The following is a 43,712-nucleotide window of genomic DNA, read 5'->3' as shown; positions in this document are numbered from 1 at the left end:
CGGCTGGCGGATCCGGTCCGTTCCAAGGCCGGTCATCGCGGGCGTACACCCACAACCGGCCAGTTTTGGTGCGGCCGCGGCCGGGATCGAGTACCGGGATCGGCGTGTCGTCGGCGAACAGTTTCTGCGACGCAAAGATGTGTTCAGCGAGCTTGGATTGAAGGGGCTCCAGCCACCAGCAGGCGCCGCCGATCCAGTTCGCCAAGGTCGAGCGGTCCAACGTGACGCCCTGCCGGGCGAAGATCTGGCTCTGCCTGTAAAGCGGGAGGTGATCGCAGTATTTGGAGACCAGAACATGGGCGAGCAGAGCCGGGGAGGCCAGCCCCTTGGCGATCGGCCGCTCTGGTGCTGGCGCTTGATGGATAGTCCCGCAGGCCCGACAGCCATAGCGCGTCCGGCAGATTCGGATGACCCGCAGCCGCGCCGGCACGTGGTCGAGCATCTCGCTCGTCGTTTCGCCGATCAAGTGTAGTATGCCGCCGCAACAGGGGCAGGTTTGATGCTCAACATCGAGCCTGACATCCTCGCGGGGCAAGTGCACCGGCAGGCTCGGGCGCTCGCTTTGGGTCCTCGGGGGACGGCTCTCGGCTGGCGGAGGCGGAAGGCTAGTTTCGACGCGCGCAAGATCGGCGTTGAGGTCTTCGAAGCCGAGTTGCAACTGCTCGTCATCGAGCCGCTCAGCCCGGCGGCCGTACTGGTTGCGCTGCAGCCTCTTGATGATGAGATTGAGCCGTTCGATCTCGGCCTTCGCCTCGCTGAGGCTGATGCGCTCGGCTACAAGCGAACGCACCAGCTTTTGCAGCGTCTCCACGTCGTCGGGCAGTGCGGCGAGATCGACGTTCATACGAGAAGAATCTAACTGACTCGCACCGTTCTCGCCGCATTTCTTACATCATCGAGTCAATCGGTCGCAGATCATCCGGCAATTGCCGGACGCCAGCGTTGCTCGGGCGCGCGCCAATCGACACCTTCGATCAGCAGCGATAGCTGTGCTGAGGTCAACGACAGCGTTTCGCCAGGCGCAATGCTCGGCGGCCACAGAAAGACACCATGCTCGAGCCGTTTTGTGAACAGGCAGAAGCCGGTGCCATCCCAGTAGATGATCTTGATAAGGTTGGCCCTGGTGCGACCTCGGAAGACAAACAGATGTCCGGTAAATGGATCCTGGTGCAGGACGCCTTGCGCCAGCATCGCGAGACCGTCGATGCCTTTGCGCATATCGATGTAGCCCAGAGCCAGGTGCACCTTTACGTTTGGAGGAAGCAAGGCCGTCATGGCATGGCCCTCTCGGCCGCAGGTGTCGCTCCGTCGGCGATCTGCACAGTGACGAAGCCCAGCTCTTTCGCTGCGGCAACGTCCTGCTTCCATCGGCGCAGAACGCGCGGAGCGATGCCGTAGCAGCGCGAGATCTCGCTGCCGCTCGCGCCGGACCGTATCATCTCTTCAAGAATCCAACGCTTGTCGGCTTCGCTGAACCGTCGCCGATGCCCTTCACGTGGTCTTGGAACAATGGGCTCCGCTGCCGTCGAGGAGGGATAAGACCCCGGACTTACGAGGGGACTTAACGGCGGACTAAGGGGAGGACTTAAGGGGCGTCGTCGATACAACAGCTTCCGCTTGGGCGGCTGTGGCTCCACTTTAAACAACGATCGCCAGTTGCCAAACGCCTTGAGCGGAATGCCTTGCGCTTCACAATATTGACGTTGATTCAAGTCGCTACGCGTCCATGCCTCGTGATGCGCCCGCCAAAAATCCTCGCCTTGACGTCTCCACCCTCGATGTCGCTCGTCATGCTGTTCTCTCCATCTTCAAATTGAAGACAGGAACAGATCGGAGTCGCTAACGATCGAACAAGGGTGCGAGAAATGGACGCTTACAAAAAAGCTGTGTTTTTGTCTTTTTCGATCGTGTTTCTAAGGGGCCGCCTCCCTGTTTACTCCCTGATATTTTCTTTCAGAAAAATTACAGAAAGCGTTACGAGGGAGGCGTAAGTCACGATCGTCGCTATACGTCTCCCTGTTATTTGCAGCAAATCACCCTGTTTAGCCCAAATAACACGGAGACCCGTTCGCACCCGACTGGGTCCGCCACCACTCAGTCTGTTATTTTCCGCATTTCCAGAGACTGACGAAAAAGCCCCGCTGTTGGCGGGCTTTTCCGCACTTTGATCTGCGGAGGTGCTGTCTCTGTGACCCGTCTGGGCTGGTTTTGGGGCGCTGTCTCTGCGGCGCAAATTCCCGTTCCTGGGAATTGGCTGACAGGATAAGGCAGGGTTATCGGCTGGCAGGACCGGGAGTGCCTGTGGGCGCCAATCCGAGCCGCCTCATCTGCTGTGACCATTCAGCCGGCGCATCGCGAAGGGCAGCAACGCCAATTCCGCGCGGGAATCGTCCTTCAACGGCTGCTGTCACGAGCGTCGGTGCAAGGAAGGCGAGCGAGATCGTCATCTTGATATGTCGCGTGCTGCAATGTTGCCTAGCGGCAAGGCTTTCGATGGTCTCGCGGCCGTCGACGATCTCCTGAAGCCAGAGGCGGCCGCGGCCGATCGCTCGGATCAGAGCCGACCGGCGTTCGGCCTTCATGGGCCTGGCGCGATGCTCTGGCGTGTTCGCCGGCAACAAGATTTCTCGGGCTGGCCTTGAGGGCTTCTTCCAGGGTACGACGATGATGCGCGTAGCGACCGCGCGAGATTCATCCGGATCTGGATCGTCCTGCGTCCCTTGGATATCGTTTTCGCCAGACCTTAGATGAATGGCCAACTGGTTCTTGCGAACCTCAATCTGGATGACGAACCGCTCAAGCACTTCTCGAGACAAGGTTTCGTTCGAGGATGGTTCATCGACATCCGTGTTGGCCATGACCGCCTTGGAGATCGAGGCTTCAATGTCTGACGCAGGCACGCGGGTCACAGAGCCAACCGGCTCATCCGTTTGACCCCGGATGCAGGGCGCAGAGACGTAATAGCGATGCCGAACACGGTTTCGACTGGCGTAGGTCAAGATCATCCGATGACCTGCGTCATCAAACAGCAGCCCTGCAAGGAGGGCGCGGGTTCGGATACGGGTCGTCGTGTGGTGGGACCGCTGTTCGGTCAACTTTTTCTGAACGGCCTCAAACAGTGCGCGGTCGAGCAGGGCGGGCTGCGGTCCAGGCAGAATCTCGCCCTTAAACCTGACCTCGCCCAGATAAAACCGGTTCCGCAGCATATAGAACAACGGTCCCTGCGTGAACGGCACACCTCCTCGCGTTCCGCCTGATGCCAGCTGCCGGACCTTGGACTTAAAGCCTCGCTCCTTCAGGTCCTTGACGAGGCGGTTGACGCTGCCGAGTTCCAGATAGCGCTGAAAGATCAGACGAACGGTATTGGCCTCTTCCTCCTGAAGGTGAAGCTGACCATCCTTGAGGATATAACCCAGAGGAACCATGCCGCCGACCCATAGCCCCTTGCGTTTAGAGGCTGCAATCTTGTCGCGGATGCGCTCCGAGGTGACTTCCCGCTCGAACTGCGCGAAGGACAAAAGCACGTTCAGCGTCAACCGTCCCATCGATGTGGTGGTGTTGAACTGCTGGGTCACCGAGACAAATGACACACCATGGGCATCGAACAGTTCGACCAGCTTGGCGAAGTCAGCTAGAGAGCGGGTCAGCCGGTCCACCTTGTAAACGACGATAATGTGGATCCGGCGGGCCGCGACATCCGCCAGCAACCGCTGCAGGGCAGGGCGATCGGTCGATCCGCCAGAGAATCCTCCATCATCATATCGCGCCGTCACCAGCGACCAGCCTGCATGCGCCTGACTTCGGATATAGGCCTGGGACGCGTCATACTGGGCATCCAGCGAGTTGAACTCCTGATCAAGGCCGGTGTCCGTAGACACCCTGGTATAGATCGCGCACCGGACGACCCGGTTGTCGGCCGGCTTCATGTTCGTACCCCCTTGCCGATTCCGGCACGCAAACCAAAAAAGCGCGGTCCATTCCAGTTTGTGCCGGTGATCGCAAACGCAATCCCCGACAGGCTGTCGAAGGTCTTGCCCTCAAAAGCGAAGCCGCCTTCGACGGCCATCACCCGATGAAGTTGCCCGTTCCACTCCCGGGTTAGAACAGTGCCGGGCACCATGGCTTGCTTGCGCTGATCCTGTGCCGATACCAATGGCAAAACCTCACTCAAAGACCGCACGGTAGCCGCACGCTTCAGAAGTTGCACCGTCGCAGCATCGAGATCCCCAAGTGCATCGGCCTGGATGCGATAGGCAAGGATGCCGAACAGCAGATGCTTGGGCAGGTGTTCCGGGGCCGGGCGCCCAACAACACTCTGCCAGCGAGCGTGCAAGCTGAGTAGATCGAGACTGCGCAGATGCGCAATCTCGTCTTCCATTGACAAGCCCATCAGCCTTCGACCGATAGGCTTTCGGGAGCCTGACCTTCGCTCCATGGCATCAGGCCGCAGTATTGTTTGACGTCGATTCGGTGGAAGCGGTAGATGCGGTGTCGCCAGATATTTTGTAGATCCGACCGGCTTCAGCAGCTTTCGATATCAACGTCAGCTTGAGCTTCTTCCGGATGACGCCAGCAAAAAAGCCGCGCACCGAATGCTGCTGCCAATCTGTGGCCTTCATGATGTCGCCGATCGTCGCGCCTTCAGGCTTCATCAGCATCTCGATGACCAGGGCTTGCTTGCTGCCACTGCGATGCCGCACCGGCCGATCCAACGATCGGGCTGGTGCTGAGTTGATCTTCTTGACCGATACAGCTTTGGCGGTTCTGGTCAAGGAAGGGTGCGCGGACTTTGTGCGCTTGGTCGCCATCGCTGATCGAGGTGCGGCTTTGCGGGATTGTGTTTTGGCCATGTGACGTCTCCGGTCGCGGCAGCATCATCGCTGTCACCACCGAAGCCCCGTCACGGCAACACACCGGCGGGGCAGGCGTTAAGTGCAGGAGGCCTCAACGCACCGACAGTACCGCTCCAATCGTCTCCCAATGCCAGTCGTTTCTGAGCAATCTTGTGGCTTTTCGAACCGGGGTTTGTGAGGCCGTCCGTAGCGAGAGTTCGTATCCCACTCTCTCCGCCAGAACCCCTACCTCCAATATTCTCTGCTGCCGAGATCAGCGCCGGGAAAGGCGCAGAATTGCAGGGTTTCGTACCAAAGCTGCTGACCACGCGATCCGGCCGGAACGCGCATTTCGCTCTCTCTATGCCGAAATTCTCCAAACCTCCTGACTGTACGGATTTGGTACGGAGGCGCAAGTGCCTCTAATTGCAGAGTTATTCTGACTGTTCGAGCCGTACTTTTGTGGTGCAATTTGCAGGGGGAAAGACTCCCGGATCGAACTTTCAAGAAGTCGTGCTGCATATGTGATTGGCAACAGAACCTCAGTGACCGAGGCTCGTGATCCGAGCAGTCATCCCTGAAAGCGTCAATAATACTCGCGAATGTAGCCGTATGCTTTCTCGAACAACTCTGCGTCCTGGTGCAGCTTGTAGCGGAAAAGCGTCTGACGAAGCGCCTTCTTCACCTCACGCTCACCGGCATGCGTGGCCTGCCAACCGTCAAACCGGACAGCACGCACGATCTCGTCGATGTCGTCCACAACCCGCTTGACCATGACCGGCGTATCACCGTTCCGGGCTTCCTCGAACAGCTCGGTCAACGCTGCTTTGCCCCGGTCGATGTCCTCTTCGTCCGGCGTTTCGCGCTCGGTCTTCACCACGTCTTTTGCCAGCGCTAGAAGCTCTTTCAGGAAGTCGATCGACAGCAACAGGCCCTGCTGGTGCCGGTTCTTCAGGTCCTCGAGGCGCTCGCCCAGTGCCTTGAATTTCGGGTTTTCGGCGTGCTTTCGCAGGCGACCCGCCAGCTTGACGGAAATTTCCTTGGCCTTTTTTTCTGGGTCGGGGTTGCCGAGGACGGCTTCGAGTAGTTCGGCATCCAGGACCAAGGTGTCGAGATCGTCGCGCACCGCATCCACATGGACATTCTCGTGGATCAGTTCGATGGTCTTGGCACCCAGCCGATACCAAAGAAGCCGACCGGTGCCGCTGGAGGGCTTCAGCGACTCGTAGACCTGCGCCAGCCAGCGGTAGTCGGTTTCGTATTGCGTCAGCACCGGATCAGGCGACAGCGCCTCCCATATCCGCGCCAGCACGCTGAATTCGCTTGCGAAGGCGTCGCGCAGCTCGTTGTTCGGGATGCACTCCTGCGCGGCGATCAGGCCTTCGTAGCCGGTCAGGTTGCGGTCCAAGCCCGCGAAATAGGCGAGGCACTTCTGCAGGCGGGTCGGCAGGGCATTGATTAACTCGGCGATGTTCGACACCGCCTTCTGCACGCCTTCCTCGTCGAACTTCAGCGCCTGCGCCACGTCGTCGAAGATGCCGAGGTAATCGACTATGAGGCCATGCGTCTTCTGCTCGCCATACGGGCGGTTCGTCCGGCAGATCGCCTGCAGCAGAGTGTGATCGCGCAGCGGCTTGTCCAGGTACATCGTTTGGAGGATCGGTGCATCGAAGCCGGTTAGCAGCTTCGACGTCACGATAATGATCTTCAGCGGGTCCTTCGGATCGCGGAAGCGGTCGAGCAGCTTTTCTTCGGCATCGCGGTCGCGTTTGTAGGGCGCATATTCCGGCTCGCCGCTGTTGACCGAGATCACCACGTCCGAAACCTCGGGCGGCAAATGACGGTCGAGTTCCTGCTTGTAGAGCAGACAGCTTTCGCGGTCGAAGGTCACCACCTGGGCGCCGAAGCCGTTCGGGGCGACCTTCTCCTGAAAGTGCTTGGCAATGTCGCTACAGATCGCGCGGATGCGCTCGGGTGCCTTCACCAGGATCGACATCTTGGCAGCGGCCTTGCCCAGCCGATCCCGGTCCTCGACGGTCAAGCCCTGCGTCAGCTCGGCGTAGGCTTCCTCGATGGCCTTCTGGTCAATGTGCAGGTCCACCAGCCGCGGCTCGAAATGCAGCTCCTTCGTTGCCCCGTCGCGGATCGAGTCGTTCAGGCCATAGCGGCTCATATAGCCGCCTTCGTCCGTATCAGCGCCAAACGCGTAGAACGTGTTCTTGTCGGCGCGGTTGATCGGGGTACCGGTCAGGCCGAACAGAAACGCGTTCGGCAGCGCCTCGCGCATCTTGCGGCCCAGATCGCCTTCCTGCGTGCGGTGTGCCTCGTCCACCAGCACGATGATGTTGTCGCGGTCGTTCAGCACGCCGTCGGCCTCGGCGAATTTGTGGATCGTGGTAATCACCACCTTCCGCGCGTCCCTACCCAGCAGATCGGCCAGCTCCTTGCGGCTTTCCGTGCGCACCATGTTGGGCATGTCGGCGGCATAGAAGGTGCCCGAGATCTGGCTGTCGAGGTCAATGCGGTCCACCACGATCAGCACCGTGGGGTTTCTCAGCGCCGGGTGCAGACGCAGCTTACGCGCGGCGAACAGCATCAGCAGCGATTTGCCAGACCCCTGGAAATGCCAGATCAGCCCCTTGCGCGGCTGGCCCGCCACGACCCGCGCGGCGATCTTGTTGACGCCGTCCACCTGCTGATAGCGGGCGATGATCTTGATGCGGTGCTTGCCCTTCTGCGTGGCGAAGGCCGTGAAGCTGTCGAGCATGTCAAGCACCATCGCCGGGCGCAGCATCGACGCGGCAGCCTTTTCCACCTCGCCCAGCGATTGCTTGCCGTCGCCGTCGCGCCAGGGGCCCCACAGATCGACCGGCATCCGGATCGAGCCGTAGCGGAACTCCTTGCCCTCGGTCGCCACCGAAAAGACGTTGGGCACGAACAGTTCCGGCACGTTGCGTTCGTAATCGTCATGGACCTGGATGGCGGCGTCGAGCCAGCTTTGGCTGGACCGTACCGGCGTCTTGGCCTCGATCAGGACCAGCGGAATGCCGTTGACCAGCAGCACCAGATCGGCGCGCTTTTCGGTCTTGCCCGCCCGGATGGTGAACTGCTGTGTGACGACAAAACTGTTCCTTTCGATCTCGTCAAAGTCGATCAGGCGGATGGTGACGTGTTCGCCATTCGCGCCGAAGGGCATCGAGCGTTCGCCCAGCAGCCACGCGGCAAATTCCTCGTTCGCCTTTACCAGCCCGTCCGACCGCGCGCCCATGACGATGGCGCGCAGGCGGTAGAGCACGTCATCGGTCCGGCCGGGGTTGGCGGCAATGTCGGGGTTCAGGCGGATCAGGGCGTCGCGCATAAGGGGTTCGATCAGCACCTCCTGCGGCTGGCGGGGAAGGTCGGCGGGGGCGACGTAATGCCAGCCGAGGCCCGCGATCTTGCCGCCCGAGCGGGCGAGGCCAATGGAGAATTGTGCCGGGCAGGCCGAGGTCGCGCCCGCGAGAAGGGCGCGCAGATGGGCTTCGACGGTGTTGGCTTCGTTGAAGGTCATGCGGGCACCTCAAAATTGGCGCGCAATATTTCATGCATGATCTTCTTCGTTGCGGCCTGCCGCGCTTCGATGGTTCGGATCGCGCTTTCTGCCGCCGCAAGTTCTTTCGCGATTGCATCCCTATCTTCCTTGCTTGGCCAAGGAATCGTGAGCGGTCGAAGGACCTCTAGATTTATGTTCTTTTGCGCCGTCTGCGTCGCAACCTCAAACTCGAGGTATGGGCGAGTGAAGCGCAAGGTATACTCAAGATAGTCCACATCGAGCGGGTCTTTAGGGACGATACCTACTACACTGTCAGTGCAATACGTTTCCGTGGTCGATATCGCGGTTGCAGCAATCACAGCAGCGATTGTCAGAAAAATGGTCCCTGGAGGGAATGACTTGCCGTATTGCACCCCCTCATCGGAAAGAAACTGAGACGCAGAAAAATCCCTGCCCCTTGCAGCAGCGACGTCCCCGGTCTGCGCGAAAGGATACGGACCACCGAAGAATTGCGGCAAGTTGCGTGGCCTGTGCGAGAACCTTCCACGATCTACCGACGCAACTTCCGATAGCCTCACAAAGCACATGTTGGGTTCATCGTCTTCCTCCCAACGTTGATAGTCGGCTGGCTTGAAGCCTCTGCCAATTCTCTCCTTGAACAGCGCCTTGAAAACAGACTCGGAGCGGGTGAGGAGATCGTGCTGAACCTCCGCAAGCTTGTCCGCGGCCGATAACGCCTCAACCAACCGTGACTGCTCCCGGATCGGAGGCAGCAGGAACTCCTCCGCCGCAAGCGCCGTCCAGTTGATCGTAGGCGACAGCGACCCGACCGAGATGCTCAACGCCCGTTCCATGAACAGGTCGCTCTGCATGAAGAAGGGCAGAAAGTCGGGCAGCACCGCGCCGGGCTTGGCGCGCAGCACCATGGCATGTGCCGAACAGATGCCCTCGAAATCCGCCACCGCCACCTTGCGCTGATAGACCCGGCGCTTGCCGAAGATGATGTCGCCCGGCTGGAACCGGAGCTTGGTCGATTCCACATCCGTGGGTTCGCCCCAGCGCCGGATGCGCAGGCTGTCGGGATCAAGGTGTTCAAGCCCGACATAGCGCTCCACCCCGGCCTCGGCGGGGTTGTCGACCCGCTCGTTGATCTGCGTGGCGATCTGGTCGAACCGCACGCGCGTCCACCCCGCCTTGGAAATCGGCCGCTCAAGCATCGGCATCCTCCGCAGGCGTCAGGCCATCGAGCATGTCCACCAGCGCGTCCATGCCCGTCCAGAACTCGCGCCCTTCCTCATCAAACGCCGCCCAGGTTGCTGCCAGCGTGGCACCGCCCGCCACCGCCGCCTTGGGCCGCTTCACATAGCGGGCAATCGACAGGTTGCCGTCCGCCGCCAGCACATCGGCCACATCCGCCACCGCGGCAAAGCCGGGATCGTCCGCAAAGGCGTGATAGGCCGACAGGATGCGCGCCTGATGTTCGGGGCGCAGGAAACTTTGCGCCCGTTCGCGCGCAATCTCGGCCACCGCGTCGATGAACAGGATGCGCCCCTTGCGCGCCTCGGGCTTCTGCGACCGGCAGATCACCACGCAGGCCTCCATCGGCGAGTTGTAGAACAGCCCCGGCCCCAGCCCCAGCACGCATTCGACCCGGTCGGATTCGACCAGCCTGCGCCGCATCTCGGCCTCTTCGTTGCGGAACAGCACGCCATGCGGAAACAGGATCGCGCAGCGTCCTGTCTTCGCGTGCATCGACGACAGGATGTGCTGGAAGAAGGCATAATCCGCCCGACCCTGCGGCGGGCTGCCAAGGAAGTTTCGACCCCAGGCATCCTGCTCCCACGCGCCACGGTTCCATTTCTTGATGGAATAGGGCGGATTGGCCAGGACCACGTCGAAGGTCCGAAGCCGGTCGCCCTGCACGAAGGCGGGCGTGGCCAGCGTATTGCCACTGGCGATGTGAAAATCGTCTACGCCATGGATGACCAGATTCATCCGCGCGATGGCCGCGGTGATGGTGATCAGCTCCTGCCCGTACAGACCGGTGGTTCGGATGTCGCCCCCGCGCCGCTTCACCTCAGCGAGGCACGAGATCAGCATGCCGCCGGTGCCGCAGGTCGGGTCATAGATGCTCTCGCCCGGCTGAGGCTCCAGCATCTGCGCCATCAGATGGACGAGTGTTCGGTTGGTATAGAACTCCTGCGCGGTGTGGCCGCTGTCGTCAGCGAATTTTTTGATCAGGTATTCGTAGCCGTTGCCGAGCTCATCCTCGGGCACAGCGGCAAGGGTCAGGTCGTGCTTGGAGAAATGCTCGATCAGGTTCTTCAACGTGCTGTCGGGCATCTGTGCCTTGTCGGTCCAATTGGCATTGCCGAAGACGCCCTGAAGGCGCTCGGGGTTGGCGGCCTCGATGGCGAGGAAGGCTGACAGCAGCGCCCGCCCCACATCGCGTGGTGCTGCGCGCACGTCGTTCCAATTCGCGCCTTCGGGGATCACGAAGCGGTCGTTGGCGGTGTTGATGGCATAGCCCTCATCGCCGGTTTCATCGAGCGCCTGCTGGTAATCCTCGTCCCAGACGTCGGACAAGCGTTTGAAGAACATCAGCGGGAAGATGTACTGCTTGTAGTCACTGGCATCGATGAGGCCGCGCAGCAGGGTTGCGGCGCCCCAGAGATAGCTTTCGAGTTCGCGTTGGGTCAGCCCGCTCATTGCAGCCATCCCCCTTCGACCAGCACCTTGCGCAGGTGATCCTCGGCCGCGCGCGCATCGGCGAGCGCAGTCTTGAGAGCTTCAACAGCTTTGGGTAGCGGCGGGATATCCTGGCCAATGGGTGGCAGGACGTAGCGCGAGATGTTTAGCGTCCAGCCTTCCTTTTTGATCTCGTCCAGCGTTGCGACCTTGGCACGGTCTGCGACATCCGCGAATGCGCGGTACCACGCGACGATCTGGTCGGAGTGCCCCTGGTCAAGGAAGTTCTGCGCCCGGCCTTTCCGGAACAGGCTGGAAGCATCGATGATAAGGACCTTGTTCTGGTGGTTTTCGGGCTTCCTGCGGCGCAGCACCATCACGCAGCCCGCCAGCTGGGTGCCGTAAAACAAATTCGGCGCCAGGCCGATAACCGCCTCGACCATATCCTGTTCGAGCAGAGCCCGCCGGATCGTGCCCTCGGCTGATTTTCGGAAGAGCGCGCCCTGCGGAAGGACAACCGCCATACGGCTGTTTCCGATGGGCACCATCGACGCGATCATGTGTTGGACGAAGGCGTAGTCGCCATAGCTCTCGGGCGGAATGCCGTACTGGGCGCGGCCCCAAGGATCGGCCTCCCAGAGGTCACGACCCCATTCCTTGAGCGAAAATGGCGGGTTCGCGATGACGCAGTCGAAGGTCGCAAGGCCACTTGTGCTGGAGTCCGTGAAGGCGGGATTGCGCAATGTATCCTCGCGGGCAACCTGGAAATCTTCGATCCCGTGCAGGACGAGGTTCATCCGTGCGATTGCAGCGGTCGTCAGATTTTTTTCTTGGCCGTAGATCTTCCCATAGAAGGTGCGCGGATCACCACCGTTGCGAACAACGTGTTCGATCGCGCCGAGCAGCATGCCACCGGTGCCGCACGCGGGATCGTAGATACTTTCGCCTTCTTGAGGGTCGAGAATGTCGACCATCATGCGCACGATGCTGCGAGGCGTATAGAATTCACCGGCCTTGTTTCGACGGGTCACGTCGGCAAACTTGCCGACAAGATATTCGTAGGCGTCACCGAGCACGTCGGTGCTGACAGCTTTATTTCCAAGCTGAATTTCCGAGAACCCCTCGATCAGGTCTTTCAGCAATTCGTCCGAGAACTTCTCCCTGTTGCCCCAGTCTGCCGTTCCGAAGACGCGAAACAGCGTATCCGGGTTCGCTCGTTCTATTTCCTGCATTGCCCTCTGCAGAGCAGCTCCAACGTTTGCCGCCACTTCCCTGACATCGTTCCAGTGGCATCCTTCCGGCAGCGCAAAGCGATGTATCTCGGGGAAAAGAGATGGATCGGCATCGCCATAGAGCTCTCGCGCTTCAGTCGTTTCCTCATCCCAGACGTCCGAGATGCGCTTGAAAAACAGAAGTGGGAGAATGTAGCCCTTCCAATCCGTGCGATCGACAGCGGAGCCGCGCAACGTGTTTGCCGCATCCCAGAGCGCGGACCGAAGTTCTTGAAACTGCTGACTCATGTCTTTCAGTAGGCTGACCAGTCATATGCATTCAAGCCAAAAGGAAAATTTTTACAAGAACGAAGCAATTTGATATTCCACAGGAAAAGCCTTCATCAGCGCTGCCAACGTGTTTTCGGCATCTGTCGCTCCTCGGTCGTCGACTCGATGGTGGGCAAAGCTGTAAGTTCCTGATCTCCTGGATCTCTGCGGCGCGCGGACTCCTGATCCGCCTGTTTGCAACCAAGTCTCCTGGGCATTAACTGAAAGCGTAGACCATCTCGAAGAAGCGAAGGATCATCTATGCTCTATGTCGACATCCCCGCGCTCTCCGACCTGCGCAAGCTCAATGATGTGCGCGCCGATGCCTGCGTATCCATCTATGTGCGGACTACACCTTTGACCCAGGATGTCGAGGCCTCGCGCATTGAGACCGGCAATCTCGCTAAGCAGGCCTATGCCCAGCTTGAAGCCGGTGGCCTGGACAAGCGGCGACTGGCGCTCCTGGCGGAACAGCTCGACGATTTGTTGGATGATGACGAGTTCTGGCGCTTTCAGGCGCATTCCCTCGCGATCTTTGCAACGCCGGACACCATCCAGACCTTCCGGCTGGCCAACCGACTGCAGTCGACGATTGAGGTGGCGGATCGCTTCCTACTCAAGCCGTTGATGCGCGCCATTACCTTTCCGAACGAAGCCTTCGTGCTGGCTATCTCCGAGAACGATGTGCGACTGATCGAGGTCTTTCCTGACTTGCCGCCGCAGCGACTACAGGTACCGGGCTTGCCAAAGGATGCGGCCAGCGCGGTCAAGGTCTCCTCACTTAACAATCGCACCTCGTTGCGCCGTGTAATGGGGTCGGAAGGCCAGAAGGTGCGGCTCGCACAATATTCGCGCATGGTGGATGCGGCCATTCGCCCGATACTGGCGGGGCGCGACGTGCCGCTGATTCTGGCTGCGAATGAGCCGGTGGCGACCATTTTCCGTTCGATCAACAACAATCCAAATCTCGTCCCCGAAACCCTGACGGTGACCGATGACCGTTCGACCGAGAGCGAGATCGCCGCAGCGGCGCGGCCCATACTCGATGCCGCCTACGCGCGGGAGATCGAAGGCGTCAGGGCTCTGTTTGAACAACGCGCCAATGACCGTCGGGCCACCACAGATATCTCGGACGCAGCGCGTCTTGCCACGTTTGGCGGAATAGAAACCCTGCTGGTGAACTTCGACGAGATCGTCCATGGCACCGTCGACGAGGATACCGGAGCCGTAGTCTTTGGCGAGGAAGGGCCCGACACCTATGGAATTGTGGATGAGATCATGCGTCGTGCACTAACCAGCGGTGCTCGCGTCATTGCCGCACGAAAGAATGATATTCCGGGCGGGGGATCGTTGGCGGCTACCTTGCGCTATCCGCTTTAGAAATCGCAAGATAAAGTCTTGCATTGCCGCTCCCAGTCCACCGGAAGCGGCTTCATCAGTGCCGCCAGCGTGATTTCCGATCCCTGCCGGCCATCTATGATTGCCTCCACGATGTGCGGCGCCAGTAGGGTGAGCCGCAGGACACGGCTGACATAGGATGCATTGATCTTCTCTGCGGCGGCAATGTCCTCGACGGTGGCATGAACGCCGGTTTCCAGCAGCTTGCGCCAGCGGAAGCCTCTGGCGATAGCTTTGACCATGGTGTTGTCGACACGGGCAAGTGGTGGGGCCCATGACGATGTGCCGTCGGGCAGGACGATCTGCTTGCGGTCACCGCGCCTGGCGAAGGTCAGCGGCACATGCACGGTGATGGTTTCATGGTCGTGGGCAGCGGATGCTGTCATGTCTACGCCGCCTTCCTGTTGCCGGTGCTTTTCCGATCAGGGCCGATGCCACCGAGATCCGCAACGAGACTCGTTAGCCCCTGCGTCCGCAGCCGAATATCCACCCCGTTGGTGCCGACATCGACACGCTCGACGAGCAACTGCACGATACGTGCCTGCTCGGCAGGGAACAGTTCGTCCCAGAGCGGATCGAGCCGTTCCAATGTCTCCCGTATGTCGGCTTCACTGAGACCGTCCAACGATCGCCTCGCCACGTGCCACGTGCGAACGATGATTTCGGGAGAGCGTAGTAGGACACGCACCTGCTCGACGACAGCAATCTCGATCTCCGCCGCCGGGATGCGCTGCACGGGGCAGTCGGGGTGGGATCCTCGGAATACCCCGGTGGAGACGTAATAGCGGTAGAGCTTGCCGGCCTTGCGGGTGTGGGTCGGCGTCATCGCACATCCGGTTGGTCCGAAGATCAGTCCCTTGAGCAGGGCAGGTGTTTGCGCCCGGTTGCGGGCACCGCGCTTGCGCGGGCTTTCTTTCATGATCGCATGGACCTTGTCCCAGAGGCCACGATCGATAATGGCGACGTGCTCGCCGGGATAGGACGTACCCTTGTGAACGGCTTCACCAATATAGACGCGGTTATTCAGAAGCCGATACAGCGCGCCCTTGTCCAGCAACTGGCCGTACTTGTTGCGCTCTCCTCTTGCCACCAGCTCTTTGGCTACCGCCGTCGCTGAGCCGAGTTGCACGAAGCGCTTGAAGATGGCGCGGACTCGTTCGGCATCTTCCTTCACAACGACGAGCTTGCGCTCCTTGACCTCGTAGCCGAGAGGAGCCCAGCCACCCATCCACATGCCTTTCTTGCGGGAGGCGGCCACCTTGTCACGAATGCGCTCGCCGATCACCTCGCGCTCGAACTGGGCGAAGGACAACAGGACATTCAGCGTCAGACGTCCCATGCTTGTCGTGGTGTTAAAGGACTGCGTGACGGAGACGAACGTCACGCCATGGCGATCGAACACCTCCACCAGCCTCGAGAAGTCCATCAGCGCCCGGGACAGCCGATCGATCTTATAGACCACAACCACATCGATGCGGCCGGCTTCAATATCTGCAAGCAGGCGCTTCAAGGCAGGGCGCTCCAGCGTGCCACCGGAAAACCCGCCGTCATCGTAGCGGTCCGGCACCAACAGCCAACCTTCCGCACGCTGGCTGGCGACATAGGCCTCGCAGGCTTCCCGCTGGGCATCGAGCGAGTTGAACTCCATCTCGAGGCCTTCCTCGCTGGATTTGCGGGTGTAGACCGCGCAACGGAGCTTGCGAACTACAGGCCTCGCCTGACCCGTCGCCGGTCGCCCCGCTTCTCGGGAAGCTCGGTCCTTTCGCAGTTGGGTCGTCATGACGCGCCCCGCTGGTTCTTGAGACCAAAAAACACCAGCCCGTTCCAGCGCGTCCCTGTGATCGCTCGTGCAATGGCCGACAATGACTGATAGGGGCGGCCCTGATACTCGAAGTCGTCTCGGCGAACGGTGACGCAATGCTCGATGCCCTGGTATTCCCGGATAAGTCGGGTGCCCGCGATGGGACGGTCGCTGACCGCTCGCTTGCGGATCGAAACGCCGACCGGCTTGTCGAACTGCTTTCCCAATTCCTTCAGCCGGGCCAGCGTCTGCGGCTTCAGCCCGCCATACGCCAATTCCTGGATGCGGTAGGCCAAACGGCTTTCGAGGAAGCGCCTGTTATAGGGCGGCGGCTCGGTGTCGAACAGCTCCCGCCACTTGGCTTTCAGCGCAGGCGTAGGCGCGTCCTTCAAGGCGGCCAGCTGCGCCACGACTGAGAGGGTTTTAACGGGCTGAACGGCCAAAGGCTGGCATTGGCCTAACGATTTGTTGGCTTGTGGGTGGCGGCGAGGGCGGCCTTGCTGGGTACTCGTCATGGGGTCTCCGCAATTGCGATCGGAGAACCAGCACCGCTCTGGTCAGGCGGGAAGTGAAGCGAACTCTCTCCGCGCTCCGCAGATAATTTGCTGGACTGCCGGGCCAGAAGACGCTGAAGGCCGAGCGCCAATATTTCGGCGATTTCGGTGAGGGAATCGTAGTTATCCGCAGGAATCGACATGCGCCGAATCTGCACTCGAAATAGCAAATAGAACAGAAAAAACAATCGTTTGTCATGCTGCTGCGGCTACAAAGCAAGCCATGCCAGCGCACGCGAACTGTGTCGCGCTTGTGCGTAAGTTCCCTCTATGTTCCTATGATCGAATACCTATCGATTCACGCGTGAACGGAGGTGCGATGCCAAGCCTGACCAGATTTCTCCGCTCTGCTCAGCCCCAAAATCTCATGCAACACGCCACCCGCATCGGGCTCGATTGCGGCGAGGCGGACGACCAGAGCGCATTGGCCGACTGGGTTTTATCAGCCTGCAGCCCAGCCCAGCGAGAGCAACTGGTTGCCGACATGGAAAAAATCATGGCGATGACCGATGAGATCGGTCAGGCCGCCATGTTGCAGTTGCCGGATTGGCGCGATCAGCTGCTTGCCATTGAGGGCGCCCAGGCTCGTGCTCATTGGCTGTTTTTACAGTCCTCGGATGCATTTCGTCATGCAGAGGAAATCAGGTACGTCGACGAACACCAGAATTCACGACGAATGTGGGCCGGCTTTGTTGTGCCGACCGGGCTCGAGGTGGACATCAGAGAAACTCAGCTTCAATCAATAGAAGCCGCTGTTCGAGGAGCGTTTGGGGCTCGCCGCTTTCACATTGAGCCGATCGAGCGGCTTCAGTCACAAGATCCCGACGGGCACCCCAACATTCAGCTCACGATTTATTCTGAGGATTTTCCTGTCGACGAACTTGAGTTCATGGATGATGGTCTGAGGAGTCGTTCTCGCCGGCCGGTGCGCGAGACGGCCATTGTTTATGACGCGGTGTCGGGCACGATCGAGGTAATTTCAAAGAGACAGGATTTGCGCCGGACCTTCGCGGCGCTGTTTGCACAGCATTGTCTTGGAGTTGAATTGTCTGGAGAACAACTCCCGTTCCTCGTTTTCGATCTCATGCCTCTGATTGATCCCCATCCGTTTCCGACAAATCCGGAAGACGGCATCGCCAAGGTCAAACTTACGATGCTGACGCTGTCGCCGTCTGATCAACGGCTGATCCAGCAATTTCAGGTCAAGTTTGACGATCCGGCGACGCTGCATGAACTGATCCGCGATCAATACGGCGACACTAATCCGCTAGATGGCGATCTCTACCCTTGGCGTGCCAGCATCGAGGTGCAATTCGAACCGTCAAATGGAAGCAGACGCCGAAAGAAAATCAGGGTCGACTTGACTAAACCCAATCGTTGCAGCCTTCGCGGCAAGACAGAACGGGAACGTTTGATACTTGACCGCTACCTTCGCGACTGGGGCGTTCGCTTGTCTGATGCCGCGTAAGCAGCATCCAGCAAACCCATTACGGATATCGCGCCGTGACGGAACCTTGCTGCTGCGATTACTCGAGCAACAGCAGCCCGTAATCACCCACGACCTACTGATGGGGCTTGCCGGTGGCGATCTCATTTCCGGCGGGGCTCTGAAGGCTGAAAGTGTTTCGACGTCGGTTATGGTAATGGACGACGACGGACCTCGTGCGGTCGATCTCGAATGGATTTCCGATCACCGGGCCTATGGCTACTTCTCCCCTGACGGATACATTCTTCCGGATCCAAAGGACCTGCAGTCCTACAAGCTGGATGTGGCGTGGTGGCTGAAGTGGCTTGCAAGCGAACTCGCCCTTGTTGACACCGGTATGCCGTATGAACTGGTGAAGGGCGAGGCTTGGGATCTCGGCAATTTCTGGGTGACCCGGCAGAGCAAAGTGCCCATTCTGTTCGCGAGGCGGCTTAAACATCAGAGCATCGCTAAGAAGCTAATGGAAGCTTTGACCAACCGCGCCGGCAGGTCAGGCGGCTTGATTCTAACCAGTAGCAAGCGGTCGCCGGAGCTCGCCGAATGGCCGCATCGGTTTCGGGTGATGTCATTGGCAGATTTGCTATCGCACGATCCAAAATGGTTTCGACTGGACAGGGATATTATTGACGGCATGTTCTCGCCCATGTCGGGTGGGCGTTCTGCAGAGCGTGTCAGCTTGTCATCGGATTTCCGTACACTCGTCATAGATGGGCAGATGTGGATTTTCCGCGGCGAGATTCAGAAGAACATCATTCATCTTCTCGTGGAAGCTTTCAGAAAAGGCGAGCGTCTGCGCACGAGCGACGTTTTGAGAAAGGCTGGTTCGCAATCACCAGATTTTGCCAAGGCCTTCAAGAACAATCCGTCCTGGCCCCGGCTCAACCGATACATCAAAACCGATCATGGGTTCTGCTGGATTGAGCTCCGAGACTAATTCCTCCCGATTTGCCTCCAGTTTGCCTGGGTGATTGCCTCCATTGAGGTGCGCGATCGTCTCCTCAGTTGTTCGCAACCAACCGAGGAGAAGCAGCGTGTCTATCAATCATCTCAGCCAACACGATCTAGCCCGCCGCTGGGCGATCAGTCCTCGCACTCTGGAACGCTGGCGCTGGACAGGTGAAGGTCCCCGTTATGTTAAATTGGTGGGGCGCATCGTTTACCGTTTGGAGGATGTAGAAGCATTTGAGAACAAACGGCTGCACGAGAGCACGAAGCAGAGGGTGTCAGCGACATTCGACGTTGGCGGCGTGGCCAAACCACCCCTCGATGCCACGCGGTATGCTGGCGTGCAATCCAATGCCGACCACGGGCGCGGGGCAAAGTGATGGATATCTCCACCATCGCCCGCGCTCTTGATGGCGAAAGGACTGGGCGCTTCACGGCGAACGTTCCAGGACCAAATCATTCCCGCTCCGATCGATCGCTCTCCATCACGATCAGACAAGGCCGCATCTGTGTCTACAGCCATGCTGGAGATGATTGGAAGGAATGTCGCGACCATGTACTGCGGCGCCTGGGGATCGGCACCTTTGGTTCTAGAGACCGGCGCAAGGTCGTATTGACGGCGGCGTCCTCGAAGTCCGAGGTCGACGAAAAGAAATGGAGCAAGGAAAAGGCTCTTGAAATCTGGGACGACGGCGACGATCCGCGCGGCACACTGGTCGAGCAATATTTGCACCAGCACCGCGGCCTCGATCTTGCCGCAGAATTAGCTGGTCCCGTCATTCGATTTCATCGATCGCTTTGGTTTAACAAAGAAACTCGCCTTCCAGGCATGGTTTGCCTGTTTCGAAGCATCACTAGTGACGAGCCCTGCGGCATTCACAGGACATTTCTGGACCGTACGAGCGCTCAGAAGATCGATCGCCGGATGTTCGGCATCGCAAAGGGCGCCGCCATAAAGCTCGATCCGAAGTCAGACACCGAGGGTCTGATCTGTGGCGAGGGAATAGAGAGTTGCCTCACAGCGCGTGAAGCCGGCCTTGGTCGGGTGTGGGCGCTGGGCAGCAGCGGCGCGGTCGGCAAATTCCCGGTGTTAGCGGTGCCCGCGATCTCGCTGTTGCAGGAAAATGACGAAACGAGCCGGCGCGACACCGGCAGATGTGCGCGCCGGTACCTGAGGGCCGGAAAGCCCGTCACGATCGTCAAGGCGTGCATCGGCAGCGATCTCAATGACGCTTGGCGGGCAGGAAGGCAGACCGCATGATGCGACCCGACTTCTCCAGCAACGTCGAGTTTGAAACCCTCCACCCCTTCAGCAACGATGTGGTGACAGAGGACAGCGCCGCCCTGCGCTTTGTTGAGCAGCACGGCGCAGACCTGCGATACTGTCATTCATCCGGATCGTGGTTTGTATGGAACGGCCTCAGATGGCAACGGGATCTAACCGGCGCCGTGTTTGAAAAGGCCCGGCTTCTCGCAAGAGCGCTAGGTGAAGACCAGGACGCGCGCGGACGCAAAACCATTGGCAAAACCTCGTTCGCAGGCGGGATTGAGAGATTTGCACGAAATGACCGGGTCACCGCCGTCTCGGCCGATTACTGGGATCGAGACCTTTGGCTGCTTGGCACGCCGGGCGGCACGGTTGACTTGAGGACCGGCGTGCTTCGTAACCCGATCCGCAGCGACGGCATCACCAAGTCGACGTTTTGTGCGCCGCTGGAGGATGGCTGTCCGCGTTGGCTCCGCTTCTTGGCCGAGACCACGGATAAAGACCAAGGGCTGGTCCGCTTCCTCCAACAATGGTGCGGCTACTGCCTAACCGGGGTCACCAATCAGCACGCGCTGGTGTTCGTTTACGGTCCCGGCGGCAACGGCAAATCGGTCTTTCTGAACGTGGTAACGGCGATCATGGCGGAGTACGCCACAACCTCCGCCATGGACACCTTCACGGCCTCGCAGAACGACCGCCATTCGACCGAACTGGCGATGCTCAATGGGGCGCGTCTCGTGACGGCCAGCGAAACTGAGGAGGGTCGCGCCTGGGCAGAAGCGCGGATCAAAGCATTGACGGGTGGCGACAAAATCACGGCCCGCTTTATGAGGCAGGATAATTTCACGTTCACTCCGCAATTCAAGCTGATCGTCGTCGGTAACCACAAACCTGTGTTGCACAACGTCGACGACGCGGCCCGACGCCGCTTCAACATCGTTCCGTTCATGCTCAAACCTGAACAGCCGGACCACGAACTGGAGCGGAAGCTGATGGCTGAGGCCGGCGGCATCCTCCGCTGGATGATCGATGGATGTCTCGATTGGCAGCGGGCAGGCTTGATCCGGCCTGAAAGCGTGAAGGCGGCGACCGAGGCTTATTTCAGTGACCAGGACCTTTTTGGCCAGTGGCTGGAGGATTGCTGTGAAGTGAGGATAGATCGCGGCCCGCATTTCATCTGGGACCGCTCGGCCGATTTGTTCGAGAGCTGGTCGGAGTACTCGCACAAGGCGGGCGAGGAGCCTGGCAGCAAGAAATCATTCGGGCAGCTCATGCAGCGCCGCGGCTTTGAGCCTTACCGACAACCCGGTCCCGGCACGCGCGGTTTCCGATTCGTCCGGCTAAGGTTGGCCATGAAGGAAAATGACACATGACGCATCATGACTGATTTTTCCGTTTGCCTTTTACGCGCGTGCGCGCGCGTGGAGTCGATAAATAGAAAAACGCGTCATAACGCGTCATGCGTCATTGGTCGCGTCACAGGACTCCAATGCGGGACTGCTGGCGGCCGGGAATGGTGCCTAAGCCTCGCGGTCATGAAGTCGGGCTGTATCGCAGCCTTATTCTCTTCTTCATGGCGTCTCTCTCACCGAAAATCTTACTCCGCGCAAACAAGCGTAGTGTTGAGTAGACAACGGTTATTGCGCTCTTGGTGTGAAGCCTTAGAATCCTTCGTAGATGAGCCGTAGATTTTCTACTGATTGATTTCATGGCAGGGAATGCAACAGTCGATCGCAATGTCATTTGTGGAGGCCGTAACAAATATCTTCGTCGGATATGCGGTCGCCATTTGGACGCAGACGTTGATATTTCCGATCTTCGGCATAGCCATCACCGCTTCCGATAATCTGCTGATCGGCGGGATTTTCACGTGCGTTTCGCTGCTTCGGAGTTTCGTGCTGCGGCGTATGTTCGAAGCCATCGGCCGTGACCTCTAACGGACGGCGACATGATGTCGGAACGACACCAGCGAGAGGATTTTTCCGATATGCCCGGCAGCATCGCAACGTCAGCCGGTAAAACCAAGGTCGGATACAAGTGTCCGCCGACGCATAGCCAGTTCAAACCCGGCGTCTCCGGCAATCCCTCCGGCCGACCCAAAGGCGGACAGAACCTCAAGACGCTGTTCAACAAAATCCTCAATGAGGAGGTGGCCCTTCGCGATGGCTCGAAGGTCAAGAAGATCTCAAAGGCGGAAGCGATATTGCGGAGCGTGGTCGTCGGTGCGTTGCGCGGCGACACCCGAAGCCTGGCCATGCTGCTGAGATTGGCCGAGCATGCCGGCGGCTTCGAAGACCAGCAGGATATCCAGAAAATCGAGCGGATCATCGTGACCTGGAAGTCGCCAGACGATCCCGATGATAATGAGGATGAAAAGCTTGCCTAGTTCCGTGCCATCAGCAGCGTCTACAGGGAAATGGCCAGCCGACCGTATTGAGCGGTGGCCGATCGAGCGGCTCATTCCGTATGCGCGCAATGCCCGCACCCACAGCAACGCTCAGATCGATCAGATTGCCGCGTCGATCCGGGAGTGGGGTTGGACCAATCCCGTCCTCGTCGGCGAGGACGGCACCATCATCGCCGGTCATGGCCGCGTTCTCGGTGCCCGCAAGCTGCGGTTGAGCGACGTGCCGGTCATGGTCGCGGCCGGCTGGAGTGACGCCCAGAAGCGCGCCTACGCAATTGCCGACAACAAACTCAGTCTCAACGCCGGCTGGGATGAGGAGATTCTGGGCCTCGAACTGGGTGAGCTCGAAGTCCTGGGTTTTGACCTCGATCTGATCGGCTTCTCCGAGGCCGAGCGGATCGCGTTGCTGGCCCAAGGCACGGAAGGTCTGACCGATCCCGACGAGGTGCCCGAGCCACCGAAGGAGCCCGTTACCCGATCAGGCGACGTCTGGCTGCTTGGTCGGCACCGGCTCCTGTGCGGCGACAGCACCATAGCAACCGACGTTGAGAAGGTGCTTGCCGGCGTCAAGCCTCACCTGATGGTTACGGACCCCCCTTACGGGGTGAATTACGATCCGGCCTGGCGCATCCGGGCAGGAGTCAATCTGAACGAGCGCAAGCTGGGCAAGGTGGCCAATGATGACAGGGCCGACTGGCGCGAGGCCTGGGCGCTCTTTCCGGGCACTGTTGCCTACGTCTGGCACGCCGGGCGCTATACGAGCGAGGTTCAGCAGTCGCTTGAAGCGGCCGGCTTCGAGGTGAGAGCCCAGATCATCTGGGCCAAAGACCGCTTCGCCCTCAGCCGCGGCCACTATCACTGGCAGCACGAGCCCTGCTGGTATGCCGTGCGTGGCACGTCCAGCTCGCACTGGAGCGGCGACCGCAAGCAGTCCACGTTGTGGACCATCAATGCTAGGGAGGACGGCGGCCATGGCCACGGCACCCAAAAGCCGGTCGAATGCATGCGGCGGCCGATCGAGAACAACTCATCGCCTGGTCAGGCGATTTACGAGCCGTTCAGCGGTTCCGGGACCACCATCATTGCAGCCGAGATGACCGGCCGGTCCTGCTCCGCGATCGAGCTCGATCCGGCCTATGTCGACGTCGCTGTGTTGCGCTGGCAGGCGTTCACCGGGCAGGCGGCAACTCTTGAAGGCGATGGTCGGCCGTTCATCAATGTCGCGGGAGAACGGCGGCCGGAGAAGGCCAGCTGATGGCACGCCGCGCCCACAAGCCAGACCCCGTGCAGCGCCGCCAGGTCGAGGCCATGGCGGCCTATGGCATTCCTGAGCCTGATATTTCCCGCACGGTCGGCATCGACCCGAAGACGCTGCGTAAATACTACCGCGACGAACTGGACCTCGGCACGACCAAGGCCAATGCCCAGGTGGCGGGCTTCCTGTTCAACTCGGCCAAGAACGGCAACGTCACGGCGCAGATCTTCTGGCTGAAGACCCGGGCGCGCTGGCGCGAGACCCCGGTTGAGCTTCAACACTCCGGCTCGATCGGCCGGCGAGACCTGAGCCAACTTTCAGATGAAGAGCTCCTCAATATAATTTCGGCGCTCGACGCTGAGATCGGCATGGTATCTGCAAAAACCATCGAGATGAAGCCGAACGCATCAAGCGCGGCATCTCCGGATGCAGTCTCGAAACCAATCAAGAACTAACCGCGTCGGTAAACGCACTTCAGCGAACCCGGGGCCTCGCGATGTCGCTGCCATAATCATCAGGCGTGCCGGAACGATCAAACGTCGCTCTGATGGCGAGCATTTGCTTCCCTATAGTGTCACGCTAAGTGATCCTCCCCAGCGCGGCCACTGCTGCTTGCCGACTCTCCTCTGACCGGCAAGCCGATGGCAATCATCCCGTAGAAGTGCGACACCGTGGAGGTGTGAGTGAAGCGGTATGGCGCCAACAGCGGAGCCAGTTAGCTAGGTTACCAAAAACGCCAGCCCAGCACCGTCGCTACAATGTGATGGCCTGACTTGGCATTGACCCGGCATCGCCTGTCCGGCGACAAGGATACGGCAGCACGTAAGTGCCGCTGTGGTCCTCGCATAATAGCTTGAGGGATTTGCTCTCCGTTGGAGGCGCGCTTGAGAAATCAGCGAGTCGCTTTTCGCGGGTTACCATCAGAATACTACCAGCCCCGAAATCAACGCGGGTCTATCAGTTTCGCTGGTCATTTGACAGACTAGCATTGACTCCGCTGAGGCCGGACAACCTTATCACGCGTGAATTCGCGTTGACAGCCTCTCACCGAGGTCGAGTTGGGGATGCGCATGCCGCTGTACGGCATGTAGAGGTCCACCGTTGCGTCTCGACGCGACCACGCCGGTCAGCGCGACGAACGGCCTTCTGTGGCCGCGCATCGGCCTCACCGCTTGCCATTAGCGGCTAATCACGGAGGGCAGAAGTCGCGTACGCAGCACCAGATTCGCGACACGTCGAGCATGCCGACATTTCCCTAAGAAACAGTTTGCTTCGCGATAAGCTCCTGCTGTGCTGCTGCAACAAGAAAACAGCAACATCATTGCTGTGAACTCCGCTACGACCACACGGCAAACGGTGGTATGCCGTGTGGTCAATGGGGCAGGTCATTGCATATCTTCGAGTTTCCACGCAGCGACAGCAACGCTCGGGGCTCGGCATAGAAGCCCAACGAGGGGCAATTGAGCGCTTTGCGGCTACTGAGGCCCTCGCGATCATCGGCGAATACACGGAGGCCGAAACGGGCAAGGGAGCCGACGCCCTCGACCGCAGGCCGCAGCTGGCTGCTGCATTGGCGGCGGCTCGAAAAGCAAAATGCTGCATCCTTGTTTCCAAGCTCGACCGGCTTTCCCGCGACGTGGCCTTCGTCTCAGGTCTCATGGCCCAGCGGGTGCCCTTCATGGTGGCCGAACTGGGGCGCGATGCCGATCCATTCATGCTGCATCTCTATGCGGCTCTGGCCGAGAAGGAACGCCGGCTGATAGCCGAGCGGACAAGGGCGGCCTTACACGTAAAGCGGGCTGCCGGTGCGAAGCTCGGCAATCGCACGAACTTGCGCAGCGCCGGCGAAACTGGCCGCGCAGTTCAAAGGCAGGCTGTCGATCGGTTTGTGCGGAGCGTGTTGCCAACTCTGGATGCCGTTCGTAATTCTGGTGCAGTGAGCCTGGCTGAAATTACCACCGCCTTGAATGAGCGCGGCGTGCGGTCGGCCTCTGGTGGCAGGTGGCACCGATCATCGGTGCGAAACCTTCTTATCCAAGCCCAATCCCGAGTGTGACTGCTTTTATAAGCGGGAATTTGCTTCTAGCCCGGCGCATCTCATATCAACATACCCGATTGTGGTTATGATGCCGCGTTGCTGTCGAAGCCTACTCCAGCCAGTTCAGTTCAACGACCCCAGCTTTAGGCGGCATAATGCATCGATGCGAACGTCGGGCGCTCCGGCGATATCGCGTACCAGACGCAGTTTCCTATTTACTGCTCTGTCAACGGCCTTCGCGTCGAGAGCGTGTTGTATGAGGCGAACGGCGGCGGCAACCAGATATCGCTCGTCTCCATCGGTTCGGTGCGCATGGGCGACAGGACATGCTACGCCCGCATCTGCTCTGCCACGGCAAGAAGGTGCTGGTGAAGCAGAACTACAAGCCCAAGCTGGCGAGTCCGTGCTCATGCGGTTCGCGCGCGGAGGCCATCGCCGGCGCGTTCCCAGCGCCTCCTCCCTCACCAGCCTGACCGGCATCCAGAGCTGGACCGAGCTGCGGACTGCGCTCGCATTCCTGGCCTCTCAGCGCTGATAGGCTTCATCACGGGAGGCATCATGGCGGGCGACAAGTTCCTGCGAGCAGCCCCCGACGCATAGGCCCTCGCCCGCGAGACGCGCCAAAGGCCCCGCCGAGGGGCCTTTGTCGTCGAGCGTGACTTTCGTGCGTCCTGGGACCTTACGCGGCGCCTGGTGACCTGCCGGGTCAGCCGGTGCTTCGCGTCAAAGGATTCTCCTCGCCTTCCTTCGTCGTTACGGTATCGATGTTGGCGTAATAAGAATCGAGCTCCGCGCGTTCCGCGGTCCAGTCGAACAGCTCGGAGCCCGAGCTGCCGAACACGCTCTTCGGATAGCCCTTCAGCCGGTTGCCGCTGATGTCGCTGCGGTAGCCGTCCAGCTCGGAGTCGAATCGGAGCAGCCGCCAAGGCACCGGGTAATGCTCGGCGCCCATGCCGAGAATGCCGCCGATGCTGAGCACGGCGTAAGCGGGCTCGCCGCTAGACTTATCGACCATGACGGATTCGATCGCGCCTACTTTCTTGTCCTCGGCACCGTAGACGGCTTTCCCGTTGTACTTGTCGCTGGAAACCAAGTTGCTGGAGGGGCGCGTGTTATCGGGAGCGGGCGGCGGGCTGTCGCCTGCCGGGTCCTGGTGCACGTCTTTGCCCACACTGGGTCGGGTTTCCGGATCGGTCATAAAGAACACTCCTTTAGGTTTCGAAACCAATCCGCCAATCAGACCATCGTTCCCAATTTGCGGCAGGGTCGGCGGCCGGAGGATGCATCCCTCGGAGAGGGGTGCGGAAGGGCGGCAGTGGGACCGACTGTGCGCACTAGTGCACTGAACTCGAGTCCGGCTGCTGCATTGTCAGCCATCGTCGCGCGGGCCCTTAGCATTCGTCGGTGATGAGAACGCCCGATTGCGCTCCCGGCTTCACACGGTGCACTAGGTGTGAATGGTGGTATCCTTCAAGTACTCATGACGCACAGAAGGCTCACTCACTCGCAATGGGGTGAGCCTTTTGTGTTAGCGGGACCGAACTGTTTATCGGTTTGTGCGGGGAGTGTTGCCGGCCTTGGACGCCGTTCGCAAATCTGGTGCCGTGAGCCTGGCCGAAATTGCCACCGGCCTGAATGAGCGTGGCGTCCGGTCAGTCCGGCGAAATCTCCTTATCCGAACGCAAGCCTGCGAACGTCATTTTATAACGGGAATTTGCTTCGAGGGAGGAAGCTGGCGATTTTCATGGCGCACTTGCACATCCTTCTTTTCAGTCTGGCGTGCCATCTGCTTAGGGAGAAGCCCGCATCGCTGCGGGCTTTTGTCTTACCAACGGTATCCTCCTCCGCCGAAGCCGAACGTTACGCTCGGGCCACCATAACCATATCCTCTGCCGCCGTAGTATGGCCCCCCGTAACCACCGCCATAATACTGCGGAGTGTAGCCGTAGCCTCTATATTGCGGGCGGTAATGACGATGGCCATAGTGACCATAGTGCCGGCCACGAGAGTGGCCGTAGTGCCGACCTCGGGAGTGGCCATAGTGCCGATTTTTCCTATAGTTGCCTGTTTTGCGGGAATGCGGCGTATCGTCTCTGCTTATGCCCCTGGCGGTGTTGGCTCCCTGCTCGCCGACAGTGGGTACGCCGCTTCGTGGGTGAGCACCACCGTCGACGTTGCCAGCGAACGAAGCGGAAGACGAGCCAAAAGCCAGCCCGATGACAAGGGCAGCCATTGCAAATGGGTTTTTCATCAGTAGTCGCTCCAATGTTGGTTTCGTATCTGAAATATAGCTCTCGAAACCACCTGTATTCCAGACAGGATGCCTATTTCAGCTCCGCGAAGCAGCTGCAACCCGGTCGCGTTGAGTCGCTCCGCGAAAAAACCAATCGAAACGCTCAAGGATCCGTTCCGCTCTTTCTTCGCTGCGACGGAACTCACGCTCAAAAGCTCTTGATCCGGTTTTTGTTGCTATACGAGCCGACTCGAACAGCAGGCGGAGCGCTCATCCGAGATCCTGGCAGCCTTAACCGCATCAGTGTTATCGGATAGGTGAGTGTTGGGTGTCCCAGAATGTCCTGCTTGTGCCTTTCACCCTTAATATTGCGACCAAGGTGACGAGGATGGGGGCGCCAATCATTGCACCAGTTGAGGAAACGAACGTTAGCGCCTCCAACCGAAGAAGATGCTCGATGTTCCGGAGCCCGCTAGCAGCAGGGAAACCTTTTCTTTGCGCGCCCATTGAAGAGGAGGGCGAAAGACCCAGAAAAGGAGATTTCCATGCAGGTGCAAGAAATTATCAACACCCACCCGCAAGTGCGCGGACAGACCAACGACGCGCTTATTCGTTGCATCGAGGAGTGCTACTCCTGCGCACAGACCTGCACGTCCTGCGCAGATGCCTGTCTTGCGGAAGACAACGTAAAATCGCTCACTCAGTGCATCCGACTGAACCTTGATTGCGCGGACGTCTGCAGCATCACGGGCAGGATTGCGACCCGTCGGACGGGTTTTGACGAGGAGATGATCCGCAGAATGCTTCATGCCTGCGCCGCAGCATGCCGGCTCTGCGCCGAGGAATGCGAAAAACATGCCGGGATGCACGAACATTGTCGGATTTGCGCCGATTCATGCCGCCGGTGCATGAGCGCTTGTGACGAGTCCGGCCGTGGCATGGCGCACTAAGTCGGGCTCGGCGCCGCGGAAGCGGCTCGCCAGGCTCTGCAAGCCAAGGCGGCCGCTTACAACTTGTCTATTTCCGATCGGGGCTCAACGACCATTGGAGGCGATTTCCGATCTCCAATGCCGGCACGCCGGAACGATTCAGCGCTTCCGCGTTTTCTTTTGGGGGTTCGGGACTGAAGGGCATAAATTTGGCGGCAAACGAGAGAAACTTCGGCGGCGACCATGCTGCCAAAAGCGATCGTGTCGCTGCGTCGGCGGATGCAGCGGATGCGACATCCACAGATGCCATTAGCAAACCTACAGCTATTGTGGATCCCGAGGACTGGCCTACGTCGGGAAAAACCGAAGCCAGCCCCGAGACTGACCAAGTTCAGGGCCATGTGTTACTTCGCTGGCTGCGCCACGATACGCCCTATATTTCGATGCTATTGTTAGTGCTAGCGGGCGTGGTTTTTCGGCTGCCTGTAATTTACTGGGTTACCCTAACACCGGTGTTTGCCGCCATGTCGATTGTATCTGGATGGAACAATTTTGTGACTTCGCGCGAGCGTCTGGATCTCGTATTCAGGCTTACATTGGATTGGTGCGCGGTCTTGCTCTCCATCTTTTTAATGTTTAACGCCGGGGTTCAAGGCGTCTTCAATGTCAATGCAACAGATCTCTCGATGATGACGCTTCTGGCATTGGGAACTTTCGTCGCAGGGGTGCAGGCCAGAGCTTGGCAAATCTCAGCTGTCGGGGGAGCCTTGTTCGTAGCTACCCCGAGCCTTGCCTGGCTGCAGCAGTCGCGCGTGTTTATTACGGGAGCCGTGATTGTGATCATCGCCCTCAGCGGTCTCATTTGGTGGATTAGCCAACGACAAGTACGCAAATGATGGTGGCGGCCCCAGCATTTTAAGACCAGCGGGAGTATTACTTGCATAAGTGGAAGATCATAAACGTTTCAACACCAATGGATTTGTTGGCAACCTGCTGCCATGAAAATCCGACGTTTGTGGCCCACTCTTTAAACAAGGCTACATTTGTATCTGACGAAAGAAGTATCAGCATCTCCCCACGGGATTTAAGATGACTGTAGGATTGCCCGAAGAGTCCTTCCAGGTGTCGATAGCCATCACCCGCATGCCATGCTCGGTCGATCATGTCTTTTGGCTCACCTGCAAATGAAGGAGGGCTGCTGATGATCACATCGAAGCACTCATCGATTTCAACGGCGCTCAAAAGATCGGAGAGGCGCGCTTCTACGATGTGAGACATTTGGTTTTGCGTCGCGTTGGTCGCTGCGGCTGCTACAGCGGCCGGGTTGATATCAAGTGCGACAACTTTACTTGCGCCCGCGCATGCCGCCGATAACGCAAGTATGCCAGAACCTGTACCAATCTCGCCTACCGTGAGGGCCGCGGAAGCTTTGACAGCGTACGTAGTTCGCAAACATTCGACTGGTGACGAAGATGCCCGGATGAAATACCGCTGGAGGTATGGTTAAGCGAAGATCTCCGATCGTCACATTCCGGGTTCGCTTGGAAGACAGAATGAAGTTATATGATGCCCGATGCACAAATTTTCGAAACATGCGTCGACCGAAGCCATGGGTATCACCTCTGATAGCTGAGTTCGACATGCTTTCTCCAAACGTTTTAAAGATCATCTTTACTGCGGTCGCTTCACTGACGCGGCTCGGAGTGCACGAGTGGGGTTAGCGTCAATATCTTACCTGTTCACGAAACAGACTCGGCACCCAGTTCGGCGCTCTTTCGATGGCAGGGCTGAGCATCCCAATCGTCAATTTTGTATCGGGGCCGATAGTCAAATCGGTTCAGCTAGAAATCGCTCACCGCGCTCGGCCATCTGTCGGGGCGACTCTCTTGGAGCGCTGCTGCGCCGGGCCGCTCGCATCGATCAGGTTGAAGGCCGTATTGATGAGCCCGATATGTGAGAAGCCTTGCGGAAAGTTGCCCACGAGCCGCTTTCGAACGGGATCGTATTCTTCTGCGAGCAGCCCGAGGTCGTTACGCAGGGCCAGAAGGCTCTCGAAGAGTTTTGACGCGTCATCGATCCGTCCAAGCATCACATAGGCGTCGGCCAGCCAAAAGCTGCAGGCGAGGAACGCGCCTTCTTCGCCGCCGACTCCATCATCGACCTGATCTGTCGAATATCGCAGCACGAACCCATTGCAGACCAGTTCCTGCTCGATGGCCCTGATCGTGCCGATTACGCGCGGGTCGTCGGCAGGGAGGAAACCAACCTGTGGGATGAGCAGGAGGCTCGCATCCAAAGCCTTGCCGCCATAGTGCTGCGTAAAGCTATTGCGATGGGGATCAAAGCCGTTTTCGCAAATATCAGCGTGAATCATGTCGCGAAGCTCCCGCCAGCGATCAACCGGGCCATCCAAACCGAAATGCTCGGCGGACTTGATAGCGCGGTCGAAGGCGACCCAGCACATCAGCCGGGAATGGGTGAAGGCTCGCGGTTCTCCCCGTACTTCCCATATGCCGTTGTCCGGCTTTCGCCAGATCGTCTCAAGATGGTCGAGAAGGACGCTTTGCAAGCGCCAGGCTTCGGCCAGCGGCGCCAGTTCAGCTTCCCGCGCAGCATGCAACGTTTCGATCAGTTCGCCATAGACGTCGAGCTGTATCTGGCCGACTGCTTCGTTGCCGATCCTGACCGGGGAACTCTCCTCATAGCCCGGCAGCCAGGGAACCTCATTCTCTGGCAGCCAGCGTTCGCCAGCGATGCCATACATGATATGGAGCTGCTCAGGACGCCCGGCAGCAGCGCGCAATAACCATTGCCGCCAGGCCTCAGCCTCCTCACGATAACCCGCGTTCAATAGCGCGTACAAAGTGAGCGCCGAATCCCGCAGCCAGCAATAGCGATAATCCCAGTTGCGGCTGCCGCCGATCGCTTCTGGAAGCGACGTCGTGGGCGCAGCCACGATGCCCCCAGTCGGTCCGAAAGTCAGCAATTTAAGTGTGATGAGGGAGCGGATGACCGCATCGCGCCATACGTGATGCTTGATGTCAAAGAGACATCGTTTCGACCATTCTTGCCACCACGAAATCGTACGGTCCATGGTCTCAGAACTATCCGGAACGAAGTGCGGCATCTTGTGGGAGCGATGATAGGAGAGCGTGAAAGGCACCTCCTCGTTTTCCCGAATCGTGAAACGAGCCGTCGTTGTCATGTTCCGGCCCACCAGGGCAACGGCGGTGTGCAATTCGACCGCGTCGGGGCCGGCGACGGCGCTTAGGCCGTAATCGCGGCGTCGTACCCAGGGAACGACCTGCCCGTAGTTAAAACGAAGGATCAGCTCCATGCTCATCGCGACCTCGCCCGATATGCCACGCACGATGCGCACGACGTCGACTTTCTCTTCATCATGAGTAAGAGGCATGAAGTCAGTAAGCGTGCAGCACCCTGTCGCAGTCTCGAAGCGACTCTCAAGCACCGCGGTTCCGGGGACGTAGCGCCGGCTGATGCGGCAGGCGGGATCCTCAGGCGTCAAAAGCCAACGGCCATGCTCGGGGTTGCCCAGAAGGGCAGCAAAGCACGCAGCGGAGTCGAAGCGCGGCAAGCAAAGCCAATCAATTGACCCGTCGCGGCTCACGAGCGCTGCGGAAATCATGTTCCCGATGATGCCATAGTCCTCGATAGGCTTCGACATGCCCGATCTTCCCTTTCTCAGCCTTGGCCGCGGAACGCGGGATAGAGCGTCATGCCACCATCAATAATGAGTGCCCTACCCGTGACGTAGTCGGACGCGTCGGACGCAAGCCAGACGATGGCCCGGCCGACGTCTCAGGCTCACCGATGCGCCCATAAGGAATGAGTTTCGGTAGTTGGGCCATTTTCTCATCGCTCGTCCAAGCCTCGTGATTGATCGGCGTTCGGATTGCGCCGGGCGCTACCGAGTTCACCCGTATCTTCATCGGTGCCAGCTCTTGGGCGAGCGATCGCATAAGGAGAGAGACGCCCCCTTTCGAGGCTGCATAGTTTGTCTGAAAGGCCCAGGGAATAATCGCGTGTACCGAACTCACGAAGATGATCGTGCCGATGGCGCCGGAAGTCCGCTCGCTGCTCTTATGGTTCAGGAATGCGCGCGCCGCCTCACGCGAGCATAAGAACTGGCCGGTCAGGTTGACATCGATGACCGCCTGCCAATTAGCAAGTGTCATGTCCTGAACTGGTGCAGGCCGCTCAATACCGGCATTGTTGATCAGGATGTCGAGCTTGCCGAACCGATTGAGCGTCTCGGCGAACATGGCTTCAACCTGATCTTCGCTGCTGATGTCCGCAGCGATCGCGATGGCGCGCCCGCCGGCATCACCGATCTCTTGGACGAGGGATTCAGCGTCAATGCGAGAGTCCTCCGACGGGAAATGGTTTACGATGACCGTTGCGCCCGCCGCCGCGAGTGCTATCGCGGTGGCCCGCCCGATGCCGGACGACGCGCCGGTGACGATAGCCACTCGTTGCCCAAGGGTATTCGAATTCATCGCAGTCTGTGATCCGTAGCGGTTTCCGATGGAGCTTCGGCGAGATTTCGGCCTCCTGCGTCGACGGTTTGCGGTAGACGGAACGACCGCAGTGCCTGTGCAAGAGCAAGAAGCCTCTCTGAATTCGCCCGTCGCGTAACCTCCGGGTGGCATCAACGCGACGCTCCCATGCACCCAGCCGCCCGAGGTGCTGGCCATGCTAAACCTCGAGTTCCACGATCAGACTTGGATACTGTGATCCGGGCGCGGGACTGTATCGACCAAGTCGGTAACCACGTTCCGACTAACAGACGGCAAAACTCGAACGGAGCAGTAGAAGCAGAAAGTGACTGTCCGCCCGATTTACACCTTTCAACGCGATCCGTTTTGGGAGCTCGTAGACGGGCTGTTATCCGAAGAAGAACCCGTGGAGTGGATTGCCTCAGAAACCGCTTGGCCATGTGGTCCAAACGTCATAAGCACCTCGTCGCCGTCTTGTGACTTCGCCTGAACCACAAAGGTTTTTGCGAGAAACTTGATATCGGAGAAGCCTGCCTGTTCTAACTGATGCTTGATCTTATGAGCGGCTGTTTTCCGTGAATTAACTTCGGCACTGGTACTCTTTTCTTGAGGACTTGGCGAGGATTGGGCCAGCACCGGCGATATGGACATTGTCGCGAATGCAACTGCCGCAAGGGTGGTTTTCATCGTGTTTTCCTTCAGTAAGATTTGTTTTAATGGAGCACTGGCACAACGTGGGGACGAAAGACCAATCAAAGAGCCCACGTATGGTTCCGAAAGAAAGCCGATTTTAGCGAAACAAAAAGGCGTGACGTGCGGCGGCCGCATTCGCGGGATCATGCGCTCGTGGCGCGAACGGACAATACTACCGGTCGAACTTTCGAGCTTAATTCTTCAAGAGATTTACGTTGGTTTCCCGGGCAATCTTTTCGGACTGCTCGCGAATGTCCTTTGTTTCACTGGACAAGTCGCCTTCGCCCTCGGTGGCGTTCCTGGCATCATCTCCCCGCAGCGCTTCTCCGTGCATGATGGAATCAGAATGAGATCGTACCCCCCCTTCTATGCTGCTTTTAGGGAACGTGACGGGTACGCTTCTTGGAAAGACAACTTCTCGAGCAGGATCAGGAAGGACGATCCCGCCTTCATTCAGTATGTTCTTCGTTTGTCGTAGGAGCGCCGAAGTAATTTTCTCGGGGGCATGGGTGGCGCTATCGAACCAATAGGTGATGCGGATATTGACAGTCGCGGCACCGAGCTCCTCCACCAGCACAAGCGGCTCGGGAGCATCTAACACAGCGGGATGCTCATGTAGAACTTGAGAAACTAGCTTCTGAGCTTGAGCTGCCGACGACTCATAGCCGATGCCAATGGTGAAGGTCGCACGACGAGTCGGATTGCTACTGAAGTTTTCGATGGTGTTTTTGTACACGATTGCATTTGGAATCTGCACGTGACTTCCATTAAGCGTGAGCAGGATGGTTGTTCGTGTATTCAGGTTTTGAACAATTCCCGCGTGTCCGGCGACTTCAACGAGGTCGCCGCTTCGGAAGGGGTTTCGGATGCTGAGCAGGAGGCTGGCAAGGAAGTTTTCAGCGATGTCGCGGAAGGCGAATCCAATTATTATACCGATAAGGCCCGTTCCTCCCAGAACAGTAAGAGCCAACCGTGTGAGTCCCGCCACCTGAAGAATAAAGTAGACGCCGACAAGAAATACTGGGACGGAGAAAGCTCGCGCCATTACCGTGAGCAAAAGTGGCGAGGTAACACGGCGAGAGAGGAAGTGACGCGCAAGCAGCGCTACCAACTTGGCGAGAAGCCACGCGATGGCTATTATGCAGATTGAGAGAACAATGAGCGGCCATGATTGAACGACTTGCTGGTAAAGTCCTCTGAATTCTGCGTTTGCTTTTTTAAACGTCGCGCCTACATCGGTTTGGACTTTGAGCCGATTGACTACCGCTACGACATCCTGCGTCTTTTCAGCAAGGTCCCCCGCCCAGTTCTTATGTTCTTGCGTATTTGTAGTTCCATCCAAGGACACAACACCGTCTCGCACGGATACCTGTGGCGCTTCGAACCACCCCGTTGACTTGAGGATGCCTTCGAGACGCCGGGAAATGTCACGATCATTCGCCGCCGGTGCGACGTTAACGGGTGTTTTCGGCGTAACCGTCGGCTCTATTGCTGGTGATTCTGCCGATGGCGAGAAAGGCGTCTGCGATTGCGCAAGTGTGTCGGTGCTGAGCAGAACGAAAACCAGAATGGCGGACGTTGCAAGAGGTTTAGCCATGAACCACATCCGCTAAGGCTCGCTTTATTGAGGCTAAGCGTTGAAACTAAGGGAAGGTCGGTGCCGTACTGCGCTTGTGCAGTAGGTCAGCAGCGGCGCACAGGCCCCTCGTCCACTCGTGGACAAATTGAAAAAGTTCTGAAGACTATCGGGCGCGTTGTAGTAGTCGCGGCACCCGAAGACGTATGCCTCAGTTAGTTGAGGCTCTACGCCTTCGAGTGCCGAAAAGTTCCGCTTGCATCAGAATCGCAGCGACAATGCTGGCCGAGGCTGCGCTGCGCGGGACATATCAAATCCTGTCGATCGAGAGCCCGTCAGCTTTTGTTCTTGCTGTATTTGAATTTGGGCGCGTCTTTCAGGTTATCTTTGGACGTGTTGACAAAAGCCTTCCAGGTGTCGTCCCTTCGATTCAACACGACAGTCGACGGATCAAGAACAACATATCTCTCTCCCATGCCGAGGAAGCCACCCACACTGACAACGACCCCTGTAATCGTTTTGCCGTTCTCAATAGCCAGATCCACGATCTCTCCGACAGACTCGTTCTGGTTGTTATAAACGTTCGTGCCGACTATTTTTGAACTCATCAAGTCGGCCGATTTTACGGTGACGAACTTAAGCGCAACAGTAGCCTTGTCGGCGACTCGCAAGCCGCTCTGAGACGCACCCGTCGCCGCTCCCGCGTCGGACGCCGGCGTCGTAGCGGGGGCCGGCGTCTGAGCATTCGCAAGCGGTGAAACTGCTGAAAACGCTGCGGCAGTTAGTAAGATGATATGAGTTTTCATACGAGGCCCTTTTCTGTTTGGGCGGAAGAGGGCTAGAGTCTTCCGCCACTCCTGAACGAAGGAAGAAGAGGTAATGGTTTTAAGGAAGTCTGGCAGCATCATTAAAAAAGCGCTTCACCGGCGAGAATTCCCATAACCAGAAGGGCTACGAATATCGCCACCGCCGCAAAGAATAACCACCTTGCAATTGTAGCGGCACCAGCAGATACGCCAGAAAAGCCAAAGAAGCCGGCAACCAACGAAATGACGAAGAACACTAGTGCCCATTTCAACATCGCGCTTCCCTCTCTGTGCTAAACAAGTCGCCCATCGCTATTCCGTTCCATAGCGTGGTGGATGACCGGGATCCGAGGCATCCCCGTTTCAAAGGGACGTGAGCGGGCGGGAGCGTGATGAACAAAATTCATCGCGGCGAGATCGCGAGCGTGGCTATCTCCAGACGGAACGATCCGGGTACCCGCAATGAGGTGATTGAGCGCGCCGTCCGGCTACTGGAGCCGCATTGAGGATTGTGGGTGCCTACGATCGCGGCCGGCGACAGTTCGCGCCATCCCGCAGAAGCTCAATTTTTGCTGGAGATCCAGATCTTGCTTCATAAGACATTTCTGCGCCCTGTTAGCAACTCGCGCGGCCGCGCAGGTATTGGTCCCGTGTTGGCGCAAAAACCTGGTTCACCCAGGGCCCGAGATCAATGCGCTCACTAGCGATTCACCGAAAGGACCAAAGGCACGATGAACTTGGAAGGCATGTTTTTTCAGAGCTGGTCAGGAATTGTGCGGACGGTGCTTGTCGGATCGCTCGCTTACGCAACCCTTGTCGTGTTCTTGCGAATATCCGGAAAACGGACCCTTGCCAAACTCAACGCATTCGACCTTGTGGTGACTGTTGCGCTTGGCTCGATATTATCGGCCATTATTCTCCAAGAAACCATATCCCTGGCCGAAGGTGCTACCGCCCTAGCGCTGCTCATTTTTCTACAGTTTGTTGTCACGTTCTGGTCCGTACGATCGGCGCGGTTCGCAAATGCGATCCGCTCCGAGCCGGCTCTGCTCGCGCGCAAGGGATAGTTCTGCAGCGATGCTATGAAGCGCGAGCGTATCACCGAGGATGAAGCGCTGAGCGCTGTCCGGGCAGCTGGTGGCAAGGATATTACTCAAGTCGAGTCGCTCATTTTGGAAAAGCGATGGCACGCTGAGCGTAGTGCTTCGCGCCTAAGCAGCCTGAACAGCTGGGTCCATCGCTCGGCTTCCGGCGGACCAAATCGGGCAATCTGTTGGATGGAGCCGCCTGTTCAGGAGGATTGGCAGACTTACCCACCCGATCGGCAGGTCTTGTGTATTCATCGATAAGTGCGCTTTCCGACCAAGCGAGCAATTGCGCTATCTATCGTCGGTCAACGTCCTCGCCAAGGAACGTAACAGCTTCACAATCGTCTTCCCATTCAAATGACAAATATGGCCGACTAGCTGATACGACGAGGGGACGAACTCTCCGGCGACAAGACTGTGTGACCCGTTCGCATCGGCCGCACGGGATTCATCAGGTTCAACGCATCTGCGCTAAATCCCGGGATACGAATTTGCCAAACCTAAGCGAGCACTCGTTACCTGTCTTGTTCCTGATTCTTGCGATCGCCGGTTCGATCGTCTGGTACGCAGGAACCAGGATCACCTGCTATGTGGATGCCATCGCGCGCCGCTCGCACATCGGCGAGGCTTTCGCCGGGATGCTCCTTCTTGGAGGTGTGACCTCACTGCCGGAAGTGGCGACGGCCGGGGCCGCCGCGGCTAATGGCAACGCCTTGCTGACGGTCAACGATCTCCTCGGCAGCGCCTCCATGAATCTCGTGCTACTGGCGATCGGCGACCTGCTTTATGGCAAGAATGCGTTGACCTGCGTAGCGGGCCGACCTCAGACGCTGATGCAGGGCACGCTGGGAATGATCCTGCTGGCAGCGGTAGGGTTTGCCATTACGGTGACAGACATCGTCATCCCCGTAGTCGGGACTGGCGTGACAACAGTGATTCTCGCTGCAGCATGCGTTCAAGCGCTGCGAATATCCCGGCGTTTCGAACGAAACACGACATGGCAAGTGATCGACCCTCCCGATGTCGAGGCGGCTGAGTCCGCGGATGTCGAGCTGAGCAATGGCAGGCTTGCAGTTCTTACGACGGCAGCAGCCATGGCGATCCTGAGCGGAGGAGCAACGCTGGCGATGACCGGTGACGCGATTGCCGACAAGACCGGCCTCGGCAGTTCAATCATCGGCTTCACTCTGATCGCTTTCTCGACCTCGCTGCCCGAACTCAGCTCCGTGCTGAAGGCACTAAAAATGCGCCGTTATCAGTTGGCAATCGGTGACATCTTCGGCACCAATCTGTTCAACATACTGATCCTCTTCCTCGGAGATCTGCTCTATCGCGAGGGCGCGTTGCTCAACCAGGCGGGGAGCTTTGAAATCGCCGCGTGCTGTCTAGCCGCCGTGCTCACCGGTATATTCCTGGTCGGTCTCCTCGAGCGCCGGAACCGAACGATCGGTCGGATGGGCACTGATAGCGCGATGGTGGTTGTCATCTATCTCGGCGGCCTTGCGGGTCTATCGCTACTTTAGCATGGCCGACTGACTGAAATCGGTCGCTTTGGAAACATCAGTGGCTAGGGCAGTTACTCTTCGATGCGGGGAGAAGGTTCTCCGTTCCAGAGGCTGTCCACACAGCCCTCACAAGTTGCCGCCATTTGGGGATGTCGATGGCCGACAAGCCTATAGTTTTAATCACAGGCGCCGCGGGGAACATCGGCGGCTCGCTGGCGCAAGCTCTGCAGCAGCACTACACGGTGATAGGCCTCGATGTGGCAAGCGGCGACACCGATTATCCCATCATCGAGGTAGACCTCACTGACGAGAAGAACGTAGCTGAGGCCCTTGCACGCTTCGGTTCCGAGCACGGGCATCACATCAGTAGCGTCGTCCACTTGGCGGCCTTCTTTGACTTCAGCGGCGAGGACAAGCCGCAATACAAGACAGTCAATGTCGATGGCAGCCGCAATCTTATCCGCGCCCTGCAAGCGTTCGAAGTCGAACAGTTCGTTTATTCGGGAACGATGCTGGTTCATGAGCCCGGCCGGCCAGGCGAGCGTATCGATGAAGACCGTCCCATTGCGCCCGGTTGGGCATATCCGAAGTCCAAGGCCGAGGCCGAGCAGGCGATCAGGGAGGAACGCGGCGATATCCCCGTTGTGTTCCTGCATCTCGCCGGCCTCTATGACGAACGCACATCGGTTCCAACCTTAGCGAATCAAATAGCTCGCATCTATGAGCGGGATTTCCAGAGCCATCTCTACTCCGGCGATACCGCCGCGGGGCAATCGATGGTCCACCGCGAAGACATGATCGACGCTTTTGTCCGCGCGATCGACCGGCGCGGCGAGTTACCACAAGAAGCCGTCCTCCTGATCGGTGAGCCCGAAGCGATCGGCTACGACGATCTGCAGGATCGGCTCGGCTGCCTTATCCATGGCGAGGATGAGTGGGCCACACTGCGCGTGCCTTCGGCAGTGGCCGGGATCGGTGCCTGGGTGCAGGACAAGGCCGAGCCGGTCGTTCCCGATGCGATCGATCAGGGCGAGCGGCCGTTCATTCAGCCGTTCATGACGCGCATGGCGAGCGATCATTACGCGCTGAATATCCGGCGTGCACGCGAGCTTCTCGAGTGGAAACCAAGACACCGCCTCGCAGAAGAGTTGCCCGCCATCGTGGCCGCGCTAAAGCAGGATCCGGCCGCGTGGTACAAGGCCAATCGCATTGCCCCACCGGCCTTTGTCACGGAAGCCGAAGCAGTCGGCGAAAATCCTGAGGAACTGCGCGCCCGCCATGAACAATGGCGGCGGTCCGCGCATGGCGACACGCGATGGGCGCATTTCGTCAACATTGCGCTGGGGTGCTGGATCCTGGTTCAACCCGTGATCGTCGAGGTCGAGGAAACGGCCCTCTTCTGGTCCGAGGTTTTTCTGGGCGCAGCGTTGATCTTCTTCGCAACTCTATCGCTGTCCTGGCGCTTGGCTTGGGCGCGCTGGGCGTCGGCGGCGGTAGCGGCCGGCATCATGGCGGTCCCCTTTCTATTCTGGACTGGTAATCCGGCTGCATTCTTATCCGATACGCTCGTCGGCGCCTTCGCCTTTGGCCTCGCCGTCGGCACACGACCGGAGCCGGGAACATCGGTCGTTGCGGCGATGACCGGCCCGGAGATTCCGCCGGGATGGAGCTACAATCCTTCGGCCTGGACGCAGCGATTGCCGATTATTTTTCTGGCGCTGATCGGAGTGCTCATTGCCCGTTACCTAAGCGCATATCAGCTGGGCCAGATCGACAGCGTATGGGAACCGTTTTTCCCCGGGCTGCCGGACGATCCTGCGAAAAATGGCACTGAGGCGGTGATCACTTCGTCTGTCTCCGAAGCTTTCCCGATCCCGGACGCCGCGCTCGGCGGCTATACCTATGCGCTGGAAATCGTAACGGGAATCGTCGGCTCACGGGCGCGCTGGCGCACTATGCCGTGGCTCGTGTTCCTATTCGGCCTCATGATCGCGCCGCTAGGGATCGTCTCAATTCTGTTCGTCATCATCCAGCCGATCGTCATCGGCACCTGGGCGACGCTGACGCTTATCGGCGCCGCGGCCATGCTCATCCAGATCCCATACTCGCTCGACGAGTTGCTCGCTACGATCCAGTTCCTGCGGCGGCGAGCGAAGGCCGGGCGGCCGTGGCTCCGAGTGTTTTTGTTTGGGGATACCGACCAGGGCCAGCGCGGAGAACGCACTGATGAGTTCGAGCGCGCTCCCGGCGCGGTGCTCCGCGACATGTTGGCGGGCGGAGTCAACCTACCGTGGAATCTGGCTCTGGCTGCAGTGCTGGCAGCGTCCCTCTTGTTCACGCGGCTAACCTTTGGCGCGGAAGGAGCGATGGCCGATGCCGATCATCTCATCGGATTCCTCGCGCTGACAATTATCTCGCTTGCCGCGGCGGAAGTGGCGCGGCCGCTACGCTATGGCCTCATTCCGCTGGGTGCAGTGCTATTGATCACGCCTTTCCTGCTCGAGGCCGGAGCAACTCATCGCATTGGAAGCATTGTTATTGGTCTCATGCTGATTGCACTGAGCTTCCGGCGTGGCGCGATCCGCGAACGATATGGAACGTGGGATCGCTACATTGTTTCCGCCGAAGGAGGCACGAGGCGACTGGCCGGAGACACGGCCCGCGCGGCCACCGGCGACGAGGTGATGATACTTCGGAAGGAGACCCGCGACCTAAAGGAAGTCGTCGCCAAGCAGGCGCTGGAACTCCGGCTGCTGAAGAAAAGAATGATCGCGGGTCGGGGAACGACGGATGAGATACCCCGTCTCCGAGAAGCTGGAGATCATGCGCTTCGTCAATCCTCCTCGATGACGCCTCGCGCTAGATCATCGCCTGAAGACGATCATTAGTTTGAGGAGGTCACCGGTATGCTCTGCCTGGCGCTCGCGGCATCGGGCTGGGATATCGCCAGGTCACGAGCAGCGGCCGCGACCGCTTTCTCGACAGGCCGTGTTACGGGGCCGGCGTCCTGGCTCATTGGCTCCCGGATCAACACCCGCGGGTCATTTTGCCATCCACAACCAATGGCAGATCGAGCGCTAGGTTGTCTTTTGATGTGATGCATTTGCTTCACGCGAACCGGATTCCACTTCACTCCAAAATGCTATAGCCCCAAACGCTGAAGAACCGCATCCGTCTCAAAAACTACTTCCTCCCGGATGATCTCGAAGCCAAGATCGCCGCCTTCGTCGAGCACACAATCATCGGCGCTATCAGAGGGCCTCGACAATCTGACGACGGCTGACGTCCACTTCCATCCTTTTGCAACGAGAAGGGATCAAGCAAACCATCGAACAGCGACGCTTGCAGCATCACAGGGCCGCTGCCTAAGCCGCCAGCTTAAAATGACTAACAGATGGGCCTGAACCTTCGCTAGGTCAGCCCGCCAAGTGTGTCAAAATCTCTGACCACGGGCATGAGGTCCGGGTCGTGTATGTCTTGGACGCCGGCTGCGCATTTTTCTCGTTAAAAGAGGCTGCAGGTGAAATAAGCCCGCCGCTGGCGCTAAATCCTCATGTCTCCCCTGGGATCGTTGTCTTCTCACCAAGCGTTTCACGAATCCACAGCTTCTGTACCAGCACCATGATCGCGACCGTGAGCGGAACTGCCAAGATCACGCCTGCGATTCCCCCAAGCAGGCCGAAAACTGCAATCCCCAGCAACATGACTGCAGGAGGAATATCGACTGCGCGCCGCTGGACCATAGGTGTAATGAGGTTACCCTCAAACTGCTGAATGGCAAGCACGGCAACCATCGTCCAGAGCACGGTGCCGAAATCCTGCGTGACGGCGAACAGCAATGCCGGTATGGCGCCGACAAGGGGACCGATCATCGGAACGAAATTGGTCGCCCCGGCGACGAGTGCGAGGCCAAGCGGCGATGGCAGTCCGATCCACCAGAATGCGACCCCGGAGAGCACACCAACCAGAACCATCGAGACCAACTGACCGAGAAACCAGAGGCGCAAGGCGGAGGCGGTGACGTCCAGAGCATCTCCGACCCGCTCGTGCTGCTCGGGAGGAAAGAGCTTGATCATGCCCGCGCGGTACAGCCGCGGGTCGGTGGCCAGGTAGACCGCGATCACAATGATCAGGACGAGGTCCGTCGCCACACCTATCGCGGTGTAGCCGAGATTAGCAACCCTCGACAATAGCTGACCGCCACCTTCACCCGAGACCGCTTCCTTGATCTGTTCGAACGCATTGTGAATCCCAAGCCGCTCACCGCCCGCTTCGATTGCATCGGGAAGACGTGCGAAGACGTCTGAAATCTGGCCGGCAAGCTGCGTTCCGAAGAGGCTCAGGATGGCCACTATGACGGCAGCCACGGTCAAGCTGCTTGCGGTCAAAGCCCACCCGCGCGACGTCGACGTGAGCTTCGCGAGCAATGCGGCAAGCCCAGACAGAAGGACCGCAATTAAGACCGCGGCGAAGAATATGAAGAACAGCGCGGCGATCTTCCAACCAAGGTAGGCGACCACCACCGTTGCCAGGACCACCAGCACGCGGCGGAAGAAGACCCAATCGGACATCGCTTCGGATTGCACGGACCCATCTTTTTGTTGGACGATCCGGCTGGGGA

Annotated in this window: 38 protein-coding genes and 3 pseudogenes; 18 read left to right on the top strand and 23 right to left on the bottom strand. The window is 58.9% G+C overall.

Annotated elements, in window-relative coordinates:
- From NB311A_RS18980 to NB311A_RS18940, 10 genes are all read right to left on the bottom strand, one after another.
- Window positions 1-844: IS66 family transposase (locus NB311A_RS18980; RefSeq protein WP_009800278.1), on the bottom strand; the 844-nt coding region annotated here is incomplete at its 3' end.
- Window positions 845-915: 71 nt separating this feature from the next.
- Window positions 916-1,275, bottom strand: a complete 360-nt coding sequence (gene tnpB, locus NB311A_RS18975) for an IS66 family insertion sequence element accessory protein TnpB (RefSeq protein WP_009800277.1) — start codon at window positions 1,273-1,275, stop codon at window positions 916-918.
- Window positions 1,272-1,637: a transposase gene (locus NB311A_RS22960; protein WP_256365435.1), complete on the bottom strand. Its 366-nt coding sequence runs from the start codon at window positions 1,635-1,637 to the stop codon at window positions 1,272-1,274. Before NB311A_RS22960 ends, tnpB begins: the two co-directional genes overlap by 4 nt.
- 636 nt (window positions 1,638-2,273) lie before the next feature.
- Window positions 2,274-3,926: a recombinase family protein gene (locus NB311A_RS18970; protein ID WP_009800275.1), complete on the bottom strand. Its 1,653-nt coding sequence runs from the start codon at window positions 3,924-3,926 to the stop codon at window positions 2,274-2,276.
- Entirely contained in the window at window positions 3,923-4,378 is a 456-nt protein-coding gene (locus NB311A_RS18965; protein ID WP_009800274.1) for a DUF2924 domain-containing protein, read from the bottom strand. The genes NB311A_RS18970 and NB311A_RS18965 overlap by 4 nt, the downstream gene beginning before the upstream one ends.
- Window positions 4,379-4,439: 61 nt before the next feature.
- Entirely contained in the window at window positions 4,440-4,808 is a 369-nt protein-coding gene (locus tag NB311A_RS18960) for a DUF3489 domain-containing protein (RefSeq protein ID WP_009800273.1), read from the bottom strand.
- A 610-nt stretch (window positions 4,809-5,418) separates the two neighbouring features.
- Window positions 5,419-8,382 (bottom strand): type I restriction endonuclease subunit R, encoded by a 2,964-nt coding sequence (locus NB311A_RS18955; protein WP_009800272.1) that lies wholly within the window; start codon window positions 8,380-8,382, stop codon window positions 5,419-5,421.
- Complete coding sequence (locus tag NB311A_RS20940; protein ID WP_131522944.1) at window positions 8,379-9,581, bottom strand: restriction endonuclease subunit S; 1,203 nt, start codon at window positions 9,579-9,581, stop codon at window positions 8,379-8,381. Before NB311A_RS20940 ends, NB311A_RS18955 begins: the two co-directional genes overlap by 4 nt.
- Window positions 9,574-11,073: a class I SAM-dependent DNA methyltransferase gene (locus tag NB311A_RS18945; protein WP_009800270.1), complete on the bottom strand. Its 1,500-nt coding sequence runs from the start codon at window positions 11,071-11,073 to the stop codon at window positions 9,574-9,576. The genes NB311A_RS20940 and NB311A_RS18945 overlap by 8 nt, the downstream gene beginning before the upstream one ends.
- On the bottom strand, window positions 11,070-12,572 hold the full coding sequence (locus NB311A_RS18940; protein ID WP_009800269.1) for a class I SAM-dependent DNA methyltransferase: 1,503 nt from the start codon (window positions 12,570-12,572) through the stop codon (window positions 11,070-11,072). Before NB311A_RS18940 ends, NB311A_RS18945 begins: the two co-directional genes overlap by 4 nt.
- 282 nt (window positions 12,573-12,854) lie before the next feature.
- Between NB311A_RS18940 and NB311A_RS18935 the strand changes: the two genes are divergently transcribed.
- Complete coding sequence (locus NB311A_RS18935) at window positions 12,855-13,973, top strand: hypothetical protein (RefSeq protein ID WP_009800268.1); 1,119 nt, start codon at window positions 12,855-12,857, stop codon at window positions 13,971-13,973.
- Here NB311A_RS18935 and NB311A_RS18930 read toward each other — a convergent pair.
- The 4 genes from NB311A_RS18930 to NB311A_RS18915 are packed head-to-tail and all read right to left on the bottom strand — an operon-like array spanning window position 13,970 to window position 16,534.
- Window positions 13,970-14,377 (bottom strand): hypothetical protein, encoded by a 408-nt coding sequence (locus tag NB311A_RS18930; protein WP_009800267.1) that lies wholly within the window; start codon window positions 14,375-14,377, stop codon window positions 13,970-13,972. The genes NB311A_RS18935 and NB311A_RS18930 overlap by 4 nt on opposite strands.
- 2 nt (window positions 14,378-14,379) lie before the next feature.
- Complete coding sequence (locus tag NB311A_RS18925) at window positions 14,380-15,771, bottom strand: recombinase family protein (protein WP_009800266.1); 1,392 nt, start codon at window positions 15,769-15,771, stop codon at window positions 14,380-14,382.
- Complete coding sequence (locus NB311A_RS18920; RefSeq protein ID WP_083780524.1) at window positions 15,768-16,307, bottom strand: DUF2924 domain-containing protein; 540 nt, start codon at window positions 16,305-16,307, stop codon at window positions 15,768-15,770. Before NB311A_RS18920 ends, NB311A_RS18925 begins: the two co-directional genes overlap by 4 nt.
- The gene (locus NB311A_RS18915) at window positions 16,304-16,534 is read right to left on the bottom strand and encodes a hypothetical protein (protein ID WP_009800264.1); all 231 of its coding nucleotides are present in this window, start codon (window positions 16,532-16,534) and stop codon (window positions 16,304-16,306) included. The genes NB311A_RS18920 and NB311A_RS18915 overlap by 4 nt, the downstream gene beginning before the upstream one ends.
- 131 nt (window positions 16,535-16,665) lie before the next feature.
- Between NB311A_RS18915 and NB311A_RS18910 the strand changes: the two genes are divergently transcribed.
- The 11 genes from NB311A_RS18910 to NB311A_RS22135 all read left to right on the top strand — a co-directional run bounded on the left by NB311A_RS18910 (window position 16,666) and on the right by NB311A_RS22135 (window position 26,217).
- On the top strand, window positions 16,666-17,814 hold the full coding sequence (locus NB311A_RS18910) for a hypothetical protein (RefSeq protein WP_131522943.1): 1,149 nt from the start codon (window positions 16,666-16,668) through the stop codon (window positions 17,812-17,814).
- Window positions 17,804-18,766, top strand: a complete 963-nt coding sequence (locus tag NB311A_RS18905; protein WP_009800262.1) for a hypothetical protein — start codon at window positions 17,804-17,806, stop codon at window positions 18,764-18,766. The genes NB311A_RS18910 and NB311A_RS18905 overlap by 11 nt, the downstream gene beginning before the upstream one ends.
- A gap of 97 nt (window positions 18,767-18,863) precedes the next feature.
- Window positions 18,864-19,157 (top strand): AlpA family transcriptional regulator, encoded by a 294-nt coding sequence (locus tag NB311A_RS22835; RefSeq protein ID WP_009800261.1) that lies wholly within the window; start codon window positions 18,864-18,866, stop codon window positions 19,155-19,157.
- Window positions 19,157-20,038, top strand: coding sequence for a toprim domain-containing protein (locus NB311A_RS18900; RefSeq protein WP_009800260.1), 882 nt, complete (start codon window positions 19,157-19,159; stop codon window positions 20,036-20,038). The genes NB311A_RS22835 and NB311A_RS18900 overlap by 1 nt, the downstream gene beginning before the upstream one ends.
- Window positions 20,035-21,417, top strand: a complete 1,383-nt coding sequence (locus NB311A_RS18895) for a phage/plasmid primase, P4 family (protein WP_009800259.1) — start codon at window positions 20,035-20,037, stop codon at window positions 21,415-21,417. Before NB311A_RS18900 ends, NB311A_RS18895 begins: the two co-directional genes overlap by 4 nt.
- 363 nt (window positions 21,418-21,780) lie before the next feature.
- A complete protein-coding gene (locus NB311A_RS18890) occupies window positions 21,781-21,981 on the top strand; it encodes a hypothetical protein (RefSeq protein ID WP_207382399.1) in 201 nt (66 codons plus the stop codon).
- Window positions 21,982-21,992: 11 nt separating this feature from the next.
- Window positions 21,993-22,430, top strand: coding sequence for a DUF5681 domain-containing protein (locus NB311A_RS19830; RefSeq protein WP_009800257.1), 438 nt, complete (start codon window positions 21,993-21,995; stop codon window positions 22,428-22,430).
- Complete coding sequence (locus NB311A_RS18880) at window positions 22,423-23,706, top strand: site-specific DNA-methyltransferase (protein WP_245257040.1); 1,284 nt, start codon at window positions 22,423-22,425, stop codon at window positions 23,704-23,706. The genes NB311A_RS19830 and NB311A_RS18880 overlap by 8 nt, the downstream gene beginning before the upstream one ends.
- The gene (locus NB311A_RS19825) at window positions 23,706-24,161 is read left to right on the top strand and encodes a hypothetical protein (RefSeq protein ID WP_009800255.1); all 456 of its coding nucleotides are present in this window, start codon (window positions 23,706-23,708) and stop codon (window positions 24,159-24,161) included. The genes NB311A_RS18880 and NB311A_RS19825 overlap by 1 nt, the downstream gene beginning before the upstream one ends.
- A gap of 920 nt (window positions 24,162-25,081) precedes the next feature.
- The gene (locus tag NB311A_RS18870; RefSeq protein ID WP_040676089.1) at window positions 25,082-25,762 is read left to right on the top strand and encodes a recombinase family protein; all 681 of its coding nucleotides are present in this window, start codon (window positions 25,082-25,084) and stop codon (window positions 25,760-25,762) included.
- Window positions 25,763-26,070: 308 nt separating this feature from the next.
- A complete protein-coding gene (locus NB311A_RS22135) occupies window positions 26,071-26,217 on the top strand; it encodes a hypothetical protein (protein ID WP_009800252.1) in 147 nt (48 codons plus the stop codon).
- Between the two features lie 233 nt (window positions 26,218-26,450).
- On the opposite strand, the gene NB311A_RS18865 is transcribed toward NB311A_RS22135, so the two are convergent.
- Window positions 26,451-26,942 (bottom strand): PRC-barrel domain-containing protein, encoded by a 492-nt coding sequence (locus tag NB311A_RS18865; protein ID WP_009800251.1) that lies wholly within the window; start codon window positions 26,940-26,942, stop codon window positions 26,451-26,453.
- Window positions 26,943-28,522: 1,580 nt separating this feature from the next.
- Here NB311A_RS18865 and NB311A_RS22830 point away from each other — a divergent pair.
- Both NB311A_RS22830 and NB311A_RS18840 read left to right on the top strand, forming a co-directional pair.
- The gene (locus NB311A_RS22830; protein ID WP_083780523.1) at window positions 28,523-28,927 is read left to right on the top strand and encodes a four-helix bundle copper-binding protein; all 405 of its coding nucleotides are present in this window, start codon (window positions 28,523-28,525) and stop codon (window positions 28,925-28,927) included.
- Between the two features lie 188 nt (window positions 28,928-29,115).
- Window positions 29,116-29,802, top strand: a complete 687-nt coding sequence (locus NB311A_RS18840; RefSeq protein ID WP_245257039.1) for a hypothetical protein — start codon at window positions 29,116-29,118, stop codon at window positions 29,800-29,802.
- A 37-nt stretch (window positions 29,803-29,839) separates the two neighbouring features.
- Here the strand turns inward: NB311A_RS18840 and NB311A_RS18835 are convergent, their stop codons facing one another.
- From NB311A_RS18835 to NB311A_RS20920, 7 genes and pseudogenes are all read right to left on the bottom strand, one after another.
- On the bottom strand, window positions 29,840-30,358 hold the full coding sequence (locus NB311A_RS18835) for a 50S ribosomal protein L11 methyltransferase (RefSeq protein ID WP_009800245.1): 519 nt from the start codon (window positions 30,356-30,358) through the stop codon (window positions 29,840-29,842).
- Between the two features lie 400 nt (window positions 30,359-30,758).
- Entirely contained in the window at window positions 30,759-32,591 is a 1,833-nt protein-coding gene (locus tag NB311A_RS18830; protein WP_009800244.1) for a glycoside hydrolase family 15 protein, read from the bottom strand.
- A gap of 17 nt (window positions 32,592-32,608) precedes the next feature.
- Window positions 32,609-33,423: pseudogene (locus NB311A_RS18825) on the bottom strand (glucose 1-dehydrogenase).
- A 351-nt stretch (window positions 33,424-33,774) separates the two neighbouring features.
- On the bottom strand, window positions 33,775-34,110 hold the full coding sequence (locus NB311A_RS21645; protein ID WP_131522942.1) for a hypothetical protein: 336 nt from the start codon (window positions 34,108-34,110) through the stop codon (window positions 33,775-33,777).
- 199 nt (window positions 34,111-34,309) lie between these two features.
- Window positions 34,310-35,713: a mechanosensitive ion channel family protein gene (locus tag NB311A_RS18820; protein ID WP_165475281.1), complete on the bottom strand. Its 1,404-nt coding sequence runs from the start codon at window positions 35,711-35,713 to the stop codon at window positions 34,310-34,312.
- 314 nt (window positions 35,714-36,027) lie between these two features.
- A complete protein-coding gene (locus NB311A_RS18815; protein ID WP_009800241.1) occupies window positions 36,028-36,600 on the bottom strand; it encodes a PRC-barrel domain-containing protein in 573 nt (190 codons plus the stop codon).
- Window positions 36,600-36,773 (bottom strand): DUF1328 domain-containing protein, encoded by a 174-nt coding sequence (locus tag NB311A_RS20920; protein ID WP_009800240.1) that lies wholly within the window; start codon window positions 36,771-36,773, stop codon window positions 36,600-36,602. Before NB311A_RS20920 ends, NB311A_RS18815 begins: the two co-directional genes overlap by 1 nt.
- A 456-nt stretch (window positions 36,774-37,229) precedes the next feature.
- Between NB311A_RS20920 and NB311A_RS18805 the strand changes: the two genes are divergently transcribed.
- The 4 genes and pseudogenes from NB311A_RS18805 to NB311A_RS22825 form a co-directional block, all read left to right on the top strand.
- Entirely contained in the window at window positions 37,230-37,565 is a 336-nt protein-coding gene (locus NB311A_RS18805; RefSeq protein ID WP_009800238.1) for a DUF421 domain-containing protein, read from the top strand.
- Between the two features lie 512 nt (window positions 37,566-38,077).
- The gene (locus NB311A_RS18800; protein ID WP_040676084.1) at window positions 38,078-39,109 is read left to right on the top strand and encodes a sodium:calcium symporter; all 1,032 of its coding nucleotides are present in this window, start codon (window positions 38,078-38,080) and stop codon (window positions 39,107-39,109) included.
- A 131-nt stretch (window positions 39,110-39,240) separates the two neighbouring features.
- Window positions 39,241-41,187: pseudogene (locus NB311A_RS18795) on the top strand (NAD-dependent epimerase/dehydratase family protein); the annotation flags it as partial.
- A gap of 534 nt (window positions 41,188-41,721) precedes the next feature.
- Window positions 41,722-41,926, top strand: a pseudogene (locus tag NB311A_RS22825) (IS3 family transposase); the annotation flags it as partial.
- A 716-nt stretch (window positions 41,927-42,642) separates the two neighbouring features.
- On the opposite strand, the gene NB311A_RS18790 reads toward NB311A_RS22825, so the two are convergent.
- The coding region (locus NB311A_RS18790) for an AI-2E family transporter (protein WP_009800235.1) at window positions 42,643-43,712 on the bottom strand (1,070 nt) is incomplete at its 5' end.

Origin of the sequence: Nitrobacter sp. Nb-311A (genome assembly GCF_000152905.1) — a bacterium.
Taxonomy (GTDB): domain Bacteria; phylum Pseudomonadota; class Alphaproteobacteria; order Rhizobiales; family Xanthobacteraceae; genus Nitrobacter.
Note: the sequence above shows the minus strand (reverse complement) of the source record. Positions and strands in the feature narration are given on the sequence as shown.

What these genes read in the sequence shown, in the direction of transcription:
- NB311A_RS18965 (WP_009800274.1), bottom strand. Translation starts at nt 4,378, where the DNA reads ATGGAAGACGAGATTGCGCATCTGCGCAGTCTCGATCTACTCAGCTTG.
- tnpB (WP_009800277.1), bottom strand. Translation starts at nt 1,275, where the DNA reads ATGACGGCCTTGCTTCCTCCAAACGTAAAGGTGCACCTGGCTCTGGGC.
- NB311A_RS18945 (WP_009800270.1), bottom strand. Translation starts at nt 11,073, where the DNA reads ATGAGCGGGCTGACCCAACGCGAACTCGAAAGCTATCTCTGGGGCGCC.
- NB311A_RS18820 (WP_165475281.1), bottom strand. Translation starts at nt 35,713, where the DNA reads ATGGCTAAACCTCTTGCAACGTCCGCCATTCTGGTTTTCGTTCTGCTC.
- NB311A_RS18940 (WP_009800269.1), bottom strand. Translation starts at nt 12,572, where the DNA reads ATGAGTCAGCAGTTTCAAGAACTTCGGTCCGCGCTCTGGGATGCGGCA.
- NB311A_RS18925 (WP_009800266.1), bottom strand. Translation starts at nt 15,771, where the DNA reads ATGACGACCCAACTGCGAAAGGACCGAGCTTCCCGAGAAGCGGGGCGA.
- NB311A_RS18865 (WP_009800251.1), bottom strand. Translation starts at nt 26,942, where the DNA reads ATGACCGATCCGGAAACCCGACCCAGTGTGGGCAAAGACGTGCACCAG.
- NB311A_RS18935 (WP_009800268.1), top strand. Translation starts at nt 12,855, where the DNA reads ATGCTCTATGTCGACATCCCCGCGCTCTCCGACCTGCGCAAGCTCAAT.
- NB311A_RS18955 (WP_009800272.1), bottom strand. Translation starts at nt 8,382, where the DNA reads ATGACCTTCAACGAAGCCAACACCGTCGAAGCCCATCTGCGCGCCCTT.
- NB311A_RS18830 (WP_009800244.1), bottom strand. Translation starts at nt 32,591, where the DNA reads ATGTCGAAGCCTATCGAGGACTATGGCATCATCGGGAACATGATTTCC.
- NB311A_RS18890 (WP_207382399.1), top strand. Translation starts at nt 21,781, where the DNA reads ATGTCATTTGTGGAGGCCGTAACAAATATCTTCGTCGGATATGCGGTC.
- NB311A_RS18895 (WP_009800259.1), top strand. Translation starts at nt 20,035, where the DNA reads ATGATGCGACCCGACTTCTCCAGCAACGTCGAGTTTGAAACCCTCCAC.
- NB311A_RS19830 (WP_009800257.1), top strand. Translation starts at nt 21,993, where the DNA reads ATGATGTCGGAACGACACCAGCGAGAGGATTTTTCCGATATGCCCGGC.
- NB311A_RS20940 (WP_131522944.1), bottom strand. Translation starts at nt 9,581, where the DNA reads ATGCTTGAGCGGCCGATTTCCAAGGCGGGGTGGACGCGCGTGCGGTTC.
- NB311A_RS18870 (WP_040676089.1), top strand. Translation starts at nt 25,082, where the DNA reads ATGGGGCAGGTCATTGCATATCTTCGAGTTTCCACGCAGCGACAGCAA.
- NB311A_RS18815 (WP_009800241.1), bottom strand. Translation starts at nt 36,600, where the DNA reads ATGATGCTGCCAGACTTCCTTAAAACCATTACCTCTTCTTCCTTCGTT.
- NB311A_RS18970 (WP_009800275.1), bottom strand. Translation starts at nt 3,926, where the DNA reads ATGAAGCCGGCCGACAACCGGGTCGTCCGGTGCGCGATCTATACCAGG.
- NB311A_RS18900 (WP_009800260.1), top strand. Translation starts at nt 19,157, where the DNA reads ATGGATATCTCCACCATCGCCCGCGCTCTTGATGGCGAAAGGACTGGG.
- NB311A_RS22830 (WP_083780523.1), top strand. Translation starts at nt 28,523, where the DNA reads ATGCAGGTGCAAGAAATTATCAACACCCACCCGCAAGTGCGCGGACAG.
- NB311A_RS18905 (WP_009800262.1), top strand. Translation starts at nt 17,804, where the DNA reads ATGCCGCGTAAGCAGCATCCAGCAAACCCATTACGGATATCGCGCCGT.
- NB311A_RS18910 (WP_131522943.1), top strand. Translation starts at nt 16,666, where the DNA reads ATGCCAAGCCTGACCAGATTTCTCCGCTCTGCTCAGCCCCAAAATCTC.
- NB311A_RS18920 (WP_083780524.1), bottom strand. Translation starts at nt 16,307, where the DNA reads ATGACGAGTACCCAGCAAGGCCGCCCTCGCCGCCACCCACAAGCCAAC.
- NB311A_RS18930 (WP_009800267.1), bottom strand. Translation starts at nt 14,377, where the DNA reads ATGACAGCATCCGCTGCCCACGACCATGAAACCATCACCGTGCATGTG.
- NB311A_RS18805 (WP_009800238.1), top strand. Translation starts at nt 37,230, where the DNA reads ATGAACTTGGAAGGCATGTTTTTTCAGAGCTGGTCAGGAATTGTGCGG.
- NB311A_RS18960 (WP_009800273.1), bottom strand. Translation starts at nt 4,808, where the DNA reads ATGGCGACCAAGCGCACAAAGTCCGCGCACCCTTCCTTGACCAGAACC.
- NB311A_RS22135 (WP_009800252.1), top strand. Translation starts at nt 26,071, where the DNA reads ATGCTACGCCCGCATCTGCTCTGCCACGGCAAGAAGGTGCTGGTGAAG.
- NB311A_RS21645 (WP_131522942.1), bottom strand. Translation starts at nt 34,110, where the DNA reads ATGAAAACCACCCTTGCGGCAGTTGCATTCGCGACAATGTCCATATCG.
- NB311A_RS20920 (WP_009800240.1), bottom strand. Translation starts at nt 36,773, where the DNA reads ATGTTGAAATGGGCACTAGTGTTCTTCGTCATTTCGTTGGTTGCCGGC.
- NB311A_RS19825 (WP_009800255.1), top strand. Translation starts at nt 23,706, where the DNA reads ATGGCACGCCGCGCCCACAAGCCAGACCCCGTGCAGCGCCGCCAGGTC.